Annotated in this window: 49 protein-coding genes and 8 pseudogenes; 26 read left to right on the forward strand and 31 right to left on the reverse strand. The window is 62.6% G+C overall.

Annotation, left to right across the window (positions count from 1 at the left end):
• The 4 genes from E4Q23_RS15545 to E4Q23_RS15555 all read left to right on the forward strand — a co-directional run.
• Positions 1–712 (forward strand): hypothetical protein (locus E4Q23_RS15545; protein WP_336511709.1); only part of this gene is annotated, 712 nt, incomplete at its 5' end.
• A gap of 475 nt (positions 713–1,187) precedes the next feature.
• On the forward strand, positions 1,188–1,424 hold the full coding sequence (locus tag E4Q23_RS24000) for an iron-containing alcohol dehydrogenase (RefSeq protein WP_248595491.1): 237 nt from the start codon (positions 1,188–1,190) through the stop codon (positions 1,422–1,424).
• 43 nt (positions 1,425–1,467) lie between these two features.
• Positions 1,468–1,755 carry a hypothetical protein gene (locus E4Q23_RS24005; RefSeq protein ID WP_248595492.1) on the forward strand — a complete coding sequence of 96 codons (288 nt, stop codon included), beginning with the start codon at positions 1,468–1,470 and terminating at the stop codon, positions 1,753–1,755.
• A 17-nt stretch (positions 1,756–1,772) separates the two neighbouring features.
• Entirely contained in the window at positions 1,773–2,798 is a 1,026-nt protein-coding gene (locus E4Q23_RS15555; protein ID WP_169067485.1) for a tetratricopeptide repeat protein, read from the forward strand.
• A gap of 283 nt (positions 2,799–3,081) precedes the next feature.
• Here E4Q23_RS15555 and E4Q23_RS15560 read toward each other — a convergent pair whose 3' ends face one another.
• Positions 3,082–3,291 carry a hypothetical protein gene (locus tag E4Q23_RS15560; RefSeq protein ID WP_169067486.1) on the reverse strand — a complete coding sequence of 70 codons (210 nt, stop codon included), beginning with the start codon at positions 3,289–3,291 and terminating at the stop codon, positions 3,082–3,084.
• A gap of 224 nt (positions 3,292–3,515) precedes the next feature.
• Between E4Q23_RS15560 and E4Q23_RS15565 the strand changes: the two are divergent.
• The 3 genes and pseudogenes from E4Q23_RS15565 to E4Q23_RS15575 all read left to right on the forward strand — a co-directional run.
• Positions 3,516–3,749: pseudogene (locus E4Q23_RS15565) on the forward strand (ISAs1 family transposase); the annotation flags it as partial.
• A 248-nt stretch (positions 3,750–3,997) separates the two neighbouring features.
• Positions 3,998–4,417: a DsrE family protein gene (locus tag E4Q23_RS15570; protein ID WP_169067487.1), complete on the forward strand. Its 420-nt coding sequence runs from the start codon at positions 3,998–4,000 to the stop codon at positions 4,415–4,417.
• A 191-nt stretch (positions 4,418–4,608) separates the two neighbouring features.
• Positions 4,609–5,907 carry a thioredoxin family protein gene (locus tag E4Q23_RS15575; RefSeq protein ID WP_169067488.1) on the forward strand — a complete coding sequence of 433 codons (1,299 nt, stop codon included), beginning with the start codon at positions 4,609–4,611 and terminating at the stop codon, positions 5,905–5,907.
• Between the two features lie 35 nt (positions 5,908–5,942).
• Here the strand turns inward: E4Q23_RS15575 and E4Q23_RS15580 are convergent, their stop codons facing one another.
• The 6 genes and pseudogenes from E4Q23_RS15580 to E4Q23_RS15605 form a co-directional block, all read right to left on the reverse strand.
• The gene (locus tag E4Q23_RS15580) at positions 5,943–6,464 is read right to left on the reverse strand and encodes a GNAT family N-acetyltransferase (protein ID WP_169067584.1); all 522 of its coding nucleotides are present in this window, start codon (positions 6,462–6,464) and stop codon (positions 5,943–5,945) included.
• Positions 6,461–6,742 (reverse strand): DUF1778 domain-containing protein, encoded by a 282-nt coding sequence (locus E4Q23_RS15585; protein ID WP_169067489.1) that lies wholly within the window; start codon positions 6,740–6,742, stop codon positions 6,461–6,463. Before E4Q23_RS15585 ends, E4Q23_RS15580 begins: the two co-directional genes overlap by 4 nt.
• A gap of 188 nt (positions 6,743–6,930) precedes the next feature.
• Positions 6,931–7,347, reverse strand: coding sequence for a hypothetical protein (locus E4Q23_RS25285; protein ID WP_211203787.1), 417 nt, complete (start codon positions 7,345–7,347; stop codon positions 6,931–6,933).
• Between the two features lie 111 nt (positions 7,348–7,458).
• A pseudogene (locus E4Q23_RS15595) lies at positions 7,459–7,624 on the reverse strand (SAM-dependent methyltransferase); the annotation flags it as partial.
• A 140-nt stretch (positions 7,625–7,764) separates the two neighbouring features.
• Complete coding sequence (locus E4Q23_RS15600) at positions 7,765–8,184, reverse strand: hypothetical protein (protein WP_169067491.1); 420 nt, start codon at positions 8,182–8,184, stop codon at positions 7,765–7,767.
• 20 nt (positions 8,185–8,204) lie between these two features.
• Entirely contained in the window at positions 8,205–9,116 is a 912-nt protein-coding gene (locus E4Q23_RS15605; protein WP_248595493.1) for an alpha/beta hydrolase, read from the reverse strand.
• A gap of 355 nt (positions 9,117–9,471) precedes the next feature.
• Here E4Q23_RS15605 and E4Q23_RS15610 point away from each other — a divergent pair, with 355 nt between their 5' ends.
• Positions 9,472–9,690 (forward strand): hypothetical protein, encoded by a 219-nt coding sequence (locus tag E4Q23_RS15610; RefSeq protein ID WP_042333599.1) that lies wholly within the window; start codon positions 9,472–9,474, stop codon positions 9,688–9,690.
• 199 nt (positions 9,691–9,889) lie between these two features.
• Here E4Q23_RS15610 and E4Q23_RS15615 read toward each other — a convergent pair whose 3' ends face one another.
• Positions 9,890–10,051: a hypothetical protein gene (locus tag E4Q23_RS15615; protein ID WP_169067483.1), complete on the reverse strand. Its 162-nt coding sequence runs from the start codon at positions 10,049–10,051 to the stop codon at positions 9,890–9,892.
• Between the two features lie 245 nt (positions 10,052–10,296).
• Between E4Q23_RS15615 and E4Q23_RS24015 the strand changes: the two are divergent.
• Positions 10,297–10,707 (forward strand): annotated as a pseudogene (locus E4Q23_RS24015) (ISNCY family transposase); the annotation flags it as partial.
• A gap of 569 nt (positions 10,708–11,276) precedes the next feature.
• Here the strand turns inward: E4Q23_RS24015 and E4Q23_RS15625 are convergent.
• From E4Q23_RS15625 to E4Q23_RS15635, 3 genes are read right to left on the reverse strand one after another with little or no spacing between them, the layout of a single operon-like run.
• A complete protein-coding gene (locus E4Q23_RS15625) occupies positions 11,277–12,218 on the reverse strand; it encodes a phosphatidate cytidylyltransferase (protein WP_169067493.1) in 942 nt (313 codons plus the stop codon).
• Between the two features lie 13 nt (positions 12,219–12,231).
• The gene (locus tag E4Q23_RS15630; RefSeq protein ID WP_169067494.1) at positions 12,232–12,852 is read right to left on the reverse strand and encodes a lysophospholipid acyltransferase family protein; all 621 of its coding nucleotides are present in this window, start codon (positions 12,850–12,852) and stop codon (positions 12,232–12,234) included.
• A gap of 35 nt (positions 12,853–12,887) precedes the next feature.
• Positions 12,888–13,121 carry a hypothetical protein gene (locus E4Q23_RS15635; RefSeq protein ID WP_169067495.1) on the reverse strand — a complete coding sequence of 78 codons (234 nt, stop codon included), beginning with the start codon at positions 13,119–13,121 and terminating at the stop codon, positions 12,888–12,890.
• Positions 13,122–13,191: 70 nt separating this feature from the next.
• Between E4Q23_RS15635 and E4Q23_RS15640 the strand changes: the two genes are divergently transcribed.
• A complete protein-coding gene (locus tag E4Q23_RS15640; protein ID WP_169067496.1) occupies positions 13,192–13,350 on the forward strand; it encodes a hypothetical protein in 159 nt (52 codons plus the stop codon).
• Here the strand turns inward: E4Q23_RS15640 and E4Q23_RS15645 are convergent.
• From E4Q23_RS15645 to E4Q23_RS15655, 3 genes and pseudogenes are all read right to left on the reverse strand, one after another.
• Entirely contained in the window at positions 13,325–14,644 is a 1,320-nt protein-coding gene (locus E4Q23_RS15645) for a dual specificity protein phosphatase family protein (RefSeq protein WP_248595494.1), read from the reverse strand. The genes E4Q23_RS15640 and E4Q23_RS15645 overlap by 26 nt on opposite strands.
• Positions 14,641–16,413 carry a bifunctional alpha/beta hydrolase/class I SAM-dependent methyltransferase gene (locus E4Q23_RS15650; RefSeq protein WP_169067586.1) on the reverse strand — a complete coding sequence of 591 codons (1,773 nt, stop codon included), beginning with the start codon at positions 16,411–16,413 and terminating at the stop codon, positions 14,641–14,643. The genes E4Q23_RS15645 and E4Q23_RS15650 overlap by 4 nt, the downstream gene beginning before the upstream one ends.
• Before the next feature lie 14 nt (positions 16,414–16,427).
• Positions 16,428–17,049 (reverse strand): annotated as a pseudogene (locus tag E4Q23_RS15655) (CDP-alcohol phosphatidyltransferase family protein).
• A 180-nt stretch (positions 17,050–17,229) separates the two neighbouring features.
• Between E4Q23_RS15655 and E4Q23_RS25290 the strand changes: the two are divergent.
• On the forward strand, positions 17,230–17,781 hold the full coding sequence (locus tag E4Q23_RS25290; RefSeq protein WP_169067498.1) for an integrase core domain-containing protein: 552 nt from the start codon (positions 17,230–17,232) through the stop codon (positions 17,779–17,781).
• Between the two features lie 51 nt (positions 17,782–17,832).
• On the opposite strand, the gene E4Q23_RS15665 is transcribed toward E4Q23_RS25290, so the two are convergent.
• The 13 genes from E4Q23_RS15665 to E4Q23_RS15725 all read right to left on the reverse strand — a co-directional run bounded on the left by E4Q23_RS15665 (position 17,833) and on the right by E4Q23_RS15725 (position 38,900).
• The gene (locus tag E4Q23_RS15665) at positions 17,833–18,975 is read right to left on the reverse strand and encodes a formylglycine-generating enzyme family protein (protein ID WP_248595499.1); all 1,143 of its coding nucleotides are present in this window, start codon (positions 18,973–18,975) and stop codon (positions 17,833–17,835) included.
• Positions 18,976–18,977: 2 nt separating this feature from the next.
• Positions 18,978–21,743 (reverse strand): toll/interleukin-1 receptor domain-containing protein, encoded by a 2,766-nt coding sequence (locus E4Q23_RS15670; RefSeq protein ID WP_169067500.1) that lies wholly within the window; start codon positions 21,741–21,743, stop codon positions 18,978–18,980.
• 39 nt (positions 21,744–21,782) lie between these two features.
• Positions 21,783–22,790 (reverse strand): AAA family ATPase, encoded by a 1,008-nt coding sequence (locus tag E4Q23_RS15675; protein ID WP_169067501.1) that lies wholly within the window; start codon positions 22,788–22,790, stop codon positions 21,783–21,785.
• 25 nt (positions 22,791–22,815) lie between these two features.
• The gene (locus E4Q23_RS15680) at positions 22,816–24,234 is read right to left on the reverse strand and encodes a toll/interleukin-1 receptor domain-containing protein (RefSeq protein WP_169067502.1); all 1,419 of its coding nucleotides are present in this window, start codon (positions 24,232–24,234) and stop codon (positions 22,816–22,818) included.
• 144 nt (positions 24,235–24,378) lie between these two features.
• Positions 24,379–25,395 (reverse strand): ParA family protein, encoded by a 1,017-nt coding sequence (locus tag E4Q23_RS15685; protein ID WP_169067503.1) that lies wholly within the window; start codon positions 25,393–25,395, stop codon positions 24,379–24,381.
• Complete coding sequence (locus E4Q23_RS15690; protein ID WP_169067504.1) at positions 25,392–26,603, reverse strand: ATP-binding protein; 1,212 nt, start codon at positions 26,601–26,603, stop codon at positions 25,392–25,394. The genes E4Q23_RS15685 and E4Q23_RS15690 overlap by 4 nt, the downstream gene beginning before the upstream one ends.
• A gap of 322 nt (positions 26,604–26,925) precedes the next feature.
• The gene (locus tag E4Q23_RS15695; RefSeq protein ID WP_169067505.1) at positions 26,926–30,075 is read right to left on the reverse strand and encodes a type I restriction endonuclease subunit R; all 3,150 of its coding nucleotides are present in this window, start codon (positions 30,073–30,075) and stop codon (positions 26,926–26,928) included.
• Positions 30,069–31,292, reverse strand: coding sequence for a restriction endonuclease subunit S (locus E4Q23_RS15700; RefSeq protein ID WP_169067506.1), 1,224 nt, complete (start codon positions 31,290–31,292; stop codon positions 30,069–30,071). The genes E4Q23_RS15695 and E4Q23_RS15700 overlap by 7 nt, the downstream gene beginning before the upstream one ends.
• 158 nt (positions 31,293–31,450) lie before the next feature.
• Complete coding sequence (locus tag E4Q23_RS15705) at positions 31,451–33,148, reverse strand: type I restriction-modification system subunit M (protein ID WP_169067507.1); 1,698 nt, start codon at positions 33,146–33,148, stop codon at positions 31,451–31,453.
• Between the two features lie 191 nt (positions 33,149–33,339).
• Positions 33,340–35,934 carry a bifunctional aconitate hydratase 2/2-methylisocitrate dehydratase gene (locus E4Q23_RS15710; RefSeq protein ID WP_169067508.1) on the reverse strand — a complete coding sequence of 865 codons (2,595 nt, stop codon included), beginning with the start codon at positions 35,932–35,934 and terminating at the stop codon, positions 33,340–33,342.
• A gap of 200 nt (positions 35,935–36,134) precedes the next feature.
• A complete protein-coding gene (trmB, locus tag E4Q23_RS15715; RefSeq protein WP_169067509.1) occupies positions 36,135–36,845 on the reverse strand; it encodes a tRNA (guanine(46)-N(7))-methyltransferase TrmB in 711 nt (236 codons plus the stop codon).
• The gene (locus E4Q23_RS15720) at positions 36,846–37,829 is read right to left on the reverse strand and encodes a tRNA dihydrouridine synthase (protein ID WP_169067510.1); all 984 of its coding nucleotides are present in this window, start codon (positions 37,827–37,829) and stop codon (positions 36,846–36,848) included.
• Between the two features lie 210 nt (positions 37,830–38,039).
• Positions 38,040–38,900: a CsgG/HfaB family protein gene (locus E4Q23_RS15725; RefSeq protein WP_423753351.1), complete on the reverse strand. Its 861-nt coding sequence runs from the start codon at positions 38,898–38,900 to the stop codon at positions 38,040–38,042.
• A 192-nt stretch (positions 38,901–39,092) separates the two neighbouring features.
• Between E4Q23_RS15725 and E4Q23_RS15730 the strand changes: the two genes are divergently transcribed.
• On the forward strand, positions 39,093–39,623 hold the full coding sequence (locus tag E4Q23_RS15730) for an O-acetyl-ADP-ribose deacetylase (RefSeq protein ID WP_169067512.1): 531 nt from the start codon (positions 39,093–39,095) through the stop codon (positions 39,621–39,623).
• Between the two features lie 372 nt (positions 39,624–39,995).
• Here the strand turns inward: E4Q23_RS15730 and E4Q23_RS15735 are convergent, their stop codons facing one another.
• Positions 39,996–40,448: a rhodanese-like domain-containing protein gene (locus E4Q23_RS15735; RefSeq protein WP_169067513.1), complete on the reverse strand. Its 453-nt coding sequence runs from the start codon at positions 40,446–40,448 to the stop codon at positions 39,996–39,998.
• 214 nt (positions 40,449–40,662) lie between these two features.
• On the opposite strand from E4Q23_RS15735, the pseudogene E4Q23_RS15740 reads away from it, so the two are divergent.
• The 12 genes and pseudogenes from E4Q23_RS15740 to panD form a co-directional block, all read left to right on the forward strand.
• Positions 40,663–42,468, forward strand: a pseudogene (locus E4Q23_RS15740) (FAD-dependent oxidoreductase); the annotation flags it as partial.
• A gap of 129 nt (positions 42,469–42,597) precedes the next feature.
• A complete protein-coding gene (locus tag E4Q23_RS15745) occupies positions 42,598–44,436 on the forward strand; it encodes a 2-oxoacid:acceptor oxidoreductase subunit alpha (protein WP_169067515.1) in 1,839 nt (612 codons plus the stop codon).
• 1 nt (position 44,437) lies between these two features.
• Positions 44,438–45,493, forward strand: a complete 1,056-nt coding sequence (locus E4Q23_RS15750; protein WP_169067516.1) for a 2-oxoacid:ferredoxin oxidoreductase subunit beta — start codon at positions 44,438–44,440, stop codon at positions 45,491–45,493.
• A 152-nt stretch (positions 45,494–45,645) separates the two neighbouring features.
• Positions 45,646–46,506, forward strand: a complete 861-nt coding sequence (gene asd, locus E4Q23_RS15755) for an archaetidylserine decarboxylase (RefSeq protein ID WP_169067517.1) — start codon at positions 45,646–45,648, stop codon at positions 46,504–46,506.
• A complete protein-coding gene (locus E4Q23_RS25295; RefSeq protein WP_169067518.1) occupies positions 46,506–47,093 on the forward strand; it encodes a pentapeptide repeat-containing protein in 588 nt (195 codons plus the stop codon). The genes asd and E4Q23_RS25295 overlap by 1 nt, the downstream gene beginning before the upstream one ends.
• On the forward strand, positions 47,029–47,295 hold the full coding sequence (locus tag E4Q23_RS15765; RefSeq protein WP_169067519.1) for a pentapeptide repeat-containing protein: 267 nt from the start codon (positions 47,029–47,031) through the stop codon (positions 47,293–47,295). The genes E4Q23_RS25295 and E4Q23_RS15765 overlap by 65 nt, the downstream gene beginning before the upstream one ends.
• 493 nt (positions 47,296–47,788) lie before the next feature.
• Positions 47,789–48,316, forward strand: a pseudogene (locus tag E4Q23_RS25300) (methyl-accepting chemotaxis protein); the annotation flags it as partial.
• A gap of 42 nt (positions 48,317–48,358) precedes the next feature.
• Complete coding sequence (locus E4Q23_RS25305; protein ID WP_423753355.1) at positions 48,359–48,766, forward strand: CZB domain-containing protein; 408 nt, start codon at positions 48,359–48,361, stop codon at positions 48,764–48,766.
• A 24-nt stretch (positions 48,767–48,790) separates the two neighbouring features.
• Positions 48,791–49,444: a deoxynucleoside kinase gene (locus tag E4Q23_RS15775; protein ID WP_169067521.1), complete on the forward strand. Its 654-nt coding sequence runs from the start codon at positions 48,791–48,793 to the stop codon at positions 49,442–49,444.
• 4 nt (positions 49,445–49,448) lie between these two features.
• Positions 49,449–50,262, forward strand: a pseudogene (panB, locus tag E4Q23_RS15780) (3-methyl-2-oxobutanoate hydroxymethyltransferase).
• 114 nt (positions 50,263–50,376) lie between these two features.
• Complete coding sequence (gene panC / locus E4Q23_RS15785) at positions 50,377–51,222, forward strand: pantoate--beta-alanine ligase (RefSeq protein WP_169067523.1); 846 nt, start codon at positions 50,377–50,379, stop codon at positions 51,220–51,222.
• 59 nt (positions 51,223–51,281) lie between these two features.
• On the forward strand, positions 51,282–51,665 hold the full coding sequence (gene panD, locus E4Q23_RS15790) for an aspartate 1-decarboxylase (RefSeq protein WP_169067524.1): 384 nt from the start codon (positions 51,282–51,284) through the stop codon (positions 51,663–51,665).
• A 187-nt stretch (positions 51,666–51,852) separates the two neighbouring features.
• On the opposite strand, the gene E4Q23_RS15795 is transcribed toward panD, so the two are convergent.
• On the reverse strand, positions 51,853–53,412 hold the full coding sequence (locus E4Q23_RS15795) for an NYN domain-containing protein (protein WP_169067525.1): 1,560 nt from the start codon (positions 53,410–53,412) through the stop codon (positions 51,853–51,855).
• 447 nt (positions 53,413–53,859) lie between these two features.
• Between E4Q23_RS15795 and E4Q23_RS15800 the strand changes: the two genes are divergently transcribed.
• On the forward strand, positions 53,860–54,729 hold the full coding sequence (locus tag E4Q23_RS15800; protein ID WP_169067526.1) for a patatin-like phospholipase family protein: 870 nt from the start codon (positions 53,860–53,862) through the stop codon (positions 54,727–54,729).
• Positions 54,730–54,811: 82 nt separating this feature from the next.
• The gene (locus E4Q23_RS15805) at positions 54,812–56,005 is read left to right on the forward strand and encodes a benzoate/H(+) symporter BenE family transporter (RefSeq protein ID WP_423753352.1); all 1,194 of its coding nucleotides are present in this window, start codon (positions 54,812–54,814) and stop codon (positions 56,003–56,005) included.
• Here E4Q23_RS15805 and E4Q23_RS25310 read toward each other — a convergent pair.
• Entirely contained in the window at positions 56,002–56,538 is a 537-nt protein-coding gene (locus tag E4Q23_RS25310; RefSeq protein WP_423753356.1) for a hypothetical protein, read from the reverse strand. The two genes, E4Q23_RS15805 and E4Q23_RS25310, sit on opposite strands and share 4 nt — an antisense overlap.
• 33 nt (positions 56,539–56,571) lie before the next feature.
• Positions 56,572–56,883: pseudogene (locus tag E4Q23_RS25315) on the reverse strand (ATP-binding cassette domain-containing protein); the annotation flags it as partial.
• Positions 56,884–57,356 lie beyond the last annotated feature (473 nt).

Genomic DNA, 57,356 nt, shown 5'->3' on the forward strand with positions numbered 1-57,356 from the left:
TGAAACTGTCGTGCCGAGGCGCGCCCTGGGTGCCGCCAGGGCGCTGCTTTGCAGCTGGAGCGCAAGTCGCTCGATCGCTACCAAGCACATTTCTCATGCCGCAGCGATAGCGCAAGCACTCGCTCGCCGGGTCACTCGGCGCGCCAGGAAGGCAGGTAGTCAACGGCCCAAGGGCTTGCTGCGTTACGTGGGATTGCTACACAACTACAAGGCCAGCATGAAACGTCTCCTCTTCGCCGCCGTACTGCTCGTCGCCACCTCGGCGGCGCTTTCCACCGAAATTGGCGTCTCGGTAAGTATTGGCCAACCCGGCTTCTATGGTCGCATCGACCTTGGCGGCTATCCAACACCGCAACTGATGTACCCGCAGCCGATCATCATCGAGCGGGTACCGGTCGTGCGCCCGCCGATCTACCTGAACGTTCCCCCCGGCCACGCAAAGCACTGGAGCAGGAATTGTCACAAGTACCGTGCCTGCGGGGAGCGGGTCTACTTTGTTCAGAACAACTGGTACCAGCGCGAATACATTCCCTACTATCAGGGTCAGCAGCGCTATCGCCGTGAGGAATACCGTGACGAATACCGCCGCGACTACCGACGCGACGCCCACCAATACCAAGAGGATGAACGCCGGGATGACCATCATGGCAAACAGCAGAAAGACAAGGGCTACGGCAACTACGGCAAGCATGGTGGAGATCGCCGGGATTAGCGATTGCGGGCGCGCGCAGCGGCTTTCGGTGCAACGGCTGGATGCGTACAATCGGCCAGAAATAGCCGCCGGCTGCGCAAAGCATTTCCAGCAATGTGAAGTGGTTGGCGCGAGCGATGGACAGAGCCGGGGCCGAAGACTTCGATTTCCGGTGGCAGCAGACTGCCGCCTGATGACTGCCTGCGCGGATGCGCGTGCTTAGGCGATTTCTGTCAAAGAACATGCCATCTTGCTTGCCTTTTCGCCCGTCGTGTGTGTTACGACAACAGTTGCATAGTTCGGCTATGCGCCTGTTGTCGCGCCTTGAAGCCGACCGAAAATCCGGCGCAATCTGGTACGTTCTTTTCCGGCAATCGCCTAAGCTGACACCAGGCGCTTGGTAACGCAGGAATTATCACCCGCGCCACGGAAAAAAAAAAGCGCGAAACGGTAACGCCATTCAAGAAGGATAGGTACATGTGAAGCACGCGACAAGATGATGTATGCCGCCACGCTTGCCGGAATCGCTTTCGGCAACGCGGGCGTGCATGTGCCACATGGCATGGCTTACTCCGTGGCGGGACTGGTTCGCGACTATCGCGCCGCGGGTTCTCCGCAGGACGAGCCGATGGTGCCGCACGGCATGAGCGTCATCGTCAATGCGCCCGCGGTGTTTCGGTCCACGGCGAGCGCCGCCACATCCACGCGGGGCACTGCCTCGGTGCAGAGGTAAAGGGGCCACCGATGAAGACGCCGCAGAAATCCTCGCCAGCCAGTTGATCAAGATGATGAAGGCTACCGGCATTGCCAACGACATCGGCGGGGTGGGTTATGGCGAAGCTGACGTCGAGGCGCGGACCAAGGTTGCCTGGGCGCAACAGCGCCTGCTGACCAACCCGCCGCGAGAAATCGTTCCGGACGACCTGCGCAAACTTTTTCGCGGCGGGGTGAGTTGGAATGGGTTTATTCTCATGCTCTGCAAGAAATCCAGAAACGGAATTTTTGCTGACGGAAGGAGATTTGATGGGTCGATTGCTATTTGGTTTGCTGGCTGCTTTTTTTGATCGGACACGTTGGAAAGGTGAGTGCTGCTGACACTGCACAGTCGATCGAAGCGCATCAACAAGCATCGTTTCGCGCCATGGAGCGTAACGACTTTGTTAGCGCAGAAGCCGAGGCCCAACGCGCCCTGGAAACTGCCGAGCGCGTGCTCGGGCCTGAACACTCTCGTACTGTCGAATCGCTGAGTTTGCTAGCAATCGTATATCGCGGAAAAGGACGGAACGAAGAAGCAAAACCATTTGCCGAGCGTGCTCTTGCTATCTCTGAAAAGACCATTGGCCCTGAGCACCTAGAAACCGCGGCGTTAATGTCAATAATGGCATCTATCTATTTGAATACAGGTGATGTTGCCAAGGCGGAATCCCTGCTGCGCCGTTCTGTTTCCATTAAGGAAAAGGGATTTGGGCCGAATCATCCGTTTGCCGCAATTTCGTCGTCGACTCTGGCAGATCTGCTGACAGCAAAGGGGGAGTATGTCGAAGCCGAGCGGCTCAACAAGCGCGCCCTGGTGGCTGTTGAAAAGGCGTGGCCTGCTGACGACCCATCTATCCCGGTCGGACTTCGTGCGAATATTCCGATAATTATGGAGGGATTGGCTCAAGTTCACCTCGGGCAACTACGACTTGAAGAAGCTGAGAAACTCGTTGCGCGTGCCTTCAGTCTCAGGATGTCGATGGTTGGAGCTGATCATGTCTCCATGGTAGGCAATCGAAAGATTCTTGGGGATATATACCGGGCGTGGGGAAGAAATGCTGAAGCCGAGAATTATTATCGCGAGGCGCTACGCATTATGGAGAAGGCGATCGGCAGTGAAAATGAGGTCGTCTCGAATTTACTATCAGCTATCGCCGATTCCTGCGAGATGCAAGGGAAATATGATGTGGCAGCACAGATTTATACTCGTTGTGTTGCAATTGACGAGAAGATTTTTCCTCTTGGGCACCCCGTTCGTACGGAGCATTCGAAGCGTTACGCCAATATTCTGAAAGTTACAGGAAGAGCCAAGGAGGCTAATCAAGTTCAGCAGCGGTCTCAAGGAAAGTGATGATCCGGGTAAGGCTTAGGCGGCCACAAACAGCGACAATCGGGCGGAGACCACGATACTCGTCGGTCTCTGTGCGGAGCTGCCGGCGAGCACGCTGCGCTATTGGGCGGCCGACCGCCGTCGGCTCGATCGGCCATTGGCGCCCTACGGTCGCGGCTTGCCGGCTGATAGCGTGCTCGCTTCCTGGCTGGCAGCGACACTCTTGTAGTGCGCTCCCGTACCCGCTTCGACGGCCGGCATTCCCCATTCGTGGAGAACTCTCGTCGCGCCACGTTTCCTCTGCTTACTGCGCGTGTTTTTCGCTCCGCTGTTGGAACGTCCAGTCAATCGTTCTCGTGACCAGCGCCTCGCACCACACAGCGTCGACGACTGGCGACGGATCATCAATGACATCTTCGTAGCGCAGGACTACACCAAAGGGCGTCAGGCCGCCGAAGGCCTCGACGTCCGGTGGCAACGAGCAAAGCGCGTTGCGCAGCAATTCCGACAGCATTACCAGGTTGTGGGTAAGCGGCTACGCTAGCTCGCAACCGGACAGCACAACCTTGATGGCTTTTTCAACTGCCTGCTGAGCATGCAAGCCGAGTACCCAGGCGGGAGCATCCGGATCATCGCGCAGTCGACGCAGGACCTAGAGATCACCCTTGGCGCGAGCCAACAGCGCCAGAGCGTGCTCAATGTTCACGCAGCGCATTCATGAACCAGCCCTTCCCGTGACGCGCGCCATGCCGTGTCGGGAACAGCCTGCGCTGGTGCATGGATGTGGTCTTTGGCGACGATCAGATGCGGGCTTGCACCGATCATGCCGCGCACAACTTGGCTGTCCTGCGCCAGTTCGTCTTCAATCTCCTCCGCCTTCCCCCGGTGAAGCGCAAGGGTGGCCTCAAGACTCAGCGCCTGATCGCCGCTACTTCCGATTCCTTCCGTGCCGAGCTGCTGGGTCTTGTATAAGATTCATGCGATTGTCCTGTCCTGCCTGTAGGCCGTTTGTTGAGCTGAGGGATCTCGCCAGCGGAGTCCGAGGCCATTTCTCTCGTCGTAAAGCGCAGGCCCGCCTGAAGGTCGGGGGCCACTCTTGCTGATCTGAGATGCGACAAGATGCCACACGACGATTGGTCGCTGGCCGGGCATACTTCGAATAGCCGATAGTCGTGATTACCGACGATCGAATGTTTCACCCGCTTTCCACGGAGGTAGGTATGCAGTTCTTCAAGACTGTCTTGTTGGCCCTGGCGCTGATCGTTTCCGGTTTGTCGAACCCGGTCTTCGCCGAGGATAAGGATCCCTTGTTCATCGCTTTATCGAGCGATGCGACACGGCGGGTTGGCCACGTTCTGCATTTTGCCGAGCTTCAACGCGCCAGAGGACACTCGTTGACGATTTGGCTGAACGAGAGCGGCATCCTTCTCGCGTCCAGGAAGTACGCGGAGAAGCATGCCGATCATCAAAAGGCGCTCGCCGAACTGATGAGCAAGGGTGCGACGGTATTGATATGCCACTACTGCATGCAGCAATTCGACGTCGAAGCGTCGGACTTGTTGCCGGGATTCAAGATCGGCAGCCCGGAGCTGCTTGGTAACGCCTTGTTCAAGGACGACACCAAGACCTTGTCGTGGTGAGCGCCTGACCACGAGGCGTTGATTCTGGCGCTGCGTCAACCGGCACCGGTGAAAAAGGAGCGAAGAAAGGGGTAGGACCGGGTGCAAATGACAGGCGCTGTCTGAAACCTTCCGCCATGCCTGTCGAAGCTCCGGCCGCGACGAGGCGGCATTCAGCCAGCACGGCCGGCTCACTATCGGCAAGGTACGCGATGAGAACACGACTCACCGGCTTGGTTCGGGTCTTGCGCCTGATCTGCCTGCTCACTGCCGCCGCTGTCTATTGCTCGCCAGTCGCTGCCGATGCGTCGCTGTGGATCGACCACGACACCGCTGGCGAACGGCAGGTGCATTTGTACTTCTTCTGGACTCGGAGCTGCCCGCATTGCCAGGCGGCGACTCCGTTCGTCGAGGCGCTGTCGGCCCGCTATCCCTGGTTGCTGGTGCACAGTGGCGACGTCAGCAGCGACGCGGAAGCGGCCAAGGCGTATGTCGCCATGGCGGAGGCTCTGAGTCAAGAAGCGAGTAGCGTTCCAGCCTTTATCTTCTGTGGCCGCATGACCGTCGGTTTCGATCGGCCGGAAGGAACCGGGCACGCGCTGGAGGAAGGACTGCGCTTGTGTCGCGAAACGGGCATGCCGGCAACGTTTGAGCCCGCTGCGGCAATGGCGCGGGTGCCGAGTGTCGATCTCCCGTTGCTCGGCAGGGTGACGGCCGAGCAGCTGTCGTTGCCAGTTTTCACCCTGATCATCGCCGGACTCGATGCTTTTAATCCCTGCGCCTTCTTTGTGCTCCTATTCCTGCTTTCGCTGCTCGTCCATGCGGGCAGCCGCCGACGCATGCTGTTTATCGGCGCCGTCTTCCTCTCCTTCTCGGGCCTGATCTACTTCGTGTTCATGGCCGCCTGGCTGAACGCTTTCCGCTGGCTGGGCGAGATCGCGATGGTTACGACGGTGGCAGGGATGTTGGCGATAATCATCGCGCTGATCAACATCAAGGACTATTTCTGGTTCAAGAAGGGGATCTCGCTGAGCATCTCCGACACGGCCAAGCCCAGGCTCTACCGGCACGTGCGCGGGCTGCTGCGGGCGGACAGCATGCCGGCGCTGACGCTCGGCACGGTTACCCTGGCGGTGGCGGCAAATTCGTATGAGCTGCTGTGTACCGCCGGATTCCCGATGGTCTATACGCGGCTGCTGACCCTGTCTGACTTGTCCCCCTGGCAGCACTATGCCTATCTGGGACTCTACAGTTTGGTCTATGTGATGCCGCTGATGATCATCACACTGGTGTTCACCTGGACCCTCGGCTCGCGCAAGATGTCCGAGAGCGAAGGGCGGTTCCTCAAACTGCTTTCCGGCAGCATGATGCTGGGGCTGGGCGTTCTGCTGCTTGTTGCACCGGCGGCGCTCAACGATCTGCGCGTGGCACTGGCCTTGCTGGCCGGCGCGCTTGGTGGTTCATGGCTGGTGCACCGGCTGATGTGTTCTCGAAAATCATTCTCGATCTAGTCGCCGCCAAAGGGCGCGTTTCGAGAACGTCTGCCTTAGCGTGCCTTGTTGTCCGTTTTCCGAGCGGAAAGAGCGGTTGCCAGGGGCAGGAACAGCGTCAGCGGAGAGTCGGGCAAAGCGATAAATCCATGATGCCGGTAGAAGGCCACTGCCGCCTCGTCTTTACCGTCTACCATCAGGGCATAAGCAGCGATCTCCGAGCGAGCGGCACGGTCGAGCGCATCGGCCAGTAGCGCACCGCCTAGACCTTGCCCCCTGAATCCCTGATCGACGGCCAGGCGGCCCATGCGTACCGCTGGCACGGTCGGGTAGCGCGGTAGCTTCTTGCCGGTGCTGGCCGGAAGATCGGCGAGCAACAGGCTTGCCGACGCCAAGGTGTAGTAGCCCGCGATGCGGTGCCCCTCAGCCAACGCGACAAAACAGGCGACAACGCGTCGGCGCACATCCTGAGTGACGTGTTCCCGCAAGTAGCGGTCTAGCGGCTCGGAAGTACTGTTGAACTTCGTTCGGTCATGTGTCGCATCGAGCGGCGCGAGCCGGAACGGCGCGCTATTCAGTCAGCGCGCAGCAGCTGGCTACGACGAGCGAAAGCACGTTCCAGGGCCGGCGACGGCTGAGGTGGCGACAGCAGCGCCTGAGCAAAGCACTCCTGATCGGCCATGGACAGGCGGATAACTTCGGCTTGCTCGATGGCGCGTTGTGCTGCGTCTTGAACGGCGGTGATCACGAAGTCGGTCATGCTCCGCCCCTGAAGTTCAGCAGCGCGCTTGAGCATCGAATGCAGATCGGTGCTGATCCTGGCTTCGAGGCGGACGGTAGAAATGGCTGCGGGCATAGTCTTGTCCTCCTGAAGATGAGAGTACGGCAGCCTGCCGTACTCGTCAATTTCACCTTATCGTACGATTTTTCCCGTTTCGTGAGCAGATCCATTGTTGAGCCCGTTAAAGCCGTCAGTTCAGCGAAGAACGTCGCGGTGTTCATGGCCGCCAGCTTCTCGGCGACAGCGGTCGCCACGAACTGGTGTTAGCATGAGTCAGCAACACGCAATTTATGGATTCCGGGTCGAATGCGAACGGCTTTCGGTTGCGCGCCGTTGCCTCGCGCCTGCCCTGCACCATGCGGCAGTTCACCAGGGCGCGTGTCTGCGGTCTCGGCCAAGTAGCACGAACCGGTTACTTCGCAGGGCTGCGCCGCGCCGAGAAAGGTGATGTTCATCTTGTTTCTCCACCCGCTGGAGCGATCCGTTCCGGGCTGTTTGTCGCCAGCCTGTCGAGCATATACGAGGGGGTATGAAACCGGCTGCCCTTCCGAAACCTGTGCCACGGAGGAGATGACGAGTTGTCCATTCCCGCCATCGCTCTGGTAGCTCTGGACGAATTTCTTTTCGAGTGTCGTCATCTCGACCACCACCACGGCGTCTTCCCAGCCCGCGACGGCCACTCGCTGCTGCAGTCCGCCGCTGGCGGAAACGCTGGCGCCGCGAAAATCGTTGAAGAGGCGCTGACGTCAATCGCTCTCGTCGGCGATCAGCAGCCTCGGATCCTGATGGATGACCTCGAGACCCTGCTCGGCGAGCCACACCGAGTTCCTGCCTTCGCCATCGGCGAGCGACAGCGCCCTTTGTCCGTCCTGCAGCAGTCTTGCTCGGTGTACCAGGAAGCGGTTCTGTGCCAAACAAATATTGTTCGCCAGCTTCGTGGTAACGATTGCGCCACATCGCTTCCGGACTCATTGAACGAATATTCCCGGTCATCGATCGTTGTGCTGAAACCCACAGCGCAGCATCCCAGAATGGTTTCTGCAGCCATCCGTGGCAGCAGCGAGCACGCCGCGTCTTCGCGCTTGCCGCGCTGGAAATTACCTCTCCGGCACTTCGATATAGTGCGCGGCGAGCCACTCACGATCAAGTTCCCAGCGCGCGTCCTTGATCCCGGGCTGCGCGAGGACGATCGCGCGCGCTTCAGCCTGTACTTCGCCGAGCAGCGTTTGCGCGGCGATGAACGTCGGATCGTTGGCATCCTTGGTATTGATTTCCGGATAGAGAACGGCCAGCGCCTTGAACGCCGGTACCTGGACGTTGCGCGGCGTACTGATGAACGCCGTTTCGCCAGTGACTTTCAGGATCCGGAACTGGTAGGGGTAGCTCTTCAGCTTCGCGCTGCCCTGCGCAGCAATGACTGCCGTCAGCTGGCGAGAACGCGAATCGGGGGCGCGGATTACCCAGTCGAGGCCAACGAGCAACAGCAGGATGATGATTATCCAGTAGCGCCTCTTCACCTTACATCTCCTATTGTTGGTTACGAGAGTTCTTTGCCGTGTCGGTCGGCAAGTGGTCTTGTGGCACCGTCCAGAAAGTCGATCACCGTTTCGAAGTGGCGCTCCATTTCCGCGTACTGATCGTGGCTGCCAGGGATCAGCAGCAAGCGTACCCGCTCATCACGGCGCCTGGCGAAAATTTCCTGCGCTTCGCTGACCGGTACCGTTTCGTCGTTTGTGCCGTGTACGAGCAGCACCGGGCAGCTTGCCGCGCGGATGGTGTGGCAGGGTGCGATGTCCGCAAAACGCTGGCCGATGACGTGCTGGACGTAGTACAGAATGTAGGCCCCCAGCGGCCAATAGGGAATCCGCCGCGCTTTCAGCCAGCGCCGCATGATCGCTGCCGGATCGGCGAAAGCGGCCAGCGTCACGGCGGCGACCAGGTCCTGTCGTTGGCTGGCGAGCAGCAAGGCCGCCGCCGCCCCGACGGAATGCCCGATGACACCAACTCGGTGTGCGTCGACTTCCGCCTGGGCGCGCAGCCAATCCACCGCGTGCGCCAGATCTTCGGCAAAGCGCGGCAGTGAAGCAAAGCTGTCGCCATCGCTGCGGCCGTGGCTGCGTGCGTCGAAGAAGAGCAGTGCGTAGCCTGCCCCGTGCAGGGGTTTGGCCAGCGGCAACATCATTTCGGCGTTGCCACCCCAGCCATGCAGGATTGCCAGTGCCGGTGCGCATTTGCCGGCCGGGATGAACCATCCGAACAGAGTCTTTCCGCGCACGCTGGAGATCGCCACCTGGCGCCACGGCAGTCCGTCGGGAACCCCGCTTTCGGCAACGCGCGGCGCGGCCAGGCTGCGGCGAATTAGGTGATTGATGGTGAGCAGGGCGACGACCGCGACCGACAGCATGGCGAGCGCCGTAGAGATGCCTTCCCAGGTGCTCGCATCACGCATACTGGACGGCGTTCCCCGATTGCCAGACCGCATTGCCGCCGACGGCCGGGCTAGCCGACTTCAATCGCTTCGTCAGGGTTGGCAAATTGCGCCTGCCGCATAACGTAGGACGGGGACAGGGGGAGTTCTCGCCTAAAGTTCCGGAATTAAACATATCGTATATCAGATGTTGCTAATAGTGCACCAACGCCGCGCCATCTGACAAAGTAGAATTTGAGCTCCCCCCGAAATTTAGTCTGCCAAGGGTGAGAGGTAGAAGTCAATCACTTTTGCAATGAAAGATGAAGATACCGGCACCCGCATACACGCCGGAGTTCAATGATGGTCTGCAATGCAGGGTGGCGGAGAGGCAACGATGCGCGTTCGCTGGGAGACGAGTACCAGGTACTACGAGGTCCGCTTGGTGCGTGACCTGCTTCAGGATTGGGTGCTGATCGTCGCCAGGGGCGGCAAGACCAATCGTCTTGGTGCGCTCCGGACTCTCTTCGTATCGAGCGAAGCGGAAGGCATGAAGATAATCGAGACCATGGAGAAGGTCAGAATTCGCCGCGGGTACGTTCGGGTGCCTGTTTAGCCGTCCGGACCCTTCGCTTGAGCGCAAGCCTTGCCACTGTGTGTTTCACACCGGCGGTCGTGCGATGCCGGTTGCCCACACAAATCGAGGAGATCATCCCGACCTACCGGCGGATTTATCACATCCGCGACGGGCGCACTTACCAGGGGTAGAACAAGCAGTTGTGTCACCAGCCTCCACCTTGGAGCAAGCGGGAGCTTCATTTGCTCATCCACTTGCGCAGCAGGCGCTTTTTTAGGGAGGCGCGTTCCTGCGGATTGCGTCCCTTGTGGTTGGCGATGCGATCCGCCGTTGTGACCGGACGCTTGATGGGCCAGAGTAGGGGCGGCCAGTCATCATTCGCCGCCGTCGAGGCCTCCATGGCACAAGCTGTCTGGGGACAGCGCCGTCAATTGCGATAGCGTTGCCTGTACCTCTTACAGATTGGCCATCATGTGGAAACCTGCTCATCCAGATCGCTGGCCAGCTCGAATAGATAGTGCGTGACCGAAAACCCCTTGATCTGAACAGCAGCAAGGGATTGGGCGGATCTCCAAGCGATGAGCCGAAGAGTACAAACCGACGAGTTTTTGGAGGCAAGCGACGCGAGTTGTCGAGAATACCCAAATGCACATTGGCGAAGTCGATGTTTCCCATATTGTTCTTGACGCCAAGTCGCGCGACGACATCCCGCAGATTCTGCGAGGTTTGCAGTACCTCTACCAAGATCCAGGCAAGCGGGCAAAGCTCTTCCAGTTGCTTGAATCAGGCATGGCCCCGAAGGTCGACAAACGGACGGGGCGTCCCGGGATGACGCTCTGGTCGATCTTCGTCTGCGGAGTGATCCGGCTTGACTTGAACATCGACTACGACCGTCTGCATGAGTTGGTCAATCAGCACAACACCATTCGGCAGATGCTCGGGCATGGGTTGTTCGACCCGACGTCGTACCACTACCAAACACTGAAGGACAACGTCACCTTATTCACGCCGGAACTGCTGAACAAGATCAACCAGATCGTCGTGGATCGAGGCCATCGATCGCCTGTGCCGGTCACAGAGCAAGGCGGGTCGGCATGTCGCCGCTTTCAACCCGGTCACCGCGGAGAACGTCGCTCTGTTCACCTCGCTGCTCGCCGGCGAGTTCGCCATCAATGGCTTCCGCAAGCGCGATCTTCAGGGCAAACTTTACTCCGCCCCTGCCAACAACCCCGCCGAAATCAAGCGGCGCACGCATCGAACCAGCCGCCTGATCGCCAAACTGCGCGGCCATGGCTTGATCGCCAAGGTCACCAACTCTCGTCTCTACCGGGTCACGCAAAACGGCGTGAAAGCAATGTGGGCCGCCGTCCGCTGCCGCCGTATCGACTTTCCAGCCGCCTTCAACAGGTCAGAATCATTCGCGCAATAGAGACAAGTCCTGCGGGGGAATTTCACAGGAACTACCCAGTAGCGCGACGCCCTTCTTGATCTCGTCATCCCAGCAGCGGAGGAAGATCGCGCCGTCAGCGCGCACGGCGCCCCAGCTCCACATGCGGTTGCAGAGAGGGGCCTTCAGAACCTTTGCGAAGTGCTCGGTAATGGGACGAGGCATCGTGCGACTCCGATCACACCCACCAGTAGCGCACAATGTGAAAGAAGATCGGCGCCGAGAAGCTGATCGAATCGACACGGTCGAGCATGCCGCCGTGCCCTTCGATGAGGGTGCCCCAGTCCTTCACACCACGGTCGCGCTTGATGGCCGAGAGCACGAAGCCACCGAAGAAGCCGACGATGTTGATGGTCAGCGCCACCAGTGCCGCCTGCCAGACGTTGAAAGGCGTCAACCAGTACAGGGCGGCACCCAGGACGGTCGAGGTGAGTAGGCCACCGACCAGCCCTTCGAGCGTCTTCGACGGGGAGATCGCCGGTGCCAGCTTGCGCTTGCCAAAGAGCTTGCCGCAAACGTACTGGAACACGTCGCTCGACTGCACGGTGAGCACCAGGAAGATGATCAGCTGCGCGTTGCGGCCATCGAACCCGGGAATCTCCAGCGTCAGCAGCGCCGGCACGTGCGAAATGCAATACACGCAGATCATCAGCCCCCATTGCACCTTGGCGGCACGCTCGAGAAAGCGCTCGGCGTCGCTGCACAGCGTCGCCGAGATCGGCAGCAGCAGGAAGGCATAGACCGGGATCAGGATACTGAACAGTCCGTACCAGTCGATGGCGATGAGCACGTACTGGGCGGGCAGGAAAAAGAAGAAACACCACATCAGGGCGTGGTGGTCGCCGCGCCGGGTATGGGTGAGCGAGATGTACTCGCGCAGCGCCTGGAAGGAGATCAGCCCGAAGAGGACGATGATGCCGCCCTCGCCGATCCAGAAGGCCACCGCCAGTACGCCCACCATCCACCACCAGGCGTTGATGCGCGCGTTGAGGTTGTCGATGACCGCGCCCGAGGCGTCGGGCGCCAGCCGCCACTTGAGTACGGCGGCAATGCCGCTGGCGACAGCCAGGGCGGCGAAAACCGCAGCAAAGACATTGAACACGGTGTGATCGGGGCTCATCGCGGGTCCTGGGTCAGTTCGCCGGCGGGGCGAGGTCGAGCAGCGCGTGGCGGGCGCGGTCAAGGAATTCGCCCTTGCTTTCGCCCGGTGTCAGCGTCAGAGGTGCGCCAAAAGTCAGCGTGCAGAGAAGCGGCACCGGCACTAGCGCCCCCTTGGGCATCACCCGGCCGAGGTTCTCGATCCACACCGGCACAAACTCCACCGGCGGCATCGCTTGCGCGAGATGGAAAATCCCGCTCTTGAAGGGGAGCAGCGCCTCGCCAAGATTGCGCGTGCCCTCGGGGAACAAAATCAGGGAGTTGCCGGCCTGTAGCGCAGCGGCCATCTGCGCGACCGGATCCGGGCCCTCCCGCCCAGGCCGGCGGTCCACCAGCACGGCCTGGAAGACCTTGTTGATTAGCCAGCTCTTGAAGCGGCTATCAAGCCAGTAGTCCGCCCCGGCGACCGGGCGCGTCTGACGGCGCAACGCGGCCGGCAACGCCGCCCAGATCAAGACGAAATCGCCATGGCTGCGGTGGTTGGCAAAATACACGCGCAGCTTCGCTTCGGGCTCGCAGTTCTGCCACAGCGGGCGCACGCCGGTGAGCAGCTTGGCAAAGTTGCACAACAGCAGGCCAAACAGTTTTTCGATCATCGCTCGTCGCTTCGCAAAAAAGTACAGTCAGGCAGTCAGGGCCAGAGGGCAATGACGGTGAAGCCCAGTTGCAGGGTCGCGCAGGCAGCCTGCCAGATCAGCAGCCGGATGGCGCCGCGTCGCCGTTCGGCAAGATCCGCTGCGACTGAAGCGGCCGCGGGCTTTTGTCGACCGACACACGCATCGAACGCTGCCAGATCGGCAGCCGCTGCCAGCGGATGATGCCAGCGCGAGGCCCAGAAGTGGAAGATGCCGGCGTCGAAACGCACGCGCTGTGCAAAAAAACGCCTGCGCCGCGGCCATCACGACCGCGCCGACGAGCGCCGGCGAATGCACGGCATGCCCCAGCAGCCAGACAAGCGCGGTGATCAGCAGCGTCATGCCGCTCACCCAGGCCAGGGTCCGGCCGCTGTCGAGCAGACCGGCGGTGACGGCAGCATCGGCGGCGAGGCGGGGCATGAGTTCATCGTCATCATTGCCCATCGGACAACTCCTTGAGCAGCGTCAAGTGTGCCTCGGAAAACACGACCTGCGGTCGCGCCGCCCTGATCCGGGCGATCGCCGCATCGACCGAGTCGCAGCGGCCGCTTTGCAGCAGCCAGGCGGCGACGCTGAGCGCGCTGCGCGAATAGCCCAGCGCGCAGCACACCAGGACCCGGTCGCCGTTGGCCACGGCGGTGTCCAGTGTCGCTGCGGCATGGCGCAAGGTCGCCAGTGACGGCAAGGCCAGATCGAGCATCGGCACGCTGTACGCGCGCGCCGCCCCGCGTGGCGTATTGAATTCGGCGGTGACATCGACGACGGCATCGAAGCGCTCCCGGGCCAGTTCGGCGGCGGTCGGCAGGCGACCCAGCCAGAGCGTATCGGCGACCCGATCGGGCTCGGGTTTTCGCCAGGTCCATAGCCGGCTGTTGATCCATGCCCCCAGCCGGTACGGCGCCAGCAGCCAGCGTACGGCGAAGCTCTGACGGCCGTCGTGCTTCTGAAAGCCGCCGGCACCGGCCCAGGCATAGTTGGCCGCCACCAGTGCCAGGGCCGTCGCCGGCCACGCGGCCAGCAGCGCCCAGCCGCCCTGCACCGCCATCAGCAGGCAGATCATGGCGCCGCAAAAATAGCCCAGGCTCAGGCGCGCTCGCCTGCCCTCCCCCTTGCCAGGCGGCCACAGCGGCGGCCTACCCCGGTCGGGCCACAGCCACAGGCACAGCAGCCCCGCCAGCAGGCCGGTGGGCAGGTCAAAGAAATGGTGTTGCCAGGTGGTCAGCACCGAGGCCGCCACCAGCAGCGCCCAGGCATTCCAGACCATGCGGCGGCCGGGCGAAGCGCGGCGCACGAGCACCCACCAGATGATCACCAGCAGACTGATATGCAGTGACGGCGCCTGGTTGTAGGGCAGATCGAAGCCGGCAAGGGCATCGAAAAGCGTGCCGAAGACACCGTCGGCGGCGGGTTTTTCGCCCGAAAAGCGCAAGGGGAAGAGCACGAAACAGGTCACCGAGATGAGTTGCGCGCTGAGCAGGCGCAGGCCGTGGTGATTGACTTCGCGCGGCGTGCGACAGGCCAGGAAGGACAAGCCGTACATCAGGTCGATGGACCAGTAGGGCACGATGGTCCACGGCAGGAAGGGAATCGCCCGCTCCCAGCCGAAAACGATGCTCGCGCTCACTCCGCGGCTGGCCGCCAGCTGGTTGGTCCAGCCGTAGCTCAGGAAGAACAGCGGCGCCAGCAACAGCAGCCAGGCGACGCTGTGCTGCCAGCGGATCGGCCCGAGCGGAGCGGAGCCGACGCTGTTCATGCCGCCTTGCGACGCGCGATCGAGACGGTAAAGATGCCCCATTCATCGATGCGTTGCCCGATTTTCTCGAAGCCCGCTTCGCGCACCAGCTGGTCCATTTCGGCTTGCGTGCGCCGGCGCATCACCCAGGCCTCACCCTGGCGATGGCTGGTCAGCGCGCGGGCGATCATCTCCAGTTGCGGATGCCAGGGCTGGCCGGTGTAGATGAGATAACCCCCCGCCTCGACCGCCCTCGCCATGCCGCCCAGAGAAGCACGGACCAGGTCGTTGGACGGGAACAGCTCGTACAGGCCGGAGACGATGCCAATCGTGGTCCCTGGCTGCGCGCCGGCCACCGACTCGCTGTCGAAGGCGTCGCCCTCGTCAAAGCGAGCGATGCCGGCCAGGTTCTTCTCCGCGATCAGGCGGCGACCGTCGCGCACGTTGATGGTCGAGTAGTCGCGCAGCAGCACGCTTTCCGGAGCTGTGCCTTCGGCCATCAGGGCGTCGAGCACATAGCGGCCGTGGCCGGCGGCAATGTCGAGCACGCGCACCGCTGCGCCGTCAGCACGCAAGCGGGCCATGGCGTCGCGGATCAGCTCCTCGAGATGCAGCTTGCGCTGGCGAATGCCGCGCCAGCCGATCGCGTCGAGGTAGTTGCGGTCCACCATGCGGCCGATGAAGCCCGCGCCCCTGGCCTCGTTGCGATACACGTAGTCGAGCGTGCTGCCCGAATCGAAACCGGTGCGATGCCCCAAGGACACGCCGTCCGACACCATGCCGGCCCAGCGCAGGCTTTTGCGGTACATCTTCCACCACCAGCCCTTGAAGCTTCCTTCGGGCAGCGGAGCGGCCAGCGTCTGCGCCTCGTCGAAAGTGGTCCCGGCCTTGTCGGCATCGTTCAGGTCAAGTGTCGGCGCGGGGCTGTCGAACTGGCGCAGAATGAAGCCGCGCACCAGCGCGATCGCCCGCTCCCGATCGGCTTCGCCCAGGGTGTCGTGGAAGAAACCCTCAAGCACATGCTTTTCCTTCACCGTGCTGCCGAGGCGATCAAAGAAATCGTGCTGGGGCTGATCATGCACCACCCAGTCCGCCCCCGAGATCAGCATCTGCGTCGGGATGGTGATCGCGGCCGCATCGGCCACCACGCGCTCGGCAGCCTCGTACAGGGCGAGCAGGATATTGACCGAAATGGCGCGCGTGATCAGCGGATCGGCAGCAAAGCTGGCCTGCCGCGCCGGATCGTGAGTCAGAAACTTCGCCTTCACATAACTGTTGACGAAGAAATTGCCGCGCAGCCTCTGCAGCAGACGCAGCCCCGGCCGCGCGAAAGGCACGTAGAGTTTCACCTTGAAAGCCGGCGAGGCGAGCACCAGCGCGCGGACCTGCGGCGCGTAGTCGTGCGCCCAGGTTGCGATCGTCACCGCCCCCACGCTCTGGGCCAGCACCACCATCTCCTGCGGCGCCACGCCATGGGCGTTGTGAAGGTGGTCGACAAAAGTCTGCACATCACGCACCGAGGTGGCAAAGCTCGGCGAGAAACCGCGCTCGCCAGGCGAGCGGCCATGCCCGCGGGCATCCCAGGCAAAAACATCAAAATCCGGAAGATCCAGTTCATCCACCAGATGTGCCATGCGCCCGGAATGCTCATGACCGCGATGGAACATCACCACCGTGCCCCGGCGCGTGCCGCTGGCCGGCCAGTGGCGGTAGAACAGCTCGACACCGTCGTCGGTCGCGAAACGGCTTTCGATCACCGGACCTTCGTCCAGTCGATGCACGGAATTCATCCCCATCCTCACCCTCATCCTTGTTGTTGCCTGCGGATCTCGGACAGGCCGGCGCGCACGCGATTGATGATGTTCGCCACCATGAGCAGCGCGATGGCCGGCATCAGCCAGGCCAGCCAGGCCGGCAACTGCCCCGCCAGCCCCAGCCACAGGCCGAGCGCGCCAAACACGAAAGCCCGGTCGCTTTTCCCCATCGGCCCTTCGTAGCGGCGCGATGCACCGACCATCGGTCCCAGCGCGCCGGCCATCTCCGATACCGCCGCCAGCCAGATCACCAGCCCCACGCTCAAAGCGCCAAAAGGCGCCACGAAAGCAAAAGGCAGGTAGAGCGCCGCATCCGAGATGACATCAGTCAACTCATTGAGATACGCCCCCAGCGTCGACCTCTGCCCATGCTCGCGCGCCAGCATGCCGTCGATGGCATTGAGTGCCATGCGTAGAAACAACCAGATCGGCAAGGCCAGATACGCCGCCCCCCCCGGGCTGAAAAATTGCCAGCAGCAGGCCAAGGGCCAGCGAAAGCGCCATCGCCAACAGCGTCACCGCATTGGCCGTCACACCGGCGGCGGCCAAACGTGTGGCCAGCGGCCGGAGCAGGCTCTGGAAACGGGGTTTGATGTCGTAGATGGAAAGCATGGAGTCCGTTCTGGCAAAAAGGCAGGCGTATCATAGCCAATTGCCTGGCTTCAAGCCATACCAGCGGCATCAATGTTGGCCAGGCATCACAGATCCGCGCCGCCAGCTGCTCTGGCCGTTCGGGCGGCGATTCATAAAACAGTCAAATCCCGAATTTGCCCACTTGCTCAAGGTCGCTGCATGGTGGGTGCCGCTTGCAAGCGTGACGATTGCGCCGAACAGGAAAGGTCAGCTCTGCAAAACCCAAAGACGATCCGGCTCGAAGCGACGCTCGGCCCAAACGTCGAAGTCCCTCCAGTGCTGGTTCAGCAGGATTTTGGCTCCGTTCTACGCGAAGAAGGCGCGGCGACCAACCATCTGTACTTGCTGGTCGATCCTCTGCCCGGTGCAGCCCTGCTCGATCGTGGCGGTCTGCAGATGGACCTTGAAGAGTTGCCCGGGATCCGGGTAGTTATCAGCATGGAGGGGCGGGGGCGGGTGTTCAACAACATCCTTGTCGAGCGGCTCTGGCGCAGCGTCAAGTACGAGGACGTGTACCTCAAGGGCTGTGCCGCGATGAGCGAATTGATGGTTCGCCTGGCCGAGTACTTTGCCTTCCACAACGGCGAGCGTCCGCACCAGTCGCTGCACAACGCGACCCCTGAATCGTCTATCGAACCACCATCGGCGGGCGGCGCCTTCATCCTCGACAAGTTCGACGGCGCGGGTGGGAAAGTTACTTGCGCAACCTAAACCGCGTCTATTTTTGTCTTGACTTCGGGGTCCACTTTACCCTTCGCTACGCTACGGCAGCGTCCTGGCCAGGCGGAAACCCACGCCGCTGCCGCGCCCGCCAGGGGCGCTCCCGAAGCGATTGGCCGACCGCGCTTTGTACGGATCATCGTCCCAACCCCCGCCGCGCAGGATACGCTGCGAACAGTTTCCGTCGACCCATGCACTACCGTCCCCGGGTGCATTGCTGTAGTTGCCGTGGTAACAGTCTTCCGTCCATTCCCAGGCATTGCCGAGCATATCGTACAAGCCAAAGGCGTTCGCCTTGAATGACTTGACGGATGCCGTATACACATTACCGTCCGAACAGTCGGCGAAGACCCATCCTTTCAGCAGCTCCTTCAGCGCGTCCTTCAGGCTGCGATCGGCAACATTGCCGTAGCTGCAAATTTCATTCGCGCGATCGCCGAAGGCATAGGGTGTCTGGCTGCCGGCGCGGGCCGCGTATTCCCACTCCGCTTCACTGAGCAGTCGGTAGTTGCGGCCGGTGCGCTGGCTCAGCCACAACGCGTAGGCCCGGGCATCATTCCAGTCGACGCAGACCACCGGATGCTGATCGGTCTGGGTGAAGCCGACACTGTTCCAGGCGCCTTTCGGATCAACTGCAAAGCCCTTCCCAGTCAACGTCGAGCAAGCGGCTTTGATCTGGTATTTCGTTTCCTTGACGAACGCGGCAAACTGGCCACGTGTGACCTCGTGTTGCATCACCGCGATCTTCGCGGCGATGGCGACCTCGTGTTGCGGGCCTTCGTCGGGTTTCGGCTCCGCTTCGCCGGCGGCAGAGCCCATGACAAAGCGGCCGGGTGGGAGGACGACCAGCCAGGGGCAAGACTCGTCCCTGCAGTCGCGGAAAATGCTGCCAGGGGAAAGCTGCCCGGCATCGGTGACCGACTGCGCCGAAGCGGGTGACCACTGCCGCACAGCGTCCGGGACGACAAACGGGGCGACGACGCCGGCCAGGGCGAGCAACACCAGCGCCAGCCCGAAGGCGACCCCGAGTAGTGAGCGTGCTGTCGCCGACTCGCCGCCAGGTAGCGGGTAGAGCAGCGGCAGAATACGGTCGCGCAGGCGCGGAGCCGGCGCACGGTAGGCTCGCGCTGGCGTGCGGTCCGGCGGCCGCGGAGCGGGCCGATCCAGCTCTTGCGGATCAGGCATGCTCACTTGGCGTTCGTCCTTTCGCCCACCGAGCGGACGATGGCATCGGTCAGGCGGTCGAGGTCGGCGTCGAGACGATCGCCTTGCAAGGGAAACGCGTTGTAGTGGGTCAACTGGCGAATCGAGGGCGGAAGAGCGGCCGACCCCGGCATGGCGGCACCGTCGAGCAGCACCGGCATGATCGGCTTGCCTGATGCCAGTGCATTCTCGATCTCCTGGACCTGCCAGCGCGAATCATCAGCAAACGGATTGCGGCCAATGAATACGACGAGGATCTTGGAACGATCCAGCGCGCGCACACTTGCAGCGTCGATATCGGCCTGCCATCCGGCACCGACAGGCAGTTCACGGTCGTCCCAGACGCTGGCAAGGCCGAGCCTTGCCACCAACCGCTCGCGTAGCGCTCGCGCGGCAAAAGCTGCCTCGCTACGACGGTAGCTCAGGAAGACCAGCGTGCCGGATGCTTCGCTTGGCGGCGCGCCGTCTTGTTCGGCCGGCGCCGCGACCGGTTCCGCGCCAAACAGGCGTGCGCCGACTCGCACGAACCAATTACCGATGACGGCGTAGAAGCGTTCGACGTCGGCATGGGCCGTTCGCCACGCCTGCACGAAGTCCCGGCCCACCCCTGCCACTTCGCCGGGCAGCGCTCCACTGGCCCACCATTTCAGCCAGATCACCGGGTAGAACTCCGCGACGACGAGAACCGCCAGCCAGCGCAAGGGGTTGCGGGTCAGTCGCGGGCCCGTCTCGGAACGTACTGCGCGGGCGAAGTCTTCCCCGGCGTCGAGGGTGAGCTCGGTGTCGAAGTCGCCGCGCAGGACGCCGAGGTAGATCACGTCGCGCAACGGGCTGTCGGGCGGCTCGTTGGCGACCACGCCGGCGAGACCGATGCGCCGGGCGAAGCTGCGCAGCAGAGAGTGCGGCTGTCGTCGCGTCGGCGCCGCTCCATCACTGGCGACGGTGCCCAGCGATACGCCGAGGGCGATGTCGTCCTGGCCAGCGGCGCGGAACAGCCTGGTGAGCACAGCCCGCACCCGCTCGCGTGTCGCCGGCGCGAGGCTCAGGAACAGCGCGCGACGGACCCAGTCGGGCATCATCCCCAGGCGGCACCAGGGAAGTTGCGCTATGCCCACCAGGCGCGCTTCGAGGAGGCGCGCGTCCGACGATGCGGCCCCGCTCCTGGCGGCGGATGGCGACGCCTCGCTGAGCTGGTGGGCGAGGTAAGCCGTGAGATCGGCGGACAGATAGGGGTAGGCCGCGCTGGCCGCCAGCCAGGTGTAGGCCGTCGGGCCGAGGAAGCTGCGCAGTTGTTCAACGAGCGCCACCAGCTCGGTCGCGGCCGGCGCTTCGCGTCCGACCCAGCGGCCGATGTCTTCCTCGAGCATCGCTGGCAGCAGCGCCGGTGCGCCAGGCAGCAGGTCGACTTCCGGCACCTTGCGCTCATCGAACCAGCGCGCTGCCGCCGACAGCATCTCGATCTGCGCCGGCAGCACGAGGAAGCTGTCCACATGCGCCGGCTGGCCTTCGCCGGCGATGACGTCTTCGGCAAGTCCCCAACTCGCGGGTGGCCGCGGCGTCATCAGCACCCGCCGCGGCCACGGCGCCAGCGCGCCTGGCAGCCAGTCGTGCAGTTCGCCGGAGGCCTCTTCGATGAAGCTGTGGCCATCGCCCAGCACGATCAGGCCCTGGCCGGCATGCCGGGCGCCGAGGCAAGCCAGCGGCAGAAACGTCTGCGTCGCGCCCAAACCCCTGCGGTGACGAGTGTGCAGCGGCGCCACCCAGCGCGGGTCGCGGTCGAACTCGTACAAGGCAACCGTAACGCCTTCAGCGGCGAGGTCGCGCGCCATTGCGGCCGCCCAGTGCGCCTGCTGGTCGTTGCGACCGGCGCGATCGACGAGCAACAGGTATTCGGGCATGGCTGTGGCCTGGCGATGCACCGGGGAAAACAGGCCGCCTCGTGATGCCGTGGCGCGCGTGCTGGCATTGATGTCGAGGTCTCGACGCTCGCTCGGCCGCGGCTTGCGCAGGCGGCGTGCTGCGACCCGCAGGGCGGCACGTCGTTCGCCGGAAACAGGGAGGAGCTGGCGGGCGAACACCTGCTGCTCGCGCAAGTTTTCGCCCGTGGTGATGCGCGCGATCTCCGCCTTGCGGGTACGCCGGACGAACCAGCCGGCCGAAGCGAGCGCCAGGATCAAAGCCGCATAGACCGCCGGATGCATGCCAAACAACCAGGGCGAAGCCTGCACTTCCGTTTGGCCGGCGACTTCAATCGGGCCGGCGACCGACTTGATATTCGTGAAAGTGGGCACCTCGATGGTCTTTCCGAGGGCAGGTGGCGGTTTTTCCGCTTCGACGACCAGGTGCTGTGGCTGAGGTTCCTGCCATTTCTTGTACCCATAATGGACGGCGAGCCCTGACACGGCGAGCACGACGAACAGCGTCAGCCAAGATCGCAGAGACCATCGTACCGCCAAGAGCGCACGCGGCTGATCAGGGGGCGGCGAGGGCTCGGTGGCAGTTGCGCTACCCAGCAATTCGACACCGTGGTCCCAGCGTTGTCGCCAGGACTCAAATACCTGATCGAACAGTTGCTGGTCGCGTGCGCTCTTGCTGACGATAGCCCGCAGTGCGCCCTGCGCGCAACGCGGGTCGTCGCTCAGGAGCTGGCGATCGTGGGCGGCCTCGATCCACGCTTCGATGTTGAGCCGTGAGCGAAGGTCGAGATCCAGCCCGGCCGCCTGCAACTCGGGCAGTAATTGCTCGCGCATGGGATCTAGCCAGGCCGGCGCGACGGATTGCATCGCCGATCAGCGCGAGGCTGCGGCGATTATCGGATGGCGCGCGGCGGCCGTCTGATCTTCGGGCGCCTTGACCAGCGTCGCCAGTACGCGCCGGGCGTGCGCCGGCTGCAGCGCTTCGTCCGGTGAAGCCCCGGGCTCGCGCGACAACGCGGCAACAAAACTCAGGAATTCAGCGGTCGAAGGCCGCTTGCGCAGGTCGTATTCGGGCTTGCGCAGATCGAAGAACAGTTGCAATGCCTCTTCAAGCAGGGGGCCGGACTGCACCTTCAGGGCCGCGAGCCGGCGCAGTGCAATCCTGCGCAAGCGGTCGGGGTTGATCGGCTGCATGTGGTAGAAGATGCAGCGGCGCAGGAAGGCATCGGGCAACTGCTTTTCCGAGTTGCTGGTGATGACGACCACCGGCCGCTGCCTGGCGGCAGCCTTGACCTCAAGCCCACCCTGCAGCTCGCGTATGCGAAAGTAATGGCGCTCGATCTCGTTGAGCGCGTCGTTGGGTAGATCGCTCGGGGCCTTGTCGATTTCGTCGATCAGCACGATGGCTCGGCCAGGACCGCTATACCAGTCAGGGAGCTCGCCGGCCGGAAAGAGCGCTTTTGCCTCGGCGGGCTGAAGACTTTGCACAACGGCCTTGCCCAGTGCGCCGAAGTCGATGAAGTTCAACGCGTGCAGGGCGGCGGCGTCCTTGCTGACCTGTGCGGCCTGGAAACGCCCCACATGGTCGAAGGTGTAGAAGAGGTCCTGCGCAACGCTGGTGGACTTCGTCTCGAACTTGAAGAGCGGGAACCCGAGTTCAAGCGCAAGCTTCTCTGCCAACTGGGTTTTTCCGGTGCCCGGCTCGCCGGTGAGCAGCAGCGGTTGGTCGAGCAGCAGGGCGGCATTGACGGCATCGCGCAGGCCATCTTCCGCCTCGTAATTCTCCGGGCCGAAGAAACGGTCGCGATCAATGGACTCAATTTCGACAGGCTGTGCCGGCGCCATGACATCTGGCCGACCTTGAAACCAGTTGCATGACATCGGCGACTACTCCTTGTTGATTGGCTTAGGGGTGATGGAACCACTGGCGCGCGACTTCGGCGAAGGTACGCATGGGCCAGGAACTGCGGCCGGTGGGTAGCGCCTTGGTGAGCATTTCGATGTCGTCGATCAGCTTGCCGTTCACATCATCGTGAAACGACCAGTTACTAATGTCCGTCTCGACCAGCTCGGGCAGTGAACCGAGCATTGACGCCTGGACGCCGCCCGTTGCAACGGCCTGATCGATCACGGACTGAAACGTCGACGCGAGACGCGCGCGGGCATCTGCCGGTGCGGCGGCCTCGCGAATAAGGTTGATTGCGACCACGAGCATTGTTCTCTGGCCCAGCGGCGGACAGGCACTCAAAACGGCCAGTAGCCCTTCGAGAGATCTCTGTGCGTGTTCCTCCTCGCAACTGTCGGAACAGTCGACCCACAGCAGAGTGGGATGTGCGCGGGTGAGATGCGCCTCGAATGCCTCCGCCTCCGACGCCAGCGGATGCGGACAAAGCACATCGGCCAGCTCGCGCACGAAGCGCTGCCGCGCGAGTTCGACGGAGGACAACGCAGCAGCTGTCGCTGCCGGCCACCTGAAAGGCTTGAAATGGCCGAGCGACAGGCCCATTTCCTCGAAGCCCAGAGACTTGACGATCTCTTGCCGTCGCATACGCTCCACCCACTTGCCCAGACAGTCGTCGGCACGCCCTTCGCTTACCAGCACCAGCGGACGAACGAAGCTCGTCTTACGCCATGCCAGCAGCGTGGCGATCAGCGCGTCGTGCTGTTCGCCGCGGTCGCAAAGGTAAGGAAGATGGCTGGCTTGGATGGCCAAGGGCTTGGCGGTGGAAACCACAGGTTCGCTACTCTGCCTAGTCTCGGGTGCAGCAAAAACCGGGTGGCTATCGGCGAGAAGGGACTCTTCGATCTGCTCGCCGACTGTGACCCAAGCGTCGCTGGCGAAGCGCCAGTGGTTGATTGGCTTCAAGCCCCATCGTTGACCCGCTGCCGTCGTAGTCAACTTTTGCGGGAGACACTGATACTCCTCCAATGCGATCGCCTGGCCATCTACCTCCACCGAGAAGTCCTTCAGATTGACCTTGTGACGCGCGACCCCGATCACTTTCACATGCGGCTCGAGCTTCCGACGTTCCAGCATGCGCTTCAATTCGACGTCACGGCAAAACGACGAAGCGTGGAAAGACGTGCTCATCAGGACGACAAAGACGTTGGCAGAATTAACCGCGGCGATGATCTTGGCTTTCCATTCGTCTCCGGCCATCAGCCGATTGTCCCCCTGGCAATCGAGGAACACTGCCGAGTCCCCTAGCCTCCGACACATTGCCTCGAGAACTTCGTTCAGCCTATAGGCGGCAGAGTAGTCGGCGTGACAGTATGAAACGAATATTCTTCGCCCGGCGATCTGTTTGATATTCGCTTTTGCCATCGATTTGGAATAGCGTGGGTGACAATCAATTGTAGTCCTGATGATCAAGCGCGCCCAGTTCCTCCTCAATCCAAAAAAACGCCGACACCGTTCCTCCTCATCGCCCTCGGTCGGCTCTACGAGAAGAAGCTACGGCTGCCAATATCAGCTCGGTTCGGGTTCGGATCCGGGTTCGATGCGTTCAAGGATGGCGGCGGCCAGGGCCGCGAAGTCGGTCCTGGCGTCTCTCACTGCATAGGAATGGCTGCCGATGGCGCCATCGGCGGTGCTGAGCTGGAAAATCGGTTTGCGTACTTCCTGAGCCATGGGCACGAGGCTGCGGTAATGCTTCAGCTTGGCGAGGCAGTTGTCATCGCTGGGCTTGCTCGTCACCGAAACGCGGTCGCTCAAGACAGCCTGTTGATAGGTAGATGGAATTCGGTCGGCCCACTTGCCATACGCTTTGACGGGACGGGAAAGACGCTCGCTGTGCTGCATGAGGATGTAGCCGACGGGTTGCATGCTGCCCGCAGGCAGCGCGAAAGCCGGAGCGACCCAGTTGTCCACGCGCTTCTTCCAATCCTGGCGCCATGCCTGTAGCGTTGGACCGAGGTTGCGCAGACCTTGCAGCGAGAACAGGTCGGCCGCCAGTGGTATCACGACATGATCCGTGCCGATCAGCGCCGAGCGATTGATGGCGCCGAGGTTGGGGCCGACATCCGCCAGGATGATGTCTGCGCTATGCTGCCGGGCAGCCATTTGGGCGACCTGCCAGAAAGACGACAAGATGCGGAACGGACGATAGAGGTTCCTGGAACCAAGCGCATTGGGCCATTCCTGCGACAGGAAGTCCTCGAAGCCCGCCAGCCCGAGATCGCCTGGCACGAGATGCAGGCGCGAGCTGATGGCCTGGGTTTGTGGAACGAGAATGTCGCCAGTTTCCATCAGCGGTCGGATGCACTGATAGATCGTGCTGGTTCGCCGGGAAGTATCGTCAGTGTCCCAGAGAACCTCGAGATCCTCTTCCGGCAGGAAGGCCGAAGTGAGGTTGGCCTGCGGATCGAGGTCGATCGCCAGGACGCGCTTGCCCATTTCCGCGAGCATCCATGCCAGATGGAAGACAAGGGAAGTTTTCCCCACCCGCCCCTTGCTGTTGAAGAAAGTAAGAACAGGGACGCTCATGGTACTTTCCTTACGCTTGCCAGCACCACCGTCGGCTCAACCTGAAAGTCGAGCGGCGGGTTGCCGTTGGCTGCCAGCGATCGACGCGCTTCGGCAATACCGAAGCCGAAGCGCTGAACGAATCCCATGGCTTTTAGCACTGTCGCCACGCTCGGGTTACGATAATCGCTAACGCCCGGGCGCCCGAAATTCTCGGCGGTTACCGTGCCATAGGGGCCACCGGGGTTGGTGATTTCGATGCGGTCGTCAAACCAATAGACGCGCACCGGCGCATTGGTACCCTCGTAGCTCCGGTGCATCACCGCGTTGCGGGTCAGTTGTTGCAGGGCGCTGAGTGGGTAGGGAATGGAACGAAGCTCGGTGGTCGATCCGGAGGTGAAGTCGACCGAAACGGCGAGGGTCGCCTTGATCTTGTCGTCGAGCCGGCGCAGAACGAGGTCGAGCGTCCCGTCGAGTTCCTGCTCGTCGGCCACCGGGTCGCCCCACTCTGTACCGCGAATACGCAGGAACTGGACGTAGGCGCAAGGCACCCAGGAGCGCGGCGTCTTGCCGAGCGCAAGAACCCCAATGACCGTGGGTGTCGGGTCGTCCACCGAAGCAATCATGCCCATCGAGGCCAGGCGCTCTTCATAGCTTCGTGCGTTGACCGCCAGCACGTCGCCGGCAACTGCCTGAGGCAGGTACTCGTTTTCGAACACCGTACGATTCAGCTCACTGAGAGGACAACCCTGGATCGGATGAGTATCGAAGGCACGGTCGCGGTAGCGGCGCTTTTCATTCAGGATACGTTCATCCTGCGCGCTGGCGAGACCGCGACGTGGGCCAATCCGAATCCAGATGCGACCCTCGTAACGCACCGGCGGCGAATCGGCTGGCCAAACCGTCACGATCGCCACGGGGGCGCCTTTGAGCACGCGTCTCTCAACCGTCAATGTCGGTGGCGGGACCGTCTTGCCATCGGTCTTGATATCGGAAAGCGTCAGCAGGAGCTGGTCTGTAACGTCAATGCTGGCGACGCTACCATCGTCATTGGCGCCGATGAACACGACGCCCGGCCGGCCATGGTTTGGCAAGTCGTTGGCGAACGCACATACGGCCTGGCGCGCCTTCTCCGCGGCGTCTCCCGCCCAAGCTCGTTTGCGCTCGATACGATCGGATTCCAGATCTTCGAGCAGAGTGGCAAGTTCTTGATCGCTGAGGGGGTTCATGAGACAAGCTCCCGGTTTTCGATAACGCTCGCAGCGAGTGCGGCGACCCTCTTCGTTGGCTGCTTTCCAAAACCTGCGTAAGAACGACGCAGGCAAGACCGTACACTGGCCCGCCTTCGGGCCGCCGACCAGCGAAAAAACTGCGCAACAGCAACGCAACAGCGTCGCCGGCGGCACATCTGCTGCGGCGCGACACGGTCCGCACCGCCCTTGGTCGCGCCAAGCGACATCATGCCGTCAATTTTGCCCGCAAGGCAGTCGGTCCTGGCGATGTCGCGGAGCCGCACTGCGACCGTGCGGCGGCAAGTGGCGCGGCTGCTCACTAAGTGCGCGTCCACTCATCCGAAAGCCGTTCCGCCTGTTCGAGCACCAGCCGGATCGCTTCTTCCTGCCTCTCCGGTGGGTACTTGTAGCGGCGCAAAGTGATACGCACCAGGTTCCGCAATCGCGCGCGCACGCTGTCGCGCTTCTGCCAGTCGACGCTGGCGCTGTTGCGCAGCTTCTCGGTCAACTCGTGGGCGATCTTCTTCAAAATTTCGTCGCCCATCTCGCGGACGGCGCTTTCGTTGTCGGCCAGCGCATCGTAGAAAGCCAGCTCGGATTGGTTGAGGCCCAGCGCGTCGCCGCGTTGGGCGGCGGCGCGAAACTCCCTGGCCATGGCGATCAGTTCCTCGATCACCTGCGCACTTTCGATGGCCCGGCCACGGTAGCGGTTGAGCGCCGCCTGCAGGCGCTCGCTGAACTTGCGTTCGAGCACTACATTGGTCCGCGAGCGCGACTTCACTTCGTCGTTGAGCAGCTTCTGCAGCAACTCCACGGCGAAGTTGCGCTGCGGCAGATTGCGTACTTCCTCCAGGAAAGCATCCGAGAGAATGCCGATGTCCGGCCGGTCCAGGCCGGCCAGCTTGAAGATATCCTCGACGCCCTTGGCGACCACGGCATTGTCGAGAATCTGCTTGAGCACCGCATTCTTCCGGTCTTCCGAGAGCTTCTTTTGAGAAGTCGTCGCTTTGGCGATCACCGCCTTGATCGCCTGGAAGAAAGCAATTTCCTCGCGCAGCACCAGGGCCTCGTCGAGAGTGCCGCACAGCGAGAAAGCCTTGCTGATCGCGAGTACAACGTCGAACCAGCGTTTCTTTCCTTCCTCCTGCCCGAGCACGAAATTGGCGGCCGGCAACAGCAGCGCCACTGCCTGGGTCGGATAGGCGGCGAAGTCGAAGCCATGCAGCAGCCCGCGCGCCACTTCCATCAACTCCTTCAGCTTGGCCAGCGCCTCGGCGGCATCGAGCGTCGGCTGGCCCTTGCCACGGCTTTCGGTATACGCCTTCAGGGCCTTGCGCAACTCGGCGGCGATGCCGATGTAATCGACGACCAGGCCGCCTTCCTTGTCGCGGAAGACACGATTCACACGGGCAATGGCCTGCATCAGGTTGTGGTCGCGCATCGGCTTGTCCACGTACATGGTGTGCAGGCAGGGCACGTCGAAGCCGGTCAGCCACATGTCGCGCACGATCACCAGCTGCAGGCCGTCGTTGGCATCCTTGAAGCGCTTTTCCAGCAACTTCCTGGTACTGCCGTTATGGATGTGCGGGCGCAGCAGCTCGCCATCCGCCGCCGAACCGGTCATCACCACCTTGATCGCCCCCTGCGCCGGGTCATCGCTGTGCCATTCGGGCCGCAGCATGACCATGGCCTGGTAAATCCGGGCGCAGATTTCGCGGCTCATGCCAACGATCATGCCCTTGCCGGCCACCGCCGAAATGCGCACTTCGAAGTGCTGCACGATATCGGCGGCCACCTGGTCGATGCGCGGCTGCGCGCCGACCAGCTTTTCCAGCGCCGCCCAGCGCGTCTTGGCCGCCTCGCGCAAAGCGACATCCTCTTCGTCCTCGAACACCTCCTCGACATCGCTGTTGAGTTGTTCCATCGCTGCCTGCTCGAGGTCCAGCCGGGCCAGCCGGCTTTCGTAGTAGATCGGCACCGTGGCGCCGTCGTCTACCGCATCCTGGATGTCATAGATACTCACGTAATCGCCGAACACCGCCCGCGTGTCCTTGTCGGTGCTTTCCACGGGCGTGCCCGTAAAGCCGACGAAAGTGGCGTTCTTCAGCGCATCGCGCAGATGCTTGGCGAAGCCGTACCTGTATTTGCCGGTCTTCCTGTCCAGCACGGCGCGAAAGCCGTACTGCGAGCGGTGCGCCTCGTCGGCGATGACCACGATGTTGGTACGCGCCGAAAGCAGCGGAAAGGCCTCCTCATCCGGCCCCGGCACGAATTTCTGCACGGTCGTGAAAATGATGCCGCCGGACGGTCGTCCGTCGAGCAAGGCGCGCAGCTCGTCGCGGTCGGCGGCCTGCTGCGGCGCTTCCTTCAACAGCGAACGCGCCCCGGCGAAGGTCTGGAAAAGCTGGCCATCCAGGTCGTTGCGGTCAGTCACCACGACCAGCGTCGGGTTCTGCATCTCCGGCTGCTGCATCAGTTTGGCGGCAAAGCAGAGCATCGAAATGCTCTTGCCCGAGCCCTGGGTGTGCCAGACGATGCCGCCCTTGCGCGCCTCGACCCGCTTGCCGTAGGTCGCCCGCGCCTCTTCCACTCGGAGGCCCTCGGGCAACAAGGGCATGGTCGCCGCCTTGATCGTCACTCGTACCGCTTCGCGCACGGCGTGAAACTGGTGGTAAGCGGCTATCTTCTTGATCAGCTTGCCGTCGAAAGTCTCGAACAGGACAAAATAGCGCAGGTAATCGAGCAGCAAGTCGGGGAAGAAAAAGCCGCGCACCACCTTTTCCAGCTCGAACTCCAGCAACGGCCGGTCGTTCTCGTTCTTCAGGGTGCGCCACGGCAGGTAACGCTCGCGGCTGGCGGTCAACGAACCGACGCGGGCATGCAGACCGTCCGAAATCACCAGCGCCTCGTTGAAGACGAAGAGATCGGCGATCTCCTCCTTGTAGGTCTGCAGTTGATTGAAGGCCGACCAGATATCCGCCTGCTCCGCAGCAGCATTTTTCAGCTCGATCACCGCGATCGGCAAACCGTTGATGAAGCACACCAGGTCCGGCCGGCGCAGATGCCTGCTACCCTGGATGGTGAATTGATTGACCACCAGAAAGCGATTGCGGCCCGGGTTCTCGAAATCGATCAGCCGCACCCGATCCCCACGCCGTCCGCCCTCGCCTTCCACCTCGACCGGCACGCCGTCGATCAGCGCCTCGTGGAAAGCGCGGTTGCTCTGGATCAGCGAAGGATGGTCGGGCTTGGCGACGTGATGCGCCACCTCGTCAAGAACGGCCGTGGGCACATCGGGATTCAGGCGGCGAAGAGCCTCGCGAAGCTGGGTCGGCAGCAAGACGTGGCGGTAGTCGGTGCGCTCGGGGGTGTCGCTATCCGGCGCAATGTCGGGGCCGTGGCGGAATTCCCAGCCGGTGTCCTGGAACCAGGTGATGGCGAGTTGTTCGAGGTGTTGTTCGGTCAGCATGCCGCCATGCCCTGAACCCCGTACGATGCCGCATAGCCACATATTTCGCCCGAAAGCAAGCGAGGTAGAAGTGCATCCCGCAAGGCGCTCAGTGTTCGTGACTGAGTTTGGTTTTCGGAAACCAAACTCAGCAAGGCTGCAATTTCCCGACCAACCTGTGCTTGAGACGCGTCGAAGCGTGGCATAAACATCGCTCGTTGATCTCGCAGAGAAACATACGGGGCCATATCTGTTTCACCCGAACGACCATGCAATTGGGTCAAGAAATCAACCGATTGCATCCAGCAGTAGAGGATGGCAGGATGCAGCCGCTGGGGGTCCAATGTCCGCCAAAAACAGACTTGCGGAGAGTAGACGAAGGACTCGGTTGCCTCACCAACACGGGCGAACCTGCCAATCGTTCCCTTCGAGGTAAAGGCCACATCACCGACCCTGGAGCACTTGGAGAGCGCACCGGCAATGCGATCAGGTTTTAGCCGGTCAGCTCCCGCCGTATCGAAATCATTCTTCAAATTCATGGCGCGGATGAATGGCAATCCCTCATCTCCCAACTCGTCATTCTTCGCCCGATAACCATCTCCAATGTCAAGTACTTTCTCGCGGATAAGCTCGCTGGCACTCACGCGAACGAACTCGAAACCGACGAACCAGGACTGGAAGATCGCGCGCGCCATAGCTTCTAGGGTTTCATTGGTGCGGCGGTTCAGTTCGATTTTGTCGTCGAGCGTGCCGAGAATGTGGGCAATATGACGTTGCGTATGCAGTGCAGGAAGCGCAAGAGGGAAGTCAGGGAAAGCCTTTAGTGGAATACGATCAACGGTACTGCCATGGATAGTCCGACTCCGCAAGTATTCCTGAAAGCCTGGACTGAGATACTGGTACAAGAAGAAACGAGAGTCGAGCGCGTGTGTTCGTGGTCGTACCAAGCCCATCCGACGGCCAAGACAACAGCGCAACCCATTGGGAATCAATGCAGCTTCGCCGAGACGAGTCTCGTAAGAAAAGACCACATCTCCAGCCGTAGGCAAAACACGACGGGTCCACTGAGCAAAATCAGTCTCTGACAAGTGTTCCGTTGCGGACAGCTTCAAACGCCCACTTTCGAGGCTACTAATTCCAAGGAATATTGGCCCAGATGCCACTTTAGTCGGTGTCGCGTGGGGGCCATCGAACACCGCCGCAACATCCCCTATTCGAACGGTCCGCCACTCACTCATCCCCGCCCCCCCAGATCCCCGCTCAACTCCGCCTCGATCTCCTCAATGCTCGGCAAACTGCCCTTGAGTTCGCTCGGCATCGCCCGGCTTGGGGTGGCTTTCTGTGGCGGTGTCATGGCGTGGAGTTTGTGCAACGGGTCGTTGCACAAGTGCGTGCGTCAGATTTCATAGCCCAGCCCGGCCAGGTTCTTGCGGATTGCAGCTTCCAGGCGGGCGCTTTCAGCGAACTGCTGGCCCAGGGTGGCGGTGAGGCGGGCCATTTTCTCTTCGAAGGGCTCGCTGTCTTCCTCCTGCGCGGCGGCGCCGACGTAGCGGCCGGGCGTGAGGACATGGTCGTGCTTGCGGATTTCTTCGCGCGTGGCGGCTTTGCAGAAGCCGGGGATGTCTGCGTAAGCCGCCGCCTCTCCCCGGCCCTCGCCCGCGAGGGGAGAGGGGGAATGGCGTTTCCAGGCGTGGAAGGTGTCGGCCACTCGGGCGATGTCTTCCGCCCTGAAGTCGCGCAGCACGCGGTCCTTCATGTAGCCGAGCTTGCGGGCATCGATGAACAGGGTTTCGCCCTGGCGCTGGCGCGTGCCCGAACCTGCGTTGCCGCGTTCACGCTTGTTGCGGGTGAGGAACCAGATGCAGGCGGGGATTTGCGTATTGGTGAACAGCTGGCCGGGCAGCGCGACCATGCATTCGATCAGATCGGCCTCGATCAATGCCTTGCGGATTTCGCCTTCGTTGTTGGTGTTGCTGCTCATCGAGCCGTTGGCGAGCAGCAGGGCCATGCTGCCGTTGGGCGCCAGGTGGTGGATCATGTGTTGCATCCACGCGAAGTTGGCATTGCCAGCCGGGGGCACGCCGTACTTCCAGCGCACGTCTTCGTCCTGCACGCCTTCGTTCCAGTCCTTCATGTTGAAGGGCGGATTGGCCATGATGAAGTCGGCGCGCAGATCCGGGTGCTGCGGGCGGGTGTAGGTGCTGGCCGGCTCCTTGCCGAAATCGAAATCCATGCCGCGGATGGCCATGTTCATCGAGGCCAGCCGCCAGGTGGTGGGGTTGGCTTCCTGCCCGTAGACCGAGAGCTGGCCGATACGCCCGCCGTGCTCCTCGACGAAGCGCTCGCTCTGCACGAAGAAGCCGCCGGAGCCGCAACAGGGGTCATACACCCGGCCCTGGAAGGGTTCGAGCATTTCGACGATGAGGCTGACGATGCTCTTCGGCGTGTAGAACTCGCCGCCGCGCTTGCCGGCAGCAATCGAGAATTCGCCGAGAAAGTATTCGTAGACGTGGCCGAGGATGTCCTTGGCCTTGAGCGATTCGTGCTGGAAAGGCACCGTGGAGAGCAGGTCGATCAGACCGGGCAACGCTTCATCGACGCGCTTGCGCGCGTAGTCCTTGTCGAGGACGTTCTTGAGGCGCGGGTTTTCCTTTTCGACGGCATCGAGGGCATCGTCGAGCAAGCGGCCGATGCCCTTGAATTCATACTCGAATGTTCTGCCGTTCCTGACCTCGAGCAGGCTCCCGGCGGCGACCTTGGCGTTGTCCTTGATGAAATCCCAACGCGCCAGCGCCGGCACCCAGAAGACGTTCTTTTCGGTGTAGTAGTCGCGCGCTTCGAGTTCCTGCTCGACCATTTCGGTATCAAGCTCGCCCGAGTCGTCACCGAGGTAGTAGTCATTTTCCGGATCGAAAAAAGCCTTTTCGAGCTCGTCACGGCGTTCCTTGAACGCGTCCGAGATGTATTTCAGGAAGACCAGGCCAAGCACCACATGCATGTAGTCGCCGGGGTTGACGTTGGCACGCAAACGGTCGGCGGCGGACCACAGGCGCTTGTCGAGATCGTTCAGATACTGTTGTCCGTCGTCGCTCATTTACGGTGTTGTCCCTTTGGCTGGCAAGCAGGTCAATGCTGATCGGCGGCATATCGACGCTCGAAAGTCGTCATTCTACGCAGGCAGCGACGGCCACGGAGCCGACGGCATCGGCAATCATGCCTGCCAAGAAAAAAAGCCCCCGCCAGCTTGCCGGCGGGGGCTTGTTCTGCTGTCGCTTACTGCGAAGCTCAGACGCTCACCGTATCCGCCACCTCACTGAACTCCTTGATCTGGTCGAAGTTCATGTAGCGATAGACATCGGCGGCCTTGGCGTTCACCACTTTCACCTGTTCCATGTACTCGGCGACGGTCGGGATGCGGCCCAGCAGGGCGCAGATCGAGGCCAGTTCGGCGGAGCCGAGGTAAACGAAGGTGTCGATGCCGAGGCGGTTGGGGAAGTTGCGGGTTGAGGTCGACATCGCCGTGCTGCCTTTCCGGATCTGCGCCTGGTTACCCATGCACAGCGAGCAGCCGGGCATTTCCATGCGTGCGCCGGACTTGCCGAGGATGGCGTAGTAGCCTTCCTCGTTGAGGATTGCGGCGTCCATCTTGGTGGGCGGCGCAACCCACAGCCGGGTCGGGATGTCGGTCTTGCCTTCGAGGACCTTGCCGGCGGCACGGAAGTGGCCGATGTTGGTCATGCACGAGCCGATGAAGACTTCGTCGATCTTGGCGCCGGCAACTTCGGACAGCAGCTTGGCGTCGTCCGGGTCGTTCGGGCAGGCGACGATCGGCTCCTTGACGTCGGCGAGGTCGATCTCGATCACCGCGGCGTACTCGGCGCCGGCATCGGCCTTGAGCAGTTCGGGCTTGGCGATCCACGCTTCCATGGCCTTGATGCGGCGGCCAAGGGTGCGCTTGTCTTCGTAGCCGGTGGCGATCATCCACTTCATCAGCGTGATGTTCGAGCGCATGTACTCGATGATCGGCGCCTTGTCGAGCTGGATGGCGCAGGCGGCAGCGGAACGCTCGGCAGCAGCGTCGGAGAGCTCGAACGCCTGTTCGATCTTCAGATCCGGCAGGCCTTCGATTTCGAGGATGCGGCCGGAGAAGATGTTCTTCTTGCCTTTCTTCTCGACGGTCAGCAGGCCGGCCTTGATGGCGTAGTAGGGAATGGCGTTGACCAGGTCACGCAGGGTGACGCCATCCTGCAGCTTGCCCTTGAAGCGCACCAGCACCGATTCCGGCATGTCCAGCGGCATCACGCCCGTGGCGGCGGCGAAGGCGACCAGGCCGGAGCCGGCCGGGAACGAAATGCCGATCGGGAAGCGGGTATGCGAGTCGCCGCCGGTGCCGACGGTATCGGGCAGCAGCAGGCGGTTCAGCCAGGAGTGGATGATGCCGTCGCCGGGACGCAGCGAGACACCGCCGCGGGTGCTGATGAAAGTCGGCAGTTCGCGGTGCGTGCGCACATCGACCAGCTTCGGATAGGCGGCGGTATGGCAGAAGGACTGCATCACCATGTCCGCCGAGAAACCGAGGCAGGCGAGATCCTTGAGTTCGTCTCGGGTCATCGGGCCGGTGGTGTCCTGCGAGCCGACGGTGGTCATGCGGGGTTCGCAATAGGTACCCGGCAGAACGCCCTTGCCTTCCGGCAGGCCGCAGGCCCGTCCGACCATTTTCTGCGCCAGCGTGTAGCCCGTGCCCGGGTCGGCAGGGTTGTGCGGCACACGGAACAGGGTCGAGACCGGCAGGCCAAGCGCTTCGCGCGCCCGGGTGGTGAGGCCGCGGCCGATGATCAGCGGGATGCGGCCGCCGGCACGTACTTCGTCGAGGATCACGGGTGTTTTCAGTTGCGATTCGGCGATCACGGTACCGTTCTTCAGTGCGGTGACTTTGGTCGTCGCGGTATCGATCTGCAATTCGATCTCGTCGCCCATTTCCATCTGCTCGACGTCGAGTTCGATCGGCAGCGCGCCGGCGTCTTCCATGGTGTTGAAGAAGATCGGAGCGATCTTCGAACCCAGGCAGAAACCGCCGAAACGCTTGTTGGGAACGAAGGGAATGTCCTCGCCGGTGAACCAGAGCACGGAATTGGTCGCCGACTTGCGCGAGGAACCGGTACCGACGACGTCGCCAACGTAGGCGATCAGATTGCCTTTCGCGGCCAGCGCTTCGAGTTGCTTGATCGGGCCGCGCTCGCCGGCGACATCGGCTTCGATGCCCGCACGCGGGTTCTTGAGCATGGCCAGCGCGTGCAGCGGGATGTCCGGACGCGACCAGGCGTCGGGTGCCGGCGACAGGTCGTCGGTGTTGGTTTCGCCGGTGACCTTGAACACGGTCAGCTTCTGTGAGGTCGGCACTTCCGGACGCGAGGTGAACCACTCGCCGTCGGCCCAGCTCTGCAGGACGGACTTGGCGTTGGCGTCACCCTTGTCGGCGAGTTCCTTGACGTCGTGGAAGAAGTCGAAGACCAGCAGTGTCTTCTTGAGTGCTGCCGCGGCGATGGCGCCGGTCGGACCAGCGAGCAGATCGATCAGCGGTTTGACGTTGTAACCGCCAAGCATGGTGCCGAGCAGTTCGGTGGCCATCTCTTTGGAAACCAGCGCGCAGCTCTCCTCTCCCTTGGCGACTTTGGCCAGGAACTCCGCCTTGACCTTGGCCGCATCATCGACACCGGCTGGCACACGATAAGTGAGCAGCTCAACCAGGTTCTCCCCTTCACCCTGCGGCGGATTCTTCAGCAGTTCGACGAGTTCCCTGGTCTGCTGAGCGGTCAGCGGCAGCGGCGGGATACCAAGCGCAGCACGCTCGGCAACATGGGCACGATAGGATTCCAGCACGGCAACGTCCTTTCTCAAAGTTTAGGCAGCAAGAGTGCAATTGTACTGCAAGGCCGCAGCGGCGGCAGCCCACGAGCTCGTGGCGGGTAGGCATTTACGCCCGACGGCAGAAACTTCAGCGGCCGACAGCCCCGCTTGATTGGTGTGTATTATATAAGACATACGACTTGCTGTGAAGCACGCGAGCCAGTGCCCCGCTCTCAAGTCAAATGGGTGACCGTACGAAACAGGCCATGGCCGGAATCCAGGTACTTGCGTTCGAAGGGCGTCATCGGCAGATCCGGGACGAAAGGCTCGCAAACTGCCGCTTGGCCAGTGAGTTGCTGCACCGCCAGACAATGCTCGGCGATGTAGATCGGCCAGTTGCTGCGGCATTCGAGCACTCCGCCGAGAGCCAGCAGGGCCGGAAAAACCGGGTGTCCATGCCAGCGTCGGCGCAGGTGGCCGATTTTTGGCCAGGGGTTGGGATAGAGCAGGTAGTGGCGATCGAGGCGCAGGCCGGCGTCGAGCAGCAGACGCCAGTAGTCGACCAGATCGGCGCGCACCAGGTCGAGGTTGGCAGGCCAGGCACCCTGTTCCTCTGGTGACTCGCGTGACTCGCGCCGCGCTTGCTGACGCTGCTGGCCGCGGCGCAAGCGCGTGGCAGACTGGTCAACGCCAATCACGTAGTGGGTCGGGAAGGCTCGGGCCAGCGCGACGCTGCTCTCCCCTACCCCGCAGCAGGCGTCGAGGATCAAGGGCACGCCCGGCGCCAGGCGCTGGTAGCGTTCGAAACTTGCCGCGAAGGCAGCGCGATTGTAGTCGGCGTAGGGCTTGCGAAAAGCGGTGCTCACGTGGCAAGCGACAACCGCGGCCAGATGCGCGTGGACGTCGCTCTGGGCGCTGCCCGGGACGCGCGAGTTGCCTTGCATCTAGGCCGGGTGCTTGTGCGCGGAGATCCCGTGCAAGGCAAGCACGCGGCTGATTTCTTCCACACCAGCAAGTGTCCTGATGGCCATGAACAAGGCTTCGGCTTCGACGAAGTTGCGCCGCAGCGATCCCAGCCACAGCTTGAGCCGCCCGGGCGCATGCCGGGCCGCGACCTTGGCGCAGACCTGCTGCCAATAGGATGCCAAGAGCGGCTGCAACTGCCGCCAGTCATCCGCGCGGTCGACGGCGACGACCTCGCCCGCCGCCTGGGCGCGAATGCGCTGGGCGAGAAAAGGATCGGCAACCGCGCCGCGCCCGATCATCACGTCGTCGCTGCCACTCACCGCACAGCAGCGCGCGTGGTCGGCAACGGTCCACACCTCGCCGTTGGCGACCACCGGCATTTCTACGACCGCGCGGATACGCGCTATCCATTCCCAGTGCGCCGGCGGTCGATAGCCGTCGGTGCGGGTGCGGGCATGTACGACCAGCGCCACGATACCGCCGGCAGCCAGGGCCCGCGCGCAATCGAGCGTTTTCGCCGTATCGCGTACACCGAGCCGCATCTTGGCGGTAAACGGAATTTCCGCTGGCACCACGCGGCGCACCGCCGCAGCGATACGCAGCAACTGCTCGGGGTCGGCGAGCAGCATCGCGCCACCTCCGTGGCGATTGACCGTCGGTGCCGGACAACCAAAGTTGAGGTCGATACCTGCCGGCGCGAGCGCAACCAGTTGAGCAGCATTTTCTGCCATGCAGGCCGGATCGCTGCCGAGAAGCTGCACCACCAGCGGCGTACCAGCGCGCGTTCGGCTACCGTTATCAAGCTCGGGGCAGAGCCGTCGGAAGGCTCGCGGCGGCAGCAAATTCCCCGACACGCGGATGAACTCGCTGACCGCCAGGTCATAAGCGCCGACACGCGTCAGCACGTCGCGCAGCACGTCGTCGACCAGACCTTCCATCGGTGCCAGCAGCAGTTTTCCCATCTTCTTCCAGAATCCTGATCGTCAGACCCGGCAATCGTCAATCGTCGCCGGGCCGGAGTAGCAACCAGCGTTGCGACCAGCGTTCCAGCGCGCGTGCCTACCGCCAAAGCAGGCGAGGCACCTGGCGCGCATTCTGGCACTTCGCGCTCATCCAAAACGGCGCCAAAAAAAAAGGCCGGGCAAGCCGGCCCTCGTCAGGAAGCGCTGTCGCTAGGGCTTCTTGCTCTTTTTCTTGGGAGCCTGTGCTCCTTCGGCACCCTGCACGCCCAGATTGCCACCAGTCCCGAGGCCGCCTTTGACCTCTTGCGCCTGGTAGTTCTTGACCGCACGCACAAGGTTATTGTACGAGTCAGTGAAAGCGGCGACGATCACCTTGCCCTGCGCGGTGTTCGCGTAACCGCCAGCGGCCCCACCCAGGCCGCGGCCAAACAGGCTACCGACCGCGCCAAAGTCGATATTGCTGGCGCTGCCTTCGGCGGCCGCCAGCTGCACGCCGGAACGGTTGTCGATCAGGGTCAGCAAGGTACTGGCCTCCTTGACGTTCATGCTGCTGGCAATGGCACCGATAACGCCCAGCGCACCGCTCACGCCGCCAAGCGCCCCCCCTCCACCTCCCGCATTGCTGTTGCTGAAGGTAATCGACGGACTCATCGAGTAATCGGCCGAGACCATCTGCCCCTTGTGGAACTTGGAGCCCTTGCGCAGTTCCCCCGAGTCTTCCAGGGCGCGCTCCTGCATCATGTTGTTCATCGCACGGCCGCGTTCGACGACCACGAAACAGTTCGATTGCTGGACCATCAGCTTGAGCACCGGCGTCGTCGATCCCAGGCCCCACTGGCCGGTCAGAATGCCATACCACGGTGCTTGCGTGTCCTCAACCACGGCAAGCGTGCCGAGCGAGCTATCGCATCTCTCGAGTTGGTTGTTTGCATTCTGGGCGTTTGCACCGCCGGCCGCCCCGGTGGCCGTGGTCTTGGCATCCTGTGACCCCATTTGCATGTTGGAGCAAGCGGCCAGCAAGGCAGTTGCAGCGGAGGCGGCAACCAGGCGTGCCGCATTACGAGAACTCAATATAGACATGTGCATCCCCCCCTCTGAATTGGCAATTGGCTGAATGAGGCGTGCCCGAATAACGCCAGCGGTGCCCTCCTCACCGGCTGCCACTATAGCAGCATGGCTACCGCCTGCGCAGCACCTTCCGACGCTTGACCTCTGCGCTTGGCTGCTTACAATCGCCACAGGCAATCACCAGGCTGCAACACCATGACCACTTTGCTGCATGCGCTGCGCGCCGATATCACCACCCTGGCGGTTGATGCGATCGTCAACGCCGCCAACGCCTCGCTGCTCGGCGGCGGCGGTGTCGACGGGGCCATCCACCGCGCCGCCGGTCGGGACTTGCTCCGCGAGTGCCAGGCGCTCGGCGGCTGCCGGACGGGTGACGCCAAACTCACCAAGGGCTACCAACTTCCGGCCAGGTACATCATTCACGCGGTGGGTCCGGTCTGGCACGGTGGCGATGGCGGCGAGCCCGCGCACCTGGCCTCCTGCTATCGTCGGGCGATCGCGATCGCTGCCGCCAATGGGCTGCGCACGCTCGCCTTTCCGAGCATCAGCACGGGCATCTATGGCTACCCGATCGAAAAAGCGGCAGCGCTTGCCGTGGCGACGGTGCAGGCATCGACAGCTGCGCCTGGCGGCCTTGAAGAGGTGACCTTCTGCTGCTTTTCGAGCGGCGATTTGCGGATCTATGAGCAATTGCTGGCAGCTTTGGACGCTGACCCGGCAGGCTGAGGCGAGCGTGCGGCGTCATCAGCCCGCGTTAATGTGAAAGTCGCGTATGCGACTCACGAACCGCCCTTCTCCCCTTGCGGGAGAAGGGGCGATGGGAAGAGAAACGGTCATGACTTTCATGATTTGGGGTGTCTCCACGTGTCATGACCGTTAATGTGAAAGTCGCGTATGCGACTCACGAACCGCCCTTCTCCCCTTGCGGGAGAAGGGCCGGGGTGAGACGGGGAATTCTGGGCGCATTGCGCCCAACCCGTCGAACGATTCCGGCGTGCAAGCCGGAATGCGCACTGCAAGTGAGGGGGAAACGGTCATGACTTTCATCATCCGGTGTATCTCGACCGTCATGACCGTTAGCCACTACCCGCAGCACGCTCAGCAGCGAGCACCGGCCGGGCACTGTGCGACGGTACTGGCCAACGGCGTCACTGGCCGCCCTTCCTGCACCCAGGCGCGCATCCCGTCCTTGACGTTGTACACCTTCGCGTAGCCTGCCTGCTGCGACAAGAGCTGGCTCGCCGCTCGCGTCCGGTTGCCGCTACGGCAAATAACGATCACCGGCTGGTCCGGTCTGGCCACGCCCTGCACCTTTGCCAGCCAGGCGGGCGCATCGACGACGCCGCGCTCGTCGACATAGGTAATCAGTTGGCTGCCCTCGACGACGCCGCTTTGCTGCCATTCGCCAAACGTACGGATGTCGATGATCGGCACCCCTGCGGCCCGCAGGCGCAGCAGTTCGGCGTTGTCGATATCGATCACTTCAGCGCGCAGCGGCAACGGTAGCGCCAGCAGCAGGAAAGACAGGGCAACAGCGAGTGTGCGAAGCATGACCAAACCTCCGAGAACTGTGATGCCTTCATCTTACAACGGGTGCCGGCGGACAGGCGTCCAGTGCGAGCTCTGCTCACGCCACTGCGCGAACTTTCGATGACATCACTCTGAAAAATAGCTCTTTTCAGGTCTGCACTGCCGCGCTAGTATAAACCCTTTGGGGCCGGTGACTGCGACCCCGGACTCGTGCCGAAGAAAGGATGCGCTCGCCTTGAAACCGACCGATATCAGCGTCCCCGACTATTTCCACAAAGTCGTTGATTGCCAGTGGGCATGCCCGGCCCATACGCCTGTTCCCGAATACATTCGCTTGATCGCGGCTGGCCACTACAGCGAGGCCTACATGGTCAACTGGGTGTCGAACGTTTTTCCCGGCATCCTCGGGCGAACTTGTGATCGCCCCTGTGAACCGGCGTGTCGACGCGGTCGCGTCGAGGACGAAACGCCGGACGGCCACGGCGAGCGCAAGGCGCCGGTCGCCATCTGCCGCCTGAAGCGCGTCGCCGCCGACTACAAGGAGGACATCCGCCACCTCCTGCCGCCGCCAGCAGCACAGAAAAATGGCCGGCGCATCGCCTGCGTCGGTGCCGGGCCGGCGTCACTGACCGTGGCGCGCGACCTGGCCCCGCTCGGCTACGAGGTGGTGATCTACGACGGCGACGCCCTCGCTGGCGGCATGATGCGCACCCAGATCCCGAAATTTCGCCTGCCTGAAGAAGTCATCGACGAGGAGACCGGTTACGTCCTCGACCTCGGCGTCGAGCTGCGCGGCGGCCAGTACGTCAGTTCGCTGAAGAATCTGATCGGCGAAGGCTACGACGCGATTTTCGTTGGTTCCGGCGCGCCGCGCGGGCACGACCTCGACATTCCCGGACGGAAAGAGGCAGCAAAGTCGATTCACCTGGGCATCGACTGGCTGGCCAGCGTCGCTTTCGGCCACACCACTTCGATCGGCAAGCGGGTGATCGTCCTCGGCGGCGGCAACACCGCCATGGACTGCTGCCGCTCGTCGCGCCGCCTTGGCGGCGAGGACGTCAAGGTCATCGTCCGCTCCGGCTTCGAGCAGATGAAGGCCAGTCCCTGGGAAAAAGAAGACGCGATGCACGAAGGCATCCCGATCCTCAACAACCTGGTGCCCAAGGCCTTCACCCACATCGGCGGACGGCTCACCGGCGCGACCTTCGAGAAAGTACGCGTGGAATTCGACGCGAACGGCCGCCGCAGCCTGGTGCCGACCGGTGAACCCGACGCGCACTTCGATTGTGACGAGGTGCTGGTCGCCGTCGGCCAGGACAATTCCTTCCCCTGGATCGAGCGCGACATCGGCATCGAGTTCGACAAGTGGGAACTGCCCAAGGTCGACGAGGCGACGATGCAATCGACCGTGCCGAACGTCTTTTTCGGCGGTGATGCGGCCTTCGGGCCGAAAAACATCATCTGGGCAGTTGCCCACGGCCACCAGGCGGCGGTCTCCATCGATCGCCTGCTCAACGGCGAGGACCTCGCCGAACGGCCCGCGCCGCAGACCTCGCTGGTCTCGCAGAAGATGGGAATCCACCAGTGGATGTACGACAACGCCATTTCCGCCGATCGGCGCCTGCGCGTGCCGCTGCGTGACTTGAAGGCCGCGTTGAAGAACATCAAGGTCGAGGTCGAACTCGGCTTCGATCCGCAACTGGCTTTCCAGGAAGCGCAACGCTGCCTGAACTGCGATGTGCAGACGGTCTTCGCGCCGAAGCTGTGCATCGAGTGCGACGCGTGCATGGACATCTGCCCGATGGACAGCATCTCCTTCACCGTCAATGGCGACGAGAAAGATCTGCGGCAGCGTCTGAGCGCGCCGGCGCTTGACAAGAGCCAGGATCTTTACGTCTCGGATTCCCTGAAGACCGGGCGGGTGATGGTCAAGGACGAGGATGTCTGTCTGCATTGCGGCCTGTGCGCCGAGCGCTGTCCGACCGGCGCCTGGGACATGCAGAAGTTCCTGTTCGCAAGTACCTACGCCGGACCCGGCTGCCGCAATGCGGGCTCTCCGCCACCTTTTCCCGAGCCCCCGAGCCCCCCGTCATCCGAGCAGAAGCCAAAAGCCAGGCACAAGCCAAAGCCCGCGCCGGCTCCAGACCAGCAAACCGCCTGAGGAAAGACCATGCAGAAGATCGAAGCGGTCAATGATTTCGTCATCAAGTTCGCCAACATCAATGGCTCGGGATCGGCCTCGGCGAACGAACTTGTCGCGCGCGCCATCCTGCGCATGGGCGTGCCGGTATCGCCGCGCAACATCTTCCCCTCGAATATCCAGGGACTGCCGACCTGGTTCGAAGTGCGCGTCACCGAACGCGGCTACCTGGGTCGGCGCGGCGGTGTCGATATGATGGTGGCCATGAACCCGCAGACCTGGGATCAGGATGTCCGGGAAGTCGAAACCGGCGGCTACCTGTTCTACGACAATTCCCGGCCGCTACCCCGCTCGCGGTCGCGTGATGACATCCACGTCATCGGCATGCCACTCACCGAGCTCTGCAACAATGCTTACAGCGACCCGCGGCAACGGCAACTGTTCAAGAACATCATCTACGTGGGCGCTCTGGCGCATTTGCTCGACATCGAAGCGAGCGAAATCGAGAAACTCTTCGCCCAGCAGTTCAAAGGCAAGGAGAAGCTGCTCGATGCCAACGTCCAGGCACTCGCGGTCGGCCGCGAATACGCGCGCGAACACCTCAAGCCGATCGGACTCAAGGTCGAGCGCCGCGACAAGGTTGGCGACCACATTTTTGTCGATGGCAACACCGCCGCGGCGCTGGGCTGTGTCTATGGCGGCGCCACGGTCTGCGCCTGGTACCCGATTACCCCGTCATCGTCAGTCGCCGAGGCCTTCATCCGCTTCACACAGAAATTGCGCGTCGACCCCGCGACCGGCCAGCAGCGCTGTGCCGTGGTGCAGGCCGAGGATGAGTTGGCGTCGATCGGCATGGTCGTCGGCGCCAGCTGGAACGGCGCACGTGCTTTTACCGCGACCTCGGGACCCGGCATCTCGCTAATGTCCGAGTTCATCGGCCTTGCCTACTTCGCGGAAATCCCGGCGGTGCTGATCAACGTCCAGCGGGGCGGCCCCTCTACCGGCATGCCGACACGCACCCAACAGTCCGACATTCTTGCCTGCGCCTACGCTTCGCACGGCGACACCCGGCACGTGCTGCTTTTCCCCGAAGATCCCTACGAGTGCTTCGAGATGTCGGCACAGGCGCTCGACCTCGCCGAGCGCCTGCAGACACCGGTTTTTGTCATGAGCGACCTCGATATCGGCATGAACCAGCGCCTCTGCCGTCCCTTCGCCTGGGACGACAGCGTCGAATACGATCGCGGCAAGGTAATGACCCGCGACGCACTCGACGCCGGCACCGACTTCGGCCGCTACCTCGACGTTGACGGGGACGGTATTCCCTACCGTACCTATCCGGGAACGCACCCCACCAGGGGTGGCTATTTCACGCGCGGCACAACCAAGAATGCTTACGCGGCCTACTCCGAAGCCGGCACGGACTACGTCGAAAACATGCAGCGATTGCTGCGCAAGTTCGAAACCGCCAAGTCGCTGGTGCCGCTGCCAGTGCTTACTGCTGCCAGGCACCCGGCGCGCTTCGCTGTCATCTTCTACGGATCGACCAGTCCGTCGATGCACGAAGCGCTCGACGCGCTTGCCGAACACGGCATCTACATCAACGCCCTGCGCATACGCGCTTTCCCTTTCCAGGACGAGATCGTCGACTTCATCGCGGCGCATAGCAAGGTCTTCGTCTTCGAGCAGAACCTGGACGGGCAGTTGACCACCCTGCTGATCAATGAGGCTGGCGTACGCCCGGCGAGTCTGGTGACGGTGGTCCACTACGACGGCACGCCAATTACCGCGCGCTTCATTACGCGGGAGATCTCCGATCGCGTCGCGCGCCTCAACGTGCATTCTCTCAAAGAAGACAGAGTGGCCTGACATGACCTACCTCGCCAAACCCAAACTTCACCATCCGACGCTCGCCAAGAACCGCGTCGGCTACACACGCCGCGACTACGAAGGCAAGATATCGACGCTTTGTGCCGGTTGCGGCCATGACTCGATCTCGGCGGCGATCATCCAGGCCTGCTGGGAACTTGACATCGAGCCGCATCGCGTCGCCAAGCTCTCGGGCATTGGTTGCTCATCGAAAACGCCGGATTACTTTCTCGGCAACTCGCATGGCTTCAACACCGTGCACGGGCGCATGCCATCGGTGCTCACCGGCGCCAACCTGGCCAACCGCGAGCTGATCTACCTCGGCGTTTCGGGCGACGGCGATTCGGCGTCGATCGGCCTCGGCCAGTTTGCGCACGTCCTGCGCCGCGGTGTCAACATGACCTACATCGTCGAAAACAACGGTGTCTATGGGCTCACCAAAGGGCAGTTCTCTGCCACCGCGGACAAAGGCTCGAAGTCGAAACGCGGACTGGCCAACAACGACACCCCGATCGACCTCGCCAGCCTGGCGCTGGTGATGGGCGCGACCTATATCGGGCGCAGCTTCTCGGGCGACAAGGCGCAGTTGGTGCCACTGATCCGCGGAGCGATGGCGCATCCCGGCGCGGCGGTCATCGATGTCGTCTCACCGTGCATCGCCTTCAATAACCATTCCGGTAGCACCAAGAGCTACGACTACGTGCGCGAGCATAATGAAGCAGTCAACCGGCTGGACTTCTTCCCACAGCGCGAGGAAATCACCACCGAGTACGGCGAAGGCGAGGTCATCGATATTCGCCAGCACGACGGCTCGATCCTCCGCCTGCGCAAGCTGCACGCCGAGTACGACCCCGGCGACCGGGTGCGCGCCATGGCCTACGTCCAGGAGCACGCCGCGCGCGGCGAAGTGGTCACCGGCCTGCTCTACGTAGACAACGATGCCTGCGACCTGCACCAGCAGATCAACACTGTGGAACAGGCCCTGAACACGCTGAGTGCCGCTGAACTCTGCCCCGGCTCAGCCGCACTCGAGAAGATCAACGCCTCGCTGCGCTGAGTGCCAGTGTCGTGTTTCATTGTTGAGGAGACCTTAGGCAAGCATCCCCCAGCCACCGTCATTGCTGCCGCCTGCGCGACCGAACAAGTGCGCACTGCTGTCACCCTGCCCAGCCGTTATAATCGCGGCTTGTCCATTTCGCTGGCGCACTCGTGTCCGATCGTCTCGCCGTATCAGCCCAGTACCTGCTGCCCAAGCAGGCCCTTACCACCATCGCCGGCAGCTTCGCCGGCGCGCAAGCGGGCGAGCTCACCACCCGGGTCATCCGCTGGTTCGTAAAGCGTTACCGAGTCGATTTGAGCGAAGCCGCCGATCCAGACCCCGCCAGCTACAAGACCTTCAACGACTTCTTTACGCGCGCGCTGCGCGCCGACGCCCGTCCGCTGGCCAATGCGGACTTCCTGTGCCCGGTCGACGGCGCGATCAGCCAGTTCGGGCGTATCGAAGGTGAGCAGATCTTTCAAGCCAAGGGCCACCAATACTCGACGACAGCGCTGGTCGGTGGCGACGCCCAACTGGCGGCCGGCTTCGCCGATGGCGCGTTCGCGACACTCTACCTCAGCCCGCGCGACTATCACCGCATTCACATGCCGGTCGACGGGCGACTGAAGCGCATGATTCACGTTCCTGGCGAGCTGTTTTCGGTCAATCCGGCGACGGCGCGCGGCGTACCCGGGCTGTTCGCGCGCAACGAACGCGTGGTCTGCGTTTTCGAAGGCGAGTTCGGCAGCTTCATTCTGGTCCTCGTCGGGGCGACCATCGTCGGCAGCATGGCCACTGTCTGGCACGGCCGAGTCAACCCGCCGCGCAGCGGAAAAATTCGCGACTGGCCTTACGATGGGCAGAAAATCCTGCTTACGAAAGGCGAGGAAATGGGGCGCTTCCTGCTCGGTTCGACGGTCGTGATGCTGTTCCCGAAAGATCTGCTGAGCTTCAATCCCGCCTGGGCACCGGGCGGCACAGTCCGCCTGGGCGAGCGCATGGCCTGCAGCGCCGTGAGCACCAGCCACTGATGAAGCGGCTCTCGGCGTTCCCGGTAGTCTCGGCATGCGCCGCTCTAGCGCTCGCGATCGTCGCTCCTGTCGGCGCAGCGGACGCCCTGCCCATCGGCGACTGCGCCGATCCGCAAGCGGCGACCGATCTCTCACAGTGCGACTTCTCGCGCCAGAAGCTGTCCGGCAAGAAGCTGCGCGGCGCGCGTCTGGCGGGCGCACGGATGGAAAGCACGGACTTTAGTCAGGCCGATCTTCGCGACGCCGACTTGCGCGGCAGCAACGCCAAGTGGGCAAATTTCACTGCCGCCAATCTGAGCGCTGCCGACCTTCGCGACGCCGACCTTTTTCATGCCATTTTTGACGACGCCAAGCTCAGCAAAAGCAAGCTGCAGCGCGCCAATTTGTTTGGCGCCAACTTCATCAACACGCAAGCGCCAGGCGCCGATTTCTCCGGTGCTTATCTGAAGGACATCCTGATGGAAGGGATTGACCTCAGCGGTGGCTCAATCCGCAACTGCAATGCCTTGCGTGGCGTTTTTTTTGGATGCACGACTGGTCGGCACGGACCTCTCCGGCGCCGACCTGACCGGCGCCGCCATGGATAGCGCCGATCTCTCGAACAGCACGCTCAAGGGCACCCGCCTCGCCGGCGCGACCTTGCGACATGCGCTGTTCAAAGGCGCCAACCTCGACTCGGCCGACTTCAGCAACGCCGATCTCTGGAATGCCAATTTTGAGCAGGCGACGAACCTTGATGATTCAGTGCGCGCAGCCTTGGCCGAGCCTTTCGTGGTCAGGGGACGCTGAGCGGCGTGGCCAGGCGCCTTTCTCGGTTACCGAGCACCCACCATCGGGAGGAGCGAAGGAAGGCTCCGTTCCTGGCCATGACTCGCGACTTTTGCGTTTTTTTCTGGTCTGCGGGCGCAAATTCGACCATCGCGCCGCTGCCCTGTGTATCCTAGACGCCGTTTGACTTGCCTGGCTTTTTTCACCACGCAACCACGACCATCAGCCACTGCATATCTGAAAGTCGCGCACGCGACTCACGAAACGCCCTTCTCCACTCGCGGGAGAAGGGCTGGGGAAGAGGGAAACGGTCATGACTTTCATAATTTTGGGTGTCTCCACGTGTCATGACCGTTAGCGGGAGAACGGAATGATTTTCGGAAGCGGGGGAAAAATCCGCAGCCTTGAGGGGCGCCTCGGCGAGCTTGAGCAGCAGAATCAGGAGCTGCGCGAGCAACTGGCGTCGGCACACGCCGCTCGCGACGACTGCCTGCAAGCCGCGGCAGCCAGCGAAATGCGCAGCCGGGAAGTGCAGCGGCTATTCCTTTCCTTCCAGTCCTATCGGCAATCGCTGGCGGAGTCGCAACAGACCCTCGCCGCATTGGCTCATCGCCTGCGCGACGAGACGAAAGACACGCTCGCTGCCGCCGGCATTGCCGCGCGCAGCCGCGAATCGGTAACCGCCATCAGCACGGAATTGAACCAGCTCGCTGGCGACTCGCGCAGCGCGCTGGAAAAAGTGCTCAGCCTGCAAGGCAGTACCGAAAAAATCGGCGGCATCGTCCAGCTGATCAAGGAGATTGCCGACCAAACCAACCTCCTGGCACTCAACGCCGCCATCGAAGCGGCGCGTGCGGGTGAAGCCGGCCGCGGTTTCGCTGTCGTCGCCGACGAAGTCCGCAAGCTCGCCGACCGGACAACACAGGCCACCAGCGACATCTCGCGCCTGGTCAGCAATATCCAGGGTGAGACCGTTTCGGCGCAGAGCAGTATCAGCCATCTCGCCGAGCAATCTGATTCCTTCAGTGAGCAGGGGCGGCAGGCATCGACCGCAATCGGTGGCATTACCGGTCTCGCCAGGCAAATGGAACGAACCATTGCCACGGCCGCCCTGCGCAGTTTTGTCGAACTCGCCAAGATCGACCATCTGCTCTTCAAGTTCGACGTCTATCAGGTGTTCATGGGTGCCACGGCCAAGAACGCCAAAGACTTCGCCTCGCATACCGACTGCCGTCTGGGCCAGTGGTACTATGCGGGCGACGGAAAGCGTTACTGCACGCAGCTCGATGCTTACCGGGCAATTGAAACGCCGCATGTCGATGTTCACCGACATGGTCGCCTAGCCGTCGAAGCGCGTTGTGCGGGCGACTTCGCTGGCGGCTTGGACGCTGTCGAGCAAATGGAAACTGCCAGCATGGCCGTGCTGCTTGGCCTCGAACGAATGGCCCAGGCTGGCGAAGCCCGACCCGATACTCTTTTCGTGGAACCCTGACCCGGCAGCAATTGCCGTCACTTCATGTCTGCACGAAATACCCTGACCGCAGCCCGCCACATCGTGGTCGAGGGCCCAATCGGCGCCGGCAAGACGAGTCTTGCGCGCCGTCTCGGTACGTATATCGACGCGCAAATGCTGCTCGAACAACCCGAGCTGAACCCCTTCCTGAGTCGCTTTTATCAGGACCAGCAGCACTTTGCCCTGCAGACGCAGTTGTTCTTTCTGTTTCAGCGCCTCGACAAGCTACGCGAGCTGTCGCAAGCCGATTTCTCCGCTCGCCCGGTGGTTGCCGACTACCTGCTCGAAAAGGATCCGCTGTTCGCGCTGCTGACGCTCAGTGAAGACGAATACGGGCTGTACCGCAGAATCTACGAACAGCTTTCACCCGCAGCGAAGCCACCGGATCTGGTGATCTATCTGCAGGCCAAGCCGGAAACGCTGATCGCCCGCGTCCGGAAACGCGGCATCGACATGGAACGGCGGATCGCTGACGCCTATCTGACGGTTCTTGCGGAAAGCTATATGCGCTTCTTCCACAACTACGACGCAGCGCCGGTCATGGTGGTGAACTCCGAAAACATCAACTTCGTCGACTCCGACGACGATTTTCAACTACTCGTCAAGCGCATCGAATCGATGCGCGGACACCGCGAGTATTTCAACCGGGGAGAGTAAACCCATGTCCACCCATGTCGCGACGCGCAGACGCACACACGTCGACCTCGCCAAAATGCGTGCCAACGGCGAAAAAAATCGCCATGCTCACGTGTTATGACGCGAGCTTTGCGCAGCTCTGCGACGCTGCCGACGTCGATGCACTACTGATCGGCGACTCGCTCGGCATGGTCCTGCAAGGGCGCGAGTCGACGCTCGCAGTAACGCTGACCGACATCGCCTACCACACCGCCAGCGTCGTCCGCGGCAGCCAGCGCGCTTTGATAATCGCCGACATGCCTTTCGGCAGCTTCCAGGAAAGCCCGCAGCAAGCGCTACGCAACGCCGTCACCCTGATGACCGCTGGCGCGCAGATGGTCAAGCTCGAAGGCGGTGCCGAGATGGCGGAAACGACGCGCTTCCTTAGCAGCCGAGGCATTCCCGTCTGCGGCCACGTCGGGCTCACCCCGCAATCGGTACACCAGATTGGTGGCTACCGCGTGCAGGGAAAAGACGATTCCGGGGCCGCCCGGCTGCAGGCCGACGCCCTCGCCCAGCAAGAGGCTGGCGCGACGCTGATCGTCCTCGAAGCCATCCCCGAGGCGCTGGCCGCCAAGCTCACTTCCAGCCTCGCCATCCCGACCATCGGCATCGGTGCCAGCCGGGAATGCTCGGGGCAGGTGCTGGTCCTGCACGACATGCTCGATATTTCGGCCGGCAGGAAGGCGCGCTTCGTGAAGAATTTCATGGCCGGTCAGACGTCCATCGCCGCCGCTGTCGCCGCCTACGTGGCTGCCGTCAAGGAGAGCAGTTTTCCGGGGCCCGAACACTGCTACTGACTGCAGTCGTGGCAGCGCAGGGGCCAACATGGGATGGCTGTACGCGGCAGCGACAGAAAAACCATCGGCAGGCGAAGCGTTTTTTCGGAGTTTCACAAGAGGTCCAGCAAGCGTATGCAGATTCACTCCGCTATCCCCGACCTGCGTCTGGCGCTGAGCAAGCGTCGGCGGGTCGTTTTTGTGCCGACCATGGGCAACCTGCACGCCGGCCACATCGCGCTGATGACCGAGGCGCGCGCGCACGGAGATACCGTCGTCGCCAGCATTTTCGTCAACCGTCTGCAGTTCGGACCCAGTGACGACTTCGACCTCTATCCGCGGACCCTGCAGGAAGACTGCAACAAGCTCGCCGCGGCCGGCGTCGACCTGCTGTTTGCACCGACCGAGAGCGACCTCTACCCGGAGCCGCAGCAATACCACGTCGAGCCGCCAGAGAGTCAAAATCAGCTCGACGGCGAGTTCCGCCCCGGCCATTTCCGTGGTGTCGCCACCGTCGTTCTCAAACTCTTCAACATCGTACAACCGCAGGCAGCACTGTTTGGCAAGAAGGACTACCAGCAATTGATGGTCTTGCGCAACATGACGCGGCAGCTGGCCTTGCCGATCGAGATCATCGGCGGCGAGACGGTTCGTGCCGAGGACGGCCTGGCTCTTTCCTCGCGCAACGGCTACCTGTCGGCCGCCGAACGCGGCGAAGCGCCGCGCCTGCAAAGCCTCCTGCAGCACATCCGAACAGCGATACATGCAGGCGAAACCGATTTCGCCCGGCTCGAACGCGAAGCCGCCGCCGAACTGGACAAGCATGGCTGGAAAACGGACTACGTCGCCGTGCGTCGGCAGGCCGACCTGCGGCTTCCCGACGCTGGCGGTAAGCAAGCGCTGGTGGTGCTCGCAGCTAGCCGGCTGGGCGCTGCGCGACTGATCGACAATCTCGAAATCGATGTCCCAGACGGCCGTTGACAGGCAGCGATTAGCCGCTACAATGCCCTTCCCCCTTTAACTCAACACCCGGTGATTCCATGCAGAGGACAATGCTGAAGTCGAAGCTGCACCGCGTCAGCACCACACACGCCGAACTCCACTATGAAGGTTCTTGCGCCATTGACGAAGACCTTCTGGATGCGGCGAACATTCGCGAGTACGAACAGATCGACATCTGGAACGTCAACAACGGCGAGCGTTTCACGACCTACTCGCTGCGCGCCGAGCGCGGATCTGGCGTCATCTCGGTAAATGGCTCGGCAGCACGCCGCGCCGCGCCGGGTGACATCCTGATCATCGCCAGCTTTGCGGTGTACAACGAAGTCGAACTCGCCAAGTACGCGCCGAAACTGATCTACGTGGACACTCAGAATCGCATCGTCCGCACCGCCGGCATGATTCCGACGCAGGCCGCTGCCTGAACCATGAACCGCGCCAGCTCTGGCGCAGTTACAAAAAAGCCGCGACCCAGTCGCGGCTTTTTTGTTTCAGGGGCGGGTCCGTCAATGAGCACGTCGCGCAAGCAACTCACGAATCTCCCCTCCCCCCATTGCCGGGCCCCTCCCCAACATCATGCGAGCACACACGGCCTGGGGTCAGGCTGTGGGGTCAGGCTGTTTCCGGCGCAGCTTTGGGCTTGCGCGGCCGACGTGAACGCGGCGCCGGCTTGTTGACCGGCGCAAGCTCTGCAGGGTCGCTGCTGGCTGTGGCCGCGGCCGTTTCGACAGCGCCGAGGCTCGACTCCGCGGCCGGCTCAGCAGCGGCTTGACCACCTGGCGCAGCCGCAGGCGAATCGCTGCTAGCGTTCTTTGCGGCGGTCCGGCGGCGCCCGGTCGCACGGGGTTTTGCGGCGGGCCTATGCTGCGCGATGGCTTCCGGCGGCGAACCCTCGACTTCGCTTGCCATTTCGACCGAGGCTGGCGGCGTGAAAGCTTCTAGCGATTGGGGAATTTCGGGCGATGGTGACGCTGAAGACAAGGGCAGCGGGTCCGCAGATTTCGCAGATTCTGCATCTTCCAACGACTCGGAAGATGCAGACGCTGGCCTCACTTCGCGTAGCGTTGGCCGGTCGACGGGTTCGTTGCCGAGAGCAGCTTCCTGGCCTTGACAACTAGCACCTTCGATACCGTCGCTGCCCGCAGCCGTCGCAGCTGCCTCTTCGTCTTTGCCCGCCTTCTGCTCGCGGCCCCGCTTCGCAGCTTTCTCGCCGCCTTTTCGACGTCCTTGCCCCTTGCGGCGCCCTGCGGCCTGCTCAGCCTGCTCATCGGTCGTCGTCGCGCCCTCGCTGGGTGCTGCGGGCAATACCAGCAGCAGCCCCTCACTGCCCACCAACTCGACTGCCGCTTCCCCGCCGTTACTGCGATACACGTAGGTTCCCGACTTTTCGTCGCGACCAATGACCAGCAGGCCGCGCTTCTGCGCCTCTTCGAGCAGGTTGCCAAACGCCCGGAAGCCGTAGTACGACTCGTTGAAATCCGGCTTGCGCCGCTTGATCGCCTCCTTGAGCATCGACGCCCAGATCTTGCTGCTGTCGCCGCGCTCGCCAATCAGTGCATCGAAAGTGGCAACGGCCAGTTCGACGGCCTTGCTGCGACGTGCATCGAGCTCTGCCTTGCGTTGCGCATCCTCTTCCGGCGAACGCCTGACCGCGGGTTGGGCTTCCTTGGAATCCCGCCGCGCCGAGCGCTGGATCTCGCGCACCAGATCGTCATAGAAAATGAACTCGTCGCAGTTAGCGATCAGGAGGTCCGACGTCGACTGCTTGACGCCGACGCCAATCACCGATTTGGCGTTCTCGCGCAATTTGGAAACCAGTGGCGAAAAATCCGAATCGCCGCTGATGATCACGAAGGTGTCGACGTGCGACTTGGTGTAGCACAGGTCGAGGGCATCGACGACCAGCCGGATGTCGGCCGAGTTCTTGCCCGACTGGCGCAGGTGCGGAATCTCGATCAGCTCGAAGTTCGCCTCGTGCATCGCGGCTTTGAAGCCCTTGTATCGCTCCCAGTCACAATAGGCTTTTTTGACCACGATACTGCCCTTCAGCAACAACTTTTCCAGTACCGGCTTGATGTCGAACTTATCGTAATTCGCATCGCGAACGCCAAGTGCGACGTTCTCGAAGTCACAAAACAACGCCATGCTGGCGGTTTCGGGCGCTACGGCCATAATTCCATATTCTCCAGTGATTGTTGCGCCACGCCTGAGCATGGCGACTTGATGATCTGGTCCGAGAGCGCAAGGCAGTCGAAAAGCCCCGCCGCGGCAGACGCAGCCAACGAGAAGTGATCGACCAACTGTCAGGAAATGATCCGGAGCTCGACTTTCAGACGGCAGCTTCAGGGGACTCGGGATCCAGAGTCCATGCACGATGGTAAACAATTGCCTGCAGGAAGCAAGGAAAGTCTTTTTTCAGAGCGCTGATGGCGGCATCTGCCGCGAAGTCGTACCATTCGTACCATTCGTAGCCTTTGTACCATTTGTCGCATGAGTACATTGCCGCTCGACCTGGCGCAGTGAGGCGCGCGACCCCAACTTTCCCTGCGCTTGCGCATCACCTGCGATCAAACGGCTTTAGTGATCGCCACACCCCAAACCTCCCACGAAAGGAACGCCATGCGTCCGCTGCTACTCATTGTTGGCTTGGCCACGCTCATCGTCAGCGGCTGTGCAAGCAAGCCGCCGGCCCCTGCTACGCAGGCAGGCAAACCGGTCAAGCTGGGTCTGGCCCTCGGCGGTGGCGCAGCGCGCGGCTTTGCGCACGTCGGCGTGATCAAGACCCTGGAAAGTCAGGGCATCGTTCCCGACATCATCGTCGGCAGCAGCGCTGGCGCGGTGGTCGGCGCCCTCTACGCCGCCGGCAACAACGGCTTTGAGCTGCAGAAGCTCGCGCACCGCCTCGACGAGACGAAAATCAGCGACTGGTCGCTGCCCGACCGCGGCGTGCTCAAGGGGGACTTGCTGCAGAAGTTCGTCAATGACGCCGTCGGCCAGCGTCCGCTCGAGGCCCTGAACAAGCCTTTCGGGGCCGTGGCCACCGATCTGCGCAACGGCGACAGCGTCGTCTTTCGCACCGGCAACACCGGCATGGCGGTACGCGCTTCGGCGACCGTCCCGGGCGTCTTCCAGCCGGTACGCATCAACGGCCGGGAATACGTCGATGGCGGGCTGAGCAGCCTCATTCCGGTGCGCGCCGCACGCGAAATGGGTGCCGACGTGGTCATTGCCGTCGACATTTCGGCCCGCCCCAGCACCCAGCCGGTAAGCAGCACCTTCGACATTCTCATGCAGACCTTCACCATCATGGGGCAAAGCCTTGCTCGCTACGAGCTCAAGGAGGCCGACGTGGTGATTCGCCCGCAGGTCGGCGCCGTCGGCTCGACCGAGTTCCAGGCCCGCCACGACGCCATCCTCGAAGGCGAAAAAGCAGCGCAGGCAGCGCTGCCGCAAATTCGCGAAGCGCTCAAGAAAGCGGGGCGCAGCTGAGCTGCGTCGGCTCGCTGACCCGCGCCCCATGCGTCACCGTGGCTAGCCCTCGTCGCAGCACTGACCTGCCGCGATAGCCCTGGTGGACGAAGCAATGCGCCTGATCAAGGATTTCTCGACTTCGGCCGTAACTGCCGGCTTCGTCGCCGTTCTGATCGGCTTCACCAGTTCGGCGGTGATCGTTTTCCAGGCCGCCCAGGCGCTGCACGCAAGCCCTGCCGAGATCGCTTCCTGGATGTGCGCACTCGGCGTTGGCATGGGCTTGACCAGCATCGCCCTGTCGCTGCGCTTCCGGGTGCCGGTGCTGACCGCCTGGTCGACACCCGGTGCGGCGATGCTGATCACGAGTGCCGCCGGCGTCTCGATGCCGGAAGCGATCGGCGCTTTTCTCGTCTCCGCGGCCCTGATCACGGTCTCCGGCTTCAGTGGCTTGTTCGAGCGGATGATCAGCCGCATTCCGATCTCGATTGCTTCGGGAATGCTCGCAGGCGTCCTGCTGCGTTTCGGTCTCGACGCCTTCCTGGCCATGCAAAGCCAGTTCGTCCTCGTTTTCCCGATGTTCTGCGCCTACCTGCTCGGCCGCCGGCTGCTGCCGCGCTACGCGATCATCATGACCTTTCTCGTCGGTGTCGGTATTGCTGCCGGTCAAGGCTCGCTGCGCGTCGACGAGATCCACCTCGAACTGGCGATGCCGGTATTCATCACCCCGGAGTTGTCGTGGCAGGCGCTGATCGGCGTCGCGCTACCGCTCTACGTGGTGACCATGGCCTCCCAGAACCTCCCCGGCGTCGCCGTCATCCGCGCTTCGGGCTATCAGCTACCGATCTCGCCGCTGATCGGCTGGACCGGCGCCGCCAACCTGCTGCTCGCCCCATTCGGCGCTTACGCGCTGAATCTGGCGGCGATTACCGCCGCCATCTGCATGAGCCGCGAAGCGCACGAAGACCCCGAAAAACGCTACGTCGCCGCCATCGCCGCCGGCTTCTTCTATCTGCTGATCGGCGTTTTCGGGGCTACCGTCGGCTCGCTTTTCCTGGCCTTCCCGAAGGAACTGGTGCTGGCCATCGCCGGCTTCGCACTGCTCGGGACCATCGGCAGCGGCCTCGCCGCCGCCCTGAGCCAGGAAGCCGAACGCGAGCCGGCACTGCTGACTTTCCTGGCCACCGCTTCGGGAGTCGCCTTTGCCGGGGTCGGCTCGCCGTTCTGGGGCCTGCTCGCCGGACTGGCGGCATTGATCGTCCTGCGCAGCAAGCGCCGCCCCATCCAGCAGCCCTAGCCTTCGAGCGCCTCCCAGCGTTCGAGCAGCTGCACCAGCTGATCGTCGATTTCACTCAGCCGTGCCGCCAGCCGCTGCGCCTCCTCGGGTTGCGACTGGTACAACCGGGCATCGGCCAGACGCTCGCCGATCGCCTTCTGCTCGCTCTCCAGTGCACTGATCCGCTGTGGCAACTCCTCCAGCTCGCGCGCTTCCTTCCAGGAGAGCTTGCCGCCGCCCGGTTTTTGCGCAGCCGCCTTGGCGTTGGCCGTAGTCTCCGCCGCACGCGCGTCGCTGCGCTTGCCGCTGCTCGCCGCCAGCGCCTCGTCACGCAGGCGGCCCGCCTGGTAGTCGGCCCAGTCCTGATAGCCACCGGCGTACTCGCGCCAGGTGCCGTCGCCTTCCGAAGCGATGGTCTGGGTCACCACGTTGTCGATGAAAGCGCGGTCGTGACTGACCAGGAACAGCGTCCCGGTGTATTCCTGCAGCAACTCCTCGAGCAGTTCAAGGGTCTCGATGTCGAGGTCGTTGGTCGGCTCGTCGAGCACCAGCACATTTGCCGGACGCGCTAACAGGCGCGCCAGCAGCAGCCGGTTGCGCTCGCCGCCGGACAGCGAACTGACCAGCGAACGCGCGCGCTGCGGCGCAAAGAGAAAATCACCGAGGTAGCTGATCACGTGCTTGCGCTGGTTGCCGATCTCGACGAAGTCGGAGCCCGGCGAGATGACATCGATCAGCGTCGCCTCTTCGTCGAGCGCACTGCGAAACTGGTCGAAATAGGCCACTTCCACTTTCGTTCCCAGATACACCTTGCCCTGGTCCGGAGACAGCTCGCCGAGAATCATGCGCAACAAGGTCGTCTTGCCGGCGCCGTTCGGGCCGATGACACCGATCTTGTCGCCACGCTGCAAGCGACAGGAGAAATCGCGCACCACCGCCTTGTCGCCGTAGCTCTTGCTGACATGTTCGAGCGCCGCCACCAGCTTGCCGCTCTTGACCCCGGCGTCGAGCGCCAACTCGACCTTGCCCTGGCGCTCGCGTCGCGCCGCCCGATCACGACGCAACTGTTCGAGGCGCAGGACTCGCCCTTCGTTGCGCGTCCGCCGCGCCTTGATACCCTGGCGAATCCAGACTTCTTCCTGGGCCAGGAACTTGTCGGAACGGGCATTGTTCTGCGCCTCGTCGTGCAGCATCATCTCCTTGCGCGACTGGTACTCGCCGAAACTGCCCGGACAGGACATCAGACGACCACGGTCGAGTTCGACGATGCGTGTCGCCACGCGCTCGAGGAAACGCCGGTCGTGAGTGATGAACGCCAGCGTCACCCCCGACGAGACCAGCATTTCCTCCAGCCACTCAATGGCGCCGATGT

Origin of the sequence: Candidatus Accumulibacter phosphatis (genome assembly GCF_012939955.1) — a bacterium.
Taxonomy (GTDB): domain Bacteria; phylum Pseudomonadota; class Gammaproteobacteria; order Burkholderiales; family Rhodocyclaceae; genus Accumulibacter; species Accumulibacter delftensis.

Coding starts and splice junctions, on each gene's coding strand:
- E4Q23_RS15625 (WP_169067493.1), bottom strand. CDS start 12,218: ATGAGCCCCGATCACACCGTGTTCAATGTCTTTGCTGCGGTTTTCGCC.
- E4Q23_RS15680 (WP_169067502.1), bottom strand. CDS start 24,234: ATGGCAAAAGCGAATATCAAACAGATCGCCGGGCGAAGAATATTCGTT.
- E4Q23_RS25295 (WP_169067518.1), top strand. CDS start 46,506: ATGAAGCGGCTCTCGGCGTTCCCGGTAGTCTCGGCATGCGCCGCTCTA.
- E4Q23_RS15735 (WP_169067513.1), bottom strand. CDS start 40,448: ATGCTTCGCACACTCGCTGTTGCCCTGTCTTTCCTGCTGCTGGCGCTA.
- E4Q23_RS15685 (WP_169067503.1), bottom strand. CDS start 25,395: ATGAGCGTCCCTGTTCTTACTTTCTTCAACAGCAAGGGGCGGGTGGGG.
- E4Q23_RS15585 (WP_169067489.1), bottom strand. CDS start 6,742: ATGCCCGCAGCCATTTCTACCGTCCGCCTCGAAGCCAGGATCAGCACC.
- E4Q23_RS15650 (WP_169067586.1), bottom strand. CDS start 16,413: ATGAATTCCGTGCATCGACTGGACGAAGGTCCGGTGATCGAAAGCCGT.
- E4Q23_RS15610 (WP_042333599.1), top strand. CDS start 9,472: ATGCGCGTTCGCTGGGAGACGAGTACCAGGTACTACGAGGTCCGCTTG.
- E4Q23_RS15700 (WP_169067506.1), bottom strand. CDS start 31,292: ATGAGTGAGTGGCGGACCGTTCGAATAGGGGATGTTGCGGCGGTGTTC.
- E4Q23_RS15720 (WP_169067510.1), bottom strand. CDS start 37,829: ATGGGAAAACTGCTGCTGGCACCGATGGAAGGTCTGGTCGACGACGTG.
- E4Q23_RS24000 (WP_248595491.1), top strand. CDS start 1,188: ATGATGTATGCCGCCACGCTTGCCGGAATCGCTTTCGGCAACGCGGGC.
- E4Q23_RS15665 (WP_248595499.1), bottom strand. CDS start 18,975: ATGCCTGATCCGCAAGAGCTGGATCGGCCCGCTCCGCGGCCGCCGGAC.
- E4Q23_RS25290 (WP_169067498.1), top strand. CDS start 17,230: ATGGTGGGTGCCGCTTGCAAGCGTGACGATTGCGCCGAACAGGAAAGG.
- E4Q23_RS15645 (WP_248595494.1), bottom strand. CDS start 14,644: ATGAACAGCGTCGGCTCCGCTCCGCTCGGGCCGATCCGCTGGCAGCAC.
- E4Q23_RS15570 (WP_169067487.1), top strand. CDS start 3,998: ATGCAGTTCTTCAAGACTGTCTTGTTGGCCCTGGCGCTGATCGTTTCC.
- E4Q23_RS15775 (WP_169067521.1), top strand. CDS start 48,791: ATGTCTGCACGAAATACCCTGACCGCAGCCCGCCACATCGTGGTCGAG.
- panD (WP_169067524.1), top strand. CDS start 51,282: ATGCAGAGGACAATGCTGAAGTCGAAGCTGCACCGCGTCAGCACCACA.
- E4Q23_RS15750 (WP_169067516.1), top strand. CDS start 44,438: ATGACCTACCTCGCCAAACCCAAACTTCACCATCCGACGCTCGCCAAG.
- E4Q23_RS15705 (WP_169067507.1), bottom strand. CDS start 33,148: ATGAGCGACGACGGACAACAGTATCTGAACGATCTCGACAAGCGCCTG.
- E4Q23_RS25305 (WP_423753355.1), top strand. CDS start 48,359: ATGGAACGAACCATTGCCACGGCCGCCCTGCGCAGTTTTGTCGAACTC.
- E4Q23_RS15800 (WP_169067526.1), top strand. CDS start 53,860: ATGCGTCCGCTGCTACTCATTGTTGGCTTGGCCACGCTCATCGTCAGC.
- E4Q23_RS15670 (WP_169067500.1), bottom strand. CDS start 21,743: ATGCGCGAGCAATTACTGCCCGAGTTGCAGGCGGCCGGGCTGGATCTC.
- E4Q23_RS15730 (WP_169067512.1), top strand. CDS start 39,093: ATGACCACTTTGCTGCATGCGCTGCGCGCCGATATCACCACCCTGGCG.
- E4Q23_RS15675 (WP_169067501.1), bottom strand. CDS start 22,790: ATGTCATGCAACTGGTTTCAAGGTCGGCCAGATGTCATGGCGCCGGCA.
- E4Q23_RS15690 (WP_169067504.1), bottom strand. CDS start 26,603: ATGAACCCCCTCAGCGATCAAGAACTTGCCACTCTGCTCGAAGATCTG.
- trmB (WP_169067509.1), bottom strand. CDS start 36,845: ATGCAAGGCAACTCGCGCGTCCCGGGCAGCGCCCAGAGCGACGTCCAC.
- E4Q23_RS15640 (WP_169067496.1), top strand. CDS start 13,192: ATGCCCCAGCAGCCAGACAAGCGCGGTGATCAGCAGCGTCATGCCGCT.
- E4Q23_RS15630 (WP_169067494.1), bottom strand. CDS start 12,852: ATGATCGAAAAACTGTTTGGCCTGCTGTTGTGCAACTTTGCCAAGCTG.
- E4Q23_RS15745 (WP_169067515.1), top strand. CDS start 42,598: ATGCAGAAGATCGAAGCGGTCAATGATTTCGTCATCAAGTTCGCCAAC.
- E4Q23_RS15615 (WP_169067483.1), bottom strand. CDS start 10,051: ATGGAGGCCTCGACGGCGGCGAATGATGACTGGCCGCCCCTACTCTGG.
- E4Q23_RS15560 (WP_169067486.1), bottom strand. CDS start 3,291: ATGCTGTCGGAATTGCTGCGCAACGCGCTTTGCTCGTTGCCACCGGAC.
- panC (WP_169067523.1), top strand. CDS start 50,377: ATGCAGATTCACTCCGCTATCCCCGACCTGCGTCTGGCGCTGAGCAAG.
- E4Q23_RS15575 (WP_169067488.1), top strand. CDS start 4,609: ATGAGAACACGACTCACCGGCTTGGTTCGGGTCTTGCGCCTGATCTGC.
- E4Q23_RS15695 (WP_169067505.1), bottom strand. CDS start 30,075: ATGCTGACCGAACAACACCTCGAACAACTCGCCATCACCTGGTTCCAG.
- E4Q23_RS15795 (WP_169067525.1), bottom strand. CDS start 53,412: ATGGCCGTAGCGCCCGAAACCGCCAGCATGGCGTTGTTTTGTGACTTC.
- E4Q23_RS15605 (WP_248595493.1), bottom strand. CDS start 9,116: ATGCGTGATGCGAGCACCTGGGAAGGCATCTCTACGGCGCTCGCCATG.